The 57,671-nt window shown below is 38.4% G+C and carries 56 protein-coding genes, 2 tRNA genes, 1 other RNA gene, 1 pseudogene and 2 other annotated features (1 of these 62 running past the window's edge); of the genes and pseudogenes, 13 read left to right on the top strand and 47 right to left on the bottom strand.

All coding sequences use genetic code 11. The features are described from left to right. The 7 genes from IEX29_RS11925 to metG all read right to left on the bottom strand — a co-directional run. Positions 1–41: the 5' portion of a small, acid-soluble spore protein, alpha/beta type gene (locus IEX29_RS11925; protein ID WP_077602839.1), read on the bottom strand. It extends 136 nt beyond the left edge of the window; the window shows 41 of its 177 coding nt (coding positions 1–41); its start codon is at positions 39–41; its stop codon lies off the left edge, out of view. A 148-nt stretch (positions 42–189) separates the two neighbouring features. Beyond that, positions 190–453 carry a biofilm formation stimulator Veg gene (gene veg / locus IEX29_RS11920; protein WP_077602838.1) on the bottom strand — a complete coding sequence of 88 codons (264 nt, stop codon included), beginning with the start codon at positions 451–453 and terminating at the stop codon, positions 190–192. Positions 454–763: 310 nt separating this feature from the next. After that, positions 764–1,639 carry a sporulation peptidase YabG gene (gene yabG, locus IEX29_RS11915; RefSeq protein ID WP_188734669.1) on the bottom strand — a complete coding sequence of 292 codons (876 nt, stop codon included), beginning with the start codon at positions 1,637–1,639 and terminating at the stop codon, positions 764–766. Positions 1,640–1,867: 228 nt separating this feature from the next. Next, positions 1,868–2,752 (bottom strand): 16S rRNA (adenine(1518)-N(6)/adenine(1519)-N(6))-dimethyltransferase RsmA, encoded by an 885-nt coding sequence (gene rsmA, locus IEX29_RS11910; protein WP_188734668.1) that lies wholly within the window; start codon positions 2,750–2,752, stop codon positions 1,868–1,870. Next, positions 2,745–3,311: a ribonuclease M5 gene (gene rnmV, locus IEX29_RS11905; RefSeq protein ID WP_188734667.1), complete on the bottom strand. Its 567-nt coding sequence runs from the start codon at positions 3,309–3,311 to the stop codon at positions 2,745–2,747. Before rnmV ends, rsmA begins: the two co-directional genes overlap by 8 nt. 36 nt (positions 3,312–3,347) lie before the next feature. Next, entirely contained in the window at positions 3,348–4,115 is a 768-nt protein-coding gene (locus IEX29_RS11900; protein WP_188734666.1) for a TatD family hydrolase, read from the bottom strand. Between the two features lie 387 nt (positions 4,116–4,502). Next, positions 4,503–6,518, bottom strand: coding sequence for a methionine--tRNA ligase (gene metG / locus IEX29_RS11895; RefSeq protein WP_188734665.1), 2,016 nt, complete (start codon positions 6,516–6,518; stop codon positions 4,503–4,505). A 577-nt stretch (positions 6,519–7,095) separates the two neighbouring features. On the opposite strand from metG, the gene abrB reads away from it, so the two are divergent. Continuing rightward, on the top strand, positions 7,096–7,371 hold the full coding sequence (gene abrB, locus IEX29_RS11890; protein ID WP_077602833.1) for a transition state genes transcriptional regulator AbrB: 276 nt from the start codon (positions 7,096–7,098) through the stop codon (positions 7,369–7,371). 86 nt (positions 7,372–7,457) lie between these two features. On the opposite strand, the gene rsmI is transcribed toward abrB, so the two are convergent. The 16 genes and pseudogenes from rsmI to dnaX all read right to left on the bottom strand — a co-directional run bounded on the left by rsmI (position 7,458) and on the right by dnaX (position 19,129). Continuing rightward, the gene (gene rsmI / locus IEX29_RS11885; RefSeq protein WP_188734664.1) at positions 7,458–8,339 is read right to left on the bottom strand and encodes a 16S rRNA (cytidine(1402)-2'-O)-methyltransferase; all 882 of its coding nucleotides are present in this window, start codon (positions 8,337–8,339) and stop codon (positions 7,458–7,460) included. Next, positions 8,336–8,611: a GIY-YIG nuclease family protein gene (locus IEX29_RS11880; RefSeq protein WP_188734663.1), complete on the bottom strand. Its 276-nt coding sequence runs from the start codon at positions 8,609–8,611 to the stop codon at positions 8,336–8,338. The genes rsmI and IEX29_RS11880 overlap by 4 nt, the downstream gene beginning before the upstream one ends. Next, positions 8,604–9,344: a tRNA1(Val) (adenine(37)-N6)-methyltransferase gene (locus tag IEX29_RS11875; RefSeq protein ID WP_188734662.1), complete on the bottom strand. Its 741-nt coding sequence runs from the start codon at positions 9,342–9,344 to the stop codon at positions 8,604–8,606. The genes IEX29_RS11880 and IEX29_RS11875 overlap by 8 nt, the downstream gene beginning before the upstream one ends. A 280-nt stretch (positions 9,345–9,624) precedes the next feature. Next, on the bottom strand, positions 9,625–9,984 hold the full coding sequence (gene yabA, locus IEX29_RS11870) for a DNA replication initiation control protein YabA (protein ID WP_188734661.1): 360 nt from the start codon (positions 9,982–9,984) through the stop codon (positions 9,625–9,627). A 204-nt stretch (positions 9,985–10,188) separates the two neighbouring features. Continuing rightward, entirely contained in the window at positions 10,189–11,016 is an 828-nt protein-coding gene (locus IEX29_RS11865) for a PSP1 domain-containing protein (RefSeq protein WP_077602828.1), read from the bottom strand. A 4-nt stretch (positions 11,017–11,020) separates the two neighbouring features. Next, positions 11,021–12,010, bottom strand: a complete 990-nt coding sequence (holB, locus tag IEX29_RS11860) for a DNA polymerase III subunit delta' (protein ID WP_188734709.1) — start codon at positions 12,008–12,010, stop codon at positions 11,021–11,023. Between the two features lie 90 nt (positions 12,011–12,100). Continuing rightward, a complete protein-coding gene (locus IEX29_RS11855; protein WP_188734660.1) occupies positions 12,101–12,532 on the bottom strand; it encodes a YaaR family protein in 432 nt (143 codons plus the stop codon). Positions 12,533–12,566: 34 nt separating this feature from the next. Beyond that, entirely contained in the window at positions 12,567–12,896 is a 330-nt protein-coding gene (gene darA, locus IEX29_RS11850; RefSeq protein ID WP_040977662.1) for a cyclic di-AMP receptor DarA, read from the bottom strand. Then, a pseudogene (gene tmk / locus IEX29_RS11845) lies at positions 12,832–13,550 on the bottom strand (dTMP kinase). Before tmk ends, darA begins: the two are co-directional and overlap by 65 nt. Further along, on the bottom strand, positions 13,550–14,971 hold the full coding sequence (locus tag IEX29_RS11840) for an aminotransferase class I/II-fold pyridoxal phosphate-dependent enzyme (protein WP_188734659.1): 1,422 nt from the start codon (positions 14,969–14,971) through the stop codon (positions 13,550–13,552). The pseudogene tmk and the gene IEX29_RS11840 overlap by 1 nt, the downstream one beginning before the upstream one ends. A 318-nt stretch (positions 14,972–15,289) precedes the next feature. Continuing rightward, on the bottom strand, positions 15,290–15,487 hold the full coding sequence (locus IEX29_RS11835; protein WP_077602824.1) for a sigma factor G inhibitor Gin: 198 nt from the start codon (positions 15,485–15,487) through the stop codon (positions 15,290–15,292). A gap of 113 nt (positions 15,488–15,600) precedes the next feature. After that, the gene (locus tag IEX29_RS11830; RefSeq protein WP_188734658.1) at positions 15,601–15,864 is read right to left on the bottom strand and encodes a pro-sigmaK processing inhibitor BofA family protein; all 264 of its coding nucleotides are present in this window, start codon (positions 15,862–15,864) and stop codon (positions 15,601–15,603) included. A 220-nt stretch (positions 15,865–16,084) separates the two neighbouring features. Then, positions 16,085–16,297, bottom strand: coding sequence for a YaaL family protein (locus IEX29_RS11825; RefSeq protein WP_188734657.1), 213 nt, complete (start codon positions 16,295–16,297; stop codon positions 16,085–16,087). A gap of 85 nt (positions 16,298–16,382) precedes the next feature. Further along, positions 16,383–16,979, bottom strand: coding sequence for a recombination mediator RecR (gene recR, locus IEX29_RS11820; protein ID WP_156988814.1), 597 nt, complete (start codon positions 16,977–16,979; stop codon positions 16,383–16,385). 102 nt (positions 16,980–17,081) lie between these two features. Beyond that, positions 17,082–17,396 (bottom strand): YbaB/EbfC family nucleoid-associated protein, encoded by a 315-nt coding sequence (locus IEX29_RS11815; RefSeq protein ID WP_077602820.1) that lies wholly within the window; start codon positions 17,394–17,396, stop codon positions 17,082–17,084. Positions 17,397–17,419: 23 nt separating this feature from the next. After that, positions 17,420–19,129, bottom strand: coding sequence for a DNA polymerase III subunit gamma/tau (dnaX, locus tag IEX29_RS11810; RefSeq protein WP_188734656.1), 1,710 nt, complete (start codon positions 19,127–19,129; stop codon positions 17,420–17,422). Between the two features lie 268 nt (positions 19,130–19,397). On the opposite strand from dnaX, the gene IEX29_RS26705 reads away from it, so the two are divergent. Beyond that, entirely contained in the window at positions 19,398–19,487 is a 90-nt protein-coding gene (locus tag IEX29_RS26705; RefSeq protein WP_229720186.1) for a putative holin-like toxin, read from the top strand. Between the two features lie 249 nt (positions 19,488–19,736). Here the strand turns inward: IEX29_RS26705 and IEX29_RS11805 are convergent, their stop codons facing one another. From IEX29_RS11805 to tadA, 3 genes are all read right to left on the bottom strand, one after another. After that, a complete protein-coding gene (locus IEX29_RS11805) occupies positions 19,737–20,762 on the bottom strand; it encodes an NADH:flavin oxidoreductase/NADH oxidase (protein WP_188734655.1) in 1,026 nt (341 codons plus the stop codon). Between the two features lie 185 nt (positions 20,763–20,947). Next, positions 20,948–21,213, bottom strand: an RNA gene (gene ffs, locus IEX29_RS11800) — signal recognition particle sRNA large type. 65 nt (positions 21,214–21,278) lie between these two features. Next, the gene (gene tadA / locus IEX29_RS11795) at positions 21,279–21,782 is read right to left on the bottom strand and encodes a tRNA adenosine(34) deaminase TadA (RefSeq protein WP_188734654.1); all 504 of its coding nucleotides are present in this window, start codon (positions 21,780–21,782) and stop codon (positions 21,279–21,281) included. A gap of 92 nt (positions 21,783–21,874) precedes the next feature. On the opposite strand from tadA, the gene IEX29_RS11790 reads away from it, so the two are divergent. Together IEX29_RS11790 and IEX29_RS11785 are read left to right on the top strand one after the other, a co-directional pair. After that, on the top strand, positions 21,875–22,402 hold the full coding sequence (locus tag IEX29_RS11790; RefSeq protein WP_188734653.1) for a cysteine hydrolase family protein: 528 nt from the start codon (positions 21,875–21,877) through the stop codon (positions 22,400–22,402). Positions 22,403–22,465: 63 nt separating this feature from the next. Continuing rightward, positions 22,466–23,758 carry a glycoside hydrolase family 18 protein gene (locus IEX29_RS11785; protein WP_188734652.1) on the top strand — a complete coding sequence of 431 codons (1,293 nt, stop codon included), beginning with the start codon at positions 22,466–22,468 and terminating at the stop codon, positions 23,756–23,758. A 79-nt stretch (positions 23,759–23,837) separates the two neighbouring features. Here the strand turns inward: IEX29_RS11785 and IEX29_RS11780 are convergent, their stop codons facing one another. The 4 genes from IEX29_RS11780 to IEX29_RS11765 all read right to left on the bottom strand — a co-directional run bounded on the left by IEX29_RS11780 (position 23,838) and on the right by IEX29_RS11765 (position 28,701). Next, positions 23,838–24,353: a type 1 glutamine amidotransferase domain-containing protein gene (locus IEX29_RS11780; protein WP_188734651.1), complete on the bottom strand. Its 516-nt coding sequence runs from the start codon at positions 24,351–24,353 to the stop codon at positions 23,838–23,840. Positions 24,354–24,715: 362 nt separating this feature from the next. Continuing rightward, on the bottom strand, positions 24,716–26,431 hold the full coding sequence (gene acsA, locus IEX29_RS11775; RefSeq protein WP_188734650.1) for an acetate--CoA ligase: 1,716 nt from the start codon (positions 26,429–26,431) through the stop codon (positions 24,716–24,718). A 230-nt stretch (positions 26,432–26,661) separates the two neighbouring features. After that, positions 26,662–27,903 (bottom strand): dicarboxylate/amino acid:cation symporter, encoded by a 1,242-nt coding sequence (locus IEX29_RS11770; RefSeq protein ID WP_188734649.1) that lies wholly within the window; start codon positions 27,901–27,903, stop codon positions 26,662–26,664. Positions 27,904–28,467: 564 nt separating this feature from the next. Next, entirely contained in the window at positions 28,468–28,701 is a 234-nt protein-coding gene (locus tag IEX29_RS11765) for a helix-turn-helix domain-containing protein (RefSeq protein ID WP_188734648.1), read from the bottom strand. Positions 28,702–28,856: 155 nt separating this feature from the next. On the opposite strand from IEX29_RS11765, the gene IEX29_RS27125 reads away from it, so the two are divergent. After that, positions 28,857–29,231 carry a helix-turn-helix domain-containing protein gene (locus IEX29_RS27125; RefSeq protein ID WP_188734647.1) on the top strand — a complete coding sequence of 125 codons (375 nt, stop codon included), beginning with the start codon at positions 28,857–28,859 and terminating at the stop codon, positions 29,229–29,231. 366 nt (positions 29,232–29,597) lie between these two features. On the opposite strand, the gene IEX29_RS11755 is transcribed toward IEX29_RS27125, so the two are convergent. Then, positions 29,598–30,515 carry a DMT family transporter gene (locus IEX29_RS11755; RefSeq protein WP_188734646.1) on the bottom strand — a complete coding sequence of 306 codons (918 nt, stop codon included), beginning with the start codon at positions 30,513–30,515 and terminating at the stop codon, positions 29,598–29,600. Between the two features lie 227 nt (positions 30,516–30,742). On the opposite strand from IEX29_RS11755, the gene pflB reads away from it, so the two are divergent. Together pflB and pflA are read left to right on the top strand one after the other, a co-directional pair. Further along, positions 30,743–32,998 carry a formate C-acetyltransferase gene (gene pflB / locus IEX29_RS11750; RefSeq protein ID WP_188734645.1) on the top strand — a complete coding sequence of 752 codons (2,256 nt, stop codon included), beginning with the start codon at positions 30,743–30,745 and terminating at the stop codon, positions 32,996–32,998. Between the two features lie 95 nt (positions 32,999–33,093). Then, complete coding sequence (gene pflA / locus IEX29_RS11745; RefSeq protein WP_188734644.1) at positions 33,094–33,834, top strand: pyruvate formate-lyase-activating protein; 741 nt, start codon at positions 33,094–33,096, stop codon at positions 33,832–33,834. Between the two features lie 128 nt (positions 33,835–33,962). On the opposite strand, the gene IEX29_RS11740 is transcribed toward pflA, so the two are convergent. From IEX29_RS11740 to proC, 5 genes are all read right to left on the bottom strand, one after another. Continuing rightward, positions 33,963–34,565: a hypothetical protein gene (locus IEX29_RS11740; protein ID WP_188734643.1), complete on the bottom strand. Its 603-nt coding sequence runs from the start codon at positions 34,563–34,565 to the stop codon at positions 33,963–33,965. A 45-nt stretch (positions 34,566–34,610) separates the two neighbouring features. Further along, a complete protein-coding gene (locus IEX29_RS11735; RefSeq protein ID WP_188734642.1) occupies positions 34,611–35,210 on the bottom strand; it encodes a hypothetical protein in 600 nt (199 codons plus the stop codon). 158 nt (positions 35,211–35,368) lie between these two features. Next, positions 35,369–35,441 (bottom strand) — tRNA-Arg (locus IEX29_RS11730). Between the two features lie 120 nt (positions 35,442–35,561). Beyond that, positions 35,562–35,849: a TIGR04104 family putative zinc finger protein gene (locus tag IEX29_RS11725; protein WP_188734641.1), complete on the bottom strand. Its 288-nt coding sequence runs from the start codon at positions 35,847–35,849 to the stop codon at positions 35,562–35,564. 24 nt (positions 35,850–35,873) lie between these two features. Further along, entirely contained in the window at positions 35,874–36,692 is an 819-nt protein-coding gene (proC, locus tag IEX29_RS11720; RefSeq protein WP_188734640.1) for a pyrroline-5-carboxylate reductase, read from the bottom strand. Between the two features lie 88 nt (positions 36,693–36,780). Continuing rightward, positions 36,781–36,989 (bottom strand) — a binding site (T-box leader). Positions 36,990–37,283: 294 nt separating this feature from the next. On the opposite strand from proC, the gene IEX29_RS11715 reads away from it, so the two are divergent. After that, positions 37,284–38,030 (top strand): GTP pyrophosphokinase, encoded by a 747-nt coding sequence (locus IEX29_RS11715; protein WP_188734639.1) that lies wholly within the window; start codon positions 37,284–37,286, stop codon positions 38,028–38,030. Positions 38,031–38,110: 80 nt separating this feature from the next. Here the strand turns inward: IEX29_RS11715 and IEX29_RS11710 are convergent. From IEX29_RS11710 to guaB, 4 genes are all read right to left on the bottom strand, one after another. Then, positions 38,111–38,203: transfer RNA gene (locus tag IEX29_RS11710), tRNA-Ser, on the bottom strand. 103 nt (positions 38,204–38,306) lie between these two features. Then, positions 38,307–39,584, bottom strand: a complete 1,278-nt coding sequence (gene serS, locus IEX29_RS11705; protein WP_188734707.1) for a serine--tRNA ligase — start codon at positions 39,582–39,584, stop codon at positions 38,307–38,309. Between the two features lie 65 nt (positions 39,585–39,649). Beyond that, positions 39,650–39,880: a binding site (T-box leader), on the bottom strand. Between the two features lie 67 nt (positions 39,881–39,947). Further along, a complete protein-coding gene (locus IEX29_RS11700) occupies positions 39,948–41,273 on the bottom strand; it encodes a serine hydrolase (RefSeq protein WP_188734706.1) in 1,326 nt (441 codons plus the stop codon). Positions 41,274–41,556: 283 nt separating this feature from the next. Beyond that, on the bottom strand, positions 41,557–43,029 hold the full coding sequence (guaB, locus tag IEX29_RS11695; RefSeq protein ID WP_188734638.1) for an IMP dehydrogenase: 1,473 nt from the start codon (positions 43,027–43,029) through the stop codon (positions 41,557–41,559). A 251-nt stretch (positions 43,030–43,280) separates the two neighbouring features. Here guaB and IEX29_RS11690 point away from each other — a divergent pair, with 251 nt between their 5' ends. Beyond that, positions 43,281–44,219 carry a YaaC family protein gene (locus IEX29_RS11690; RefSeq protein WP_188734637.1) on the top strand — a complete coding sequence of 313 codons (939 nt, stop codon included), beginning with the start codon at positions 43,281–43,283 and terminating at the stop codon, positions 44,217–44,219. 100 nt (positions 44,220–44,319) lie between these two features. Here the strand turns inward: IEX29_RS11690 and gyrA are convergent, their stop codons facing one another. The 7 genes from gyrA to dnaA form a co-directional block, all read right to left on the bottom strand. Continuing rightward, entirely contained in the window at positions 44,320–46,842 is a 2,523-nt protein-coding gene (gene gyrA / locus IEX29_RS11685; RefSeq protein ID WP_188734636.1) for a DNA gyrase subunit A, read from the bottom strand. 42 nt (positions 46,843–46,884) lie between these two features. Continuing rightward, positions 46,885–48,810, bottom strand: a complete 1,926-nt coding sequence (gene gyrB, locus IEX29_RS11680) for a DNA topoisomerase (ATP-hydrolyzing) subunit B (protein ID WP_188734635.1) — start codon at positions 48,808–48,810, stop codon at positions 46,885–46,887. A 155-nt stretch (positions 48,811–48,965) separates the two neighbouring features. Further along, entirely contained in the window at positions 48,966–49,238 is a 273-nt protein-coding gene (gene remB / locus IEX29_RS11675; RefSeq protein WP_156986312.1) for an extracellular matrix regulator RemB, read from the bottom strand. Between the two features lie 78 nt (positions 49,239–49,316). Further along, the gene (recF, locus tag IEX29_RS11670) at positions 49,317–50,441 is read right to left on the bottom strand and encodes a DNA replication/repair protein RecF (RefSeq protein ID WP_188734634.1); all 1,125 of its coding nucleotides are present in this window, start codon (positions 50,439–50,441) and stop codon (positions 49,317–49,319) included. A 3-nt stretch (positions 50,442–50,444) separates the two neighbouring features. Further along, the gene (gene yaaA / locus IEX29_RS11665) at positions 50,445–50,666 is read right to left on the bottom strand and encodes a S4 domain-containing protein YaaA (RefSeq protein ID WP_077602794.1); all 222 of its coding nucleotides are present in this window, start codon (positions 50,664–50,666) and stop codon (positions 50,445–50,447) included. A gap of 757 nt (positions 50,667–51,423) precedes the next feature. After that, a complete protein-coding gene (gene dnaN, locus IEX29_RS11660; protein WP_188734633.1) occupies positions 51,424–52,560 on the bottom strand; it encodes a DNA polymerase III subunit beta in 1,137 nt (378 codons plus the stop codon). Positions 52,561–52,805: 245 nt separating this feature from the next. Next, positions 52,806–54,149, bottom strand: coding sequence for a chromosomal replication initiator protein DnaA (dnaA, locus tag IEX29_RS11655; RefSeq protein ID WP_188734632.1), 1,344 nt, complete (start codon positions 54,147–54,149; stop codon positions 52,806–52,808). 1,145 nt (positions 54,150–55,294) lie between these two features. Here dnaA and rpmH point away from each other — a divergent pair. From rpmH to jag, 4 genes are all read left to right on the top strand, one after another. After that, entirely contained in the window at positions 55,295–55,429 is a 135-nt protein-coding gene (gene rpmH, locus IEX29_RS11650) for a 50S ribosomal protein L34 (protein WP_042528652.1), read from the top strand. Positions 55,430–55,595: 166 nt separating this feature from the next. Next, entirely contained in the window at positions 55,596–55,943 is a 348-nt protein-coding gene (rnpA, locus tag IEX29_RS11645; RefSeq protein WP_188734631.1) for a ribonuclease P protein component, read from the top strand. 82 nt (positions 55,944–56,025) lie between these two features. Then, positions 56,026–56,784: a membrane protein insertase YidC gene (gene yidC / locus IEX29_RS11640; protein ID WP_077602790.1), complete on the top strand. Its 759-nt coding sequence runs from the start codon at positions 56,026–56,028 to the stop codon at positions 56,782–56,784. A gap of 204 nt (positions 56,785–56,988) precedes the next feature. After that, the gene (gene jag, locus IEX29_RS11635; RefSeq protein ID WP_188734630.1) at positions 56,989–57,600 is read left to right on the top strand and encodes an RNA-binding cell elongation regulator Jag/EloR; all 612 of its coding nucleotides are present in this window, start codon (positions 56,989–56,991) and stop codon (positions 57,598–57,600) included. The last annotated feature ends 71 nt before the right edge of the window (positions 57,601–57,671 follow it).

Raw genomic sequence — 57,671 nt, 5'->3', positions numbered from 1 at the left:
TCTTCCTTCATCTGTGTGGACATAATCCCTCGTCTACCCATGTAAAAGCTCCCCTTTACGAATGAATATATTTCTCGATCGGCAATTATAGCTTATGTATTTTCACTTTTTTCACTCGCGCAAGTATTAACCAGGAAAACCATTTCCTGCCCTTATTTTGTATAAAAAAACAGTAGACCTGGTACTTGTCTACTGTTTAAAAATCATCGCTGAACTTCCTTCAACGAAGTTCAGCTCTACCGTTTCTGTCAATATGTCTGTATAGCTGTATGAAACACGTTCGAATGCATTCTCGTCCTGGTCAAGCTCAACAATGAAAACAGAGGGATATGTCTCCGCAAGAACACCGCATCTTTCAACGGTTTTCCGTCTTCCGCCATTCGCTCTGAGCTTTAACCGTTTACCTACCTGACCATCTAGACCTTGCTTAATTTCGATCAACGTTTTGCCCACTACACTCCACCTCACATATATTTATTTTAACATATATGCCGATGAAAAGTCAAATAAAAGTTATAATTATATCAGCATATGTTTTTACTTGTCAACTATTATTTATGTCTATTTCTGATATTATTTGTCGTATCTCGATTTTTATACATAAATTGTCACAAAAAAAAGCATAATGGGCTGATTTTATAAAAATAATCAAAAAATAATTAATCTGAATGATCTAATTATTATGTTGTTCCCAGCGAAAAGAATGAGGATTAAAGACATGATAATTGACCTAATGACTCCCTTTTTTAAGTATTATTTCATATTATATTTCATCTTCATTCTCATGGTCCAGATAAGGCATGCCTGTTCGTAATAATCCTCTTGTTTGTACGCCTCCTAATCCTTTCTCGCCAGTTAATGTATTACGGAGTGCTTCCCAGACAGACACGCTTTCCATAAATGAGGTATATGCTACCTTTGCAACAATATAAACCGGATCCAGCGCATGAATGTTGACTCTGGATGGCGAACTGGCAAAATTTGCTCCTGCACGAATTAATGACTCAAAATGTGATTGGCAAGCTCCGGCAAAAATAACAAGCTGATCCAGATTAGGATAATTACTCCTCGCTTCCCGTACAGCTTCTACAAAATATTTCGAATGACGATATGCACTTAAATCATGCTTCATTCCTTTATTATGTGAATAAGCATCATGACCAGTGATTACCATGATATCCGGCTGAACTTTATCCAGTAAATCTTTTATTTGGAATGGCATCTCTGTTTCCGTTAAATGAACACCATGTACTTGAAGTCCAATACGCTGATATAATTGGATACATTTTCTTAAGTAAGATGGATCTCCATCTATATGAAGCACTTTAGCAGGTAATTGAAAATAATTTGCGGCATCTGTATAACCCTCTGTTGCTTCATAATTCCTTTTTTCCTTCATCATTTGATAGTCCTGACGAAATAAGCGATAGGAAAATTCCTGTTTTTCTCTATCTGCAGCTTTTCTTTTTTTATGCTCCCTTTGATCTACCAAGGTTAAGTCAGATAGAGAAGCATCCGCTTTTAACCTTAGCTCCTCACCATGAAGTATTGCTACTCCTTTTTTTATTTCTGCCACACGAAATAATAAGTCATGATTATATGATTTCCTTGTTACTAACGCTCCATTCTGTATATCCATCACTGCACCTCTCACCTTTAATCGCAGTTTAACCGGCAGCAAGATATCCCTTACAAGGGTTCTTAGGGTATTCCAGGCATCAACTGCCAGTATAAGCCCGATTGGTTCAACTGAATGAGTTTCACTTTATTTCTTTCTTATTGTATGAAAATAAGTGCAGCTCTGTTCCTTTTCCCTATAATATGAGCATCCTGCATAAAAAGCTAATCAGAAGATATCACCTTCTGATTAGCTTTTTGAGAGCTCTCTATAAACCTTATTGGCTAAGGCAGCAAATTCCTCTATTGTCAATGTTTCGCCGCGTCTTCCGCCGTCAATTGACGCTTCTTCAAGGAGTATTTCCACCTGGTGCTTTTCTAATTTTTCTTGTAAAAATCTGTTCAGGTTATTCCGGAGTGTTTTTCTTCTCTGTGCAAAGCTGGCTTGAATAAGTTCAAAGAAAAAGTCTTCATTATCCACCTGAACAGGCGGTTCCTTGCGCATCACAAGCTTCAGAACACTTGAATCTACATTAGGCTGCGGCATAAATACCTGCTTCGGCACGTTTAGAACAACCCTGGCTTCGGTATAATATTGTACAGCAATACTGAGAGAGCCATAGCTTTTTGTATTTGGTACAGCTGCCATTCTCTCCGCTACTTCTTTTTGAATCATTACTGTAAGACTTGTAACCGGAAGCCGGTCCCGAACAAGCTTCATAAGAATGGGCGTTGTGATGTAATAAGGAAGGTTTGCAACCACATGAATCTCCTGGTCTTCCCCGAAATGTGTTTTAATTACCTCCTCTACATCAGCCTTTAAAATATCCTCAAGAATGACTTCAACATTATCGTAGTCCGCTAAAGTCTCTTCTAAAATAGGCAATAGACGCTGATCGATTTCAAAGGCAACTACCCGATCTGCATGAATAGCTAATTGCTCCGTCAGAGCACCCATTCCAGGACCAATCTCAATTGCTCCTGTTTCCTTTGTAATCCCCGCCTGATGAATGATGTTTTCTAATACATTGACATCAATTAAGAAATTTTGCCCTAAGCTTTTTTTAAATGCAAAACCATATTTATTCAGCAGTTCTTTTGTTCTCGACGGTGTTGCAATATATTTTTTAGGCATCTTTCTCCTCCTGCTCTATAAACTCAACAGCTTCTTTAAATTGTTCCTTGGAGATTTGAAATTGGGTAAGGCGCTTTAAAAGCTGCTTTCCATTAGTATGACCAATATGCAAAAGCTCACCAAGACGTTTTCTGCGCTCTGCAGCCTTTTTACCACCGATTAATCCATAATGGATAAGGTCCTCTTTGGTAATATCACTACCCGAAAAATCTGCAAGCTCATAAACATCTTCGAGCGCCCTTTGAATATCCTCCACAGAAGCATGTTCAATCCCCAGGCTCTTATTTTTGGAATGCTTTGCTTTTGCCTGATCTCTTCTTAAAAAAGCATGCTTACAGCCAGGTACAGCCTGGTTGATTAAGTTTCTGATCCGCTCGCCTGGATAATCAGGATCGGTAAAGACAATAACCCCGCGTTTTTCCTTTGCATGACGTATTTTATCAAGGGTCGTTTTATTAACTGCTGAACCATTTGTCTCAATTGTATCGGCATCTACAGCAAGCTGAATACGTGTCGTGTCATCTCGTCCTTCTACCACTATCATTTCTTTTATTTTCAATCGATTTCCTCCACTTTGTTCTAAAACCCTAAGGAATCATTTAATTTTAAAAAATCTTTTTGCGTTTTCTGTTGTTATTTTTCCAATTTCATCCACGTCCATATCACGTAATGCAGCGATATCCTCTGCTACACGCGCGACATAAGCCGGTTCATTTCTCTTTCCGCGATAGGGATGAGGTGCCAGAAAGGGAGCATCTGTTTCAATAAGCAGACGGTCTAAAGGCACCTGCTTGGCTACTTCCTTCGGTAATGGGGCATTTTTAAATGTTACCGGGCCACCTAATGAAATATAAAAATTCATATCAAGGCAGGTCTGCACGTAACGGGCAGAATCATTGTAACAGTGCATAATACCGCCGATTTCCTCTGCTTTCTCTTCCTGCAGGATAGTTATAATATCCTCCGTTGCCTCCCGGTTATGAATAATAATAGGCATATTCACTTTTTTAGCAAGCGCTATTTGCTGACGGAAGACCTTCTTCTGCACATCCTTTGGGGATTTATCCCAATGATAATCCAATCCCATTTCACCAATTGCCACCACTTTAGGATGCGCACTCAGCTCTTCAATCCATTCCAGCTCTTTATCCGTCATATCAATAGCATCAACGGGATGCCAGCCGACTGCTGCATAAATATTCTCATTCTGTTCCGCAATTTCAATAGCCAGCGGAATCGTCTCATGATCAAAGCCTACAACAACCATATACTTCACACCAGCATCTCTTGCCCGCTGGATTGTCTCTTCTCTGTCCTCTGCAAACTGTCTGGCGTTTAAATGAACATGTGTGTCAAATAACATCTTAACCATCCTTTTTTTGATCTTATAATGCAATTCAAAAAGTGCGATGAAAAGGACCAAGAAGTTCAAGGCGGCTTTTTTTTTCGAACGGGTTTCCACAGGTTGTGGTGACTTCTGTGTTGTCCACAAATGTTTTCGGTGGGACGAGTAATCGCAGTCCCAGGACGTGGACGGTCTTAACAGAAGATCCTCTATATTATTAGATACGTGAGTAACGCTTTTGGTGGGGCGAGTAATCGCAGTCCCAGTCCCATCGAAAAAAAAGCCAACATAGAAATTCGAAGTGTCATTTTTATTGGACTTTTTGATCTCCCTTATATCGAAAAAGGAAGGAGCTGACATGATGACAGCTCCTATACCATATATTTTGTAGAAATTGCCCGATGCTTAAGAAATAGGTGATCCGTTTGGAACACTCTCCGGTGCTGGAACAATTTCTAATTTCCCGTCTTTTTCTGCAGAAAGAATCATTCCCTGGCTTATTTCACCACGCATTTTCCGCGGCTTCAGATTAGCCACAATAACAACCTTTTTACCAACCAGTTTTTCCGGTTCCGGATAGTATTCTGCAATTCCGGATAAAATTTGCCGATCAGCCTCATCACCAGCATCAAGACGGAATTTCAGCAGCTTATCTGCACCTTCCACTTTACTACAGGCTTTCACTTCTGCTACCTTCAGCTCTACTTTATCAAATACATCATATTTAATTTGGGTTTCTTTGGTAGAGACAAGCTCTGTTTCAGTTGGATCCCATTCTTTTTCTTCTTCCTCATCAGATGCAGCAGCTCCACCCATTTGTGAACGGATATACTCTACTTCTTCCTCTACGTCTAAACGAGGGAAGATTGGTTTTCCTTTTTTCACTACAGTAATATCTTCCGGGAAATTGCCAAATTGAATCTTCTCCCAAGATAATCCACTTTCTTCATCTAAACCAAGCTGTTCAATTATTTTCTCTGGAGCGTGTGTCAAACAAGGCTGCAGCATCGTTGCAACTACGCGCAAGGTTTCTGCCAGGTGTGCCATGACACTCGCTAATTCAGTACGTTTTTCTTCGTCCTTGGCAAGAATCCAAGGCTGTGTTTCATCAATATACTTATTAGCTCTGGAAATCAGTGTCCATACTTTTTTCAACGCATCACTAAATTCCATTTGATCCATGGCTTCCTGATAAGCTTGGATAACTGATGCAGCTGTTTCCTGTAAATTAGCATCTTCCTTATTAATGACACCATTTATGGCAGGAACCTTTCCGTCAAAATATTTGTTAATCATTGCTACAGTACGGTTCAATAAGTTTCCTAAATCATTCGCTAAATCATAGTTTACTCTGGAAATAAAGTCTTCAGGAGTAAAAACGCCATCACTGCCGAAAGCAACTTCTCTCATTAAATAATAGCGCAAAGCGTCTAAACCATAACGCTCCACAAGCATTTCCGGATAGACAACATTTCCTTTGGACTTCGACATTTTTCCGTCCTTCATCAGTAACCAGCCATGCCCAAAAACTTTTTTAGGAAGCGGAAGATCCAAAGCAATCAGCATGATTGGCCAATAAATAGTATGGAAACGGACAATTTCCTTTCCAACCATGTGTACATCCGCAGGCCAATATTTTTTGAAATTAGCGTCATCATCTGTGCCATACCCCAAAGCTGTAATATAGTTAGCCAATGCGTCAATCCAAACATAAATAACATGCTTCGGATTACTCGGAACCTTAATTCCCCAGCTGAATGTGGTACGGGATACTGCCAAATCCTCAAGACCTGGTTTAATAAAGTTATTAATCATTTCATTTTTACGGGATTCTGGCTGAATAAAGTCAGGATGCTCCTCATAATACTTCAATAATTGATCTGCATATTTACTCATGCGGAAGAAGTAAGATTCTTCTTTAATCAACTCAACTGGATGTCCGCTATCCGGTGATTTCCCGCCGATAATGTTTCCATTTTCATCTTTTTCAATATCTACAAGCTGTGTTTCAGTATAGAAGGTTTCATCAGGAACAGAATACCAGCCTTCATATTCATCAAGATAGATATCACCCTGTTTTAGAAAACGCTCAAAAATATCCGCCACAACCTTCTGATGCTGTTCATCTGTTGTGCGAATAAATTTATCATTACTTATTTCAAGTGTTTTCCATAAGTCCTGCATACCAGCTGCCATCTCATCTACATATTCCTGAGGTGATATATTCTTTTCAGCTGCTTTCTGCTCTATCTTTTGTCCGTGTTCATCACTTCCTGTTAAATAGAACACATCAAACCCGAGCATACGCTTGTATCTCGCCATCGTGTCACAAGCGATTGTTGTATACGCATTGCCAATATGTAATTTCCCGCTCGGATAATAAATTGGCGTTGTAATGTAAAAAGTATTTTTGCTTCCCATCCGTTATGCCTCCTAAATTTTTTCCTATTTAAAAAATCTTATAGCGGAATACCGTAAAGATGATACATGCTTTGAAACAAGCATTGCCATCTCATCCGTAAAAGATTCAAAATTATCTCTTATTGATTGGCTATTATATATTTTTTTTATGATATCACACTGTAAATATAAAAATGTCAACTTCCATTGTAGCTATTATATCGTAATTTGCCAAATTGTGTACCTATTCACTTGTTCTTTATGGATAATTTAGTTTTATGGCGAATTTTCTGCAGATATTTTTCCTTCCATACAAGGAAAAAATATCAATATCCTTAGAAATTAATTCACAAAAGATGATACTTTCTTACTTTACAACGATAGAAATTTAACAAAAAGCTGAATATTTATAAAAAAGAGATAAAACTTTTCCTTTTACAGTAAAATTGTATTGACAATACCAAATATTGTTGCTATTCTAATGTTATTAACAACGACGAACAGCGACATTTTTTTCAATTTATCTCATTATTTGAAAAATGTACCCTTCGTTTATTCGGAAAAACTCTACTAAATCTACTTTTGGGGGAATGAAGAAATGAAATCTACTGGTATTGTACGTAAAGTTGACGAACTTGGCCGCGTGGTTATTCCTATCGAATTACGCCGTACACTGGATATTAAAGAAAAGGATACAATGGAAATCTACGTCGATAACGATCGCATTGTATTGAAGAAATATCGTCCAAACATGACTTGTCAGATTACTGGGGAATTAACGGATGAGAACCAGACTTTAGCTGACGGAAACCTTATTTTAAGCCCTGAAGGCGCTAAAATTTTGCTGGAAGAAATTCAAAACCGTTTTAAATAATAGCTGTTTAAAAGGCGAAAAAGGGATGATCTCTTCTATGTACAGAGATCATCCCTTTTTCGTCTTCGTTAACATTATGGAAGCTGCTAATCAATATGGTAACTCTGATAGACTTCTCTTTTTGGCAATTTTCGTTCCATTGCCGCCTGCTTAATTGCTTCCTTACTGGATAAATTATCATTTTTCATTAATGCTTCTACATGTTCTTTCACGGATAAAGCTTCCCACCAGCTCGATTCCTGTTGAATATTGTCGAAAGATGTCTCCGTTTGTCCTTCTATGACAATCACAAACTCTCCACGCATTTCGTTTTTCTTACTCCATGAAAAAAGTTCTTCTATGGTTCCTCTAACAAATTCTTCAAATTTCTTAGAGATTTCTCTACCTATAGCCGCTTGCCTATTACCTAAAGTACCCTCCATGGTTTCCAAAGTATCCTTTATACGATAAGGAGATTCATAAAAAATTAAAGTAGAATTCAAATTTTTCAATTTCTCAAGTGTTTCTTTCTTATCTTTTTTCTTCCTGGGAAGAAAACCGTAAAATGTAAAAGATTGTGCGGGTAAACCAGATCCGACCAGTGCAACAAGTGCTGCATTTGCTCCCGGTAAAACAATGACATCCAGGCCCTCTCTGATAGCTGCCTGAACCAGCTCTGAACCAGGATCAGAAATTGCAGGCATTCCAGCATCACTCACAACAGCTATTGATTCACCATCCCGGATCTTATCTAAAAGCTGCTTTTCTCTTTCTTGATGGTTATGTTCATGATAGCTGATAAGAGGTGTATGAATCTCAAAATAATGAAGCAGCTTTTTCGTATTTCTGGTGTCCTCTGCGGCAATCAGCTTACATTCCTTTAAAATCCGGATAGCCCGAAAAGTCATATCCTCCAGGTTTCCGATAGGTGTTGGTACAACGTATAATGCTGCATGCTCCTCAGGCTGATAGCTATTTTGGATATTCATTCATTGCACGTTCCTTTCTTATTGGCCTGGATCAGTGCCAGTTTCTCCCCGCGGGATAATTTTTTTATTCTATACTCCTCACGCATAGCATCTGATTTATTTTCAAATTTATATGTATAGATAATTTCAAATGGGCCTCTGCCTCTTGTATATTTTGCCCCTTTTCCTTCTTCGTGCATACGAAGCCGATGCTTTAAATCATTTGTATATCCTGTATATAATGTCCCATCATGACATTTTAAAACATATACCAAGTGTTCTCCGCTACCCATATATAACTTCCTTTGCCTGTTTTGTATAAGAACCGTCGTGTTCATAAATATAGAATGGCGGCAGAATCTTCACATCCGCCTTTCCATCACGAATCCCCTCAACTAAGAGCATATTCGCTTCCTTTCCCTGTTTTGGATAAACAAATTGTATACGCTTCGGTTCAATACGATACTTTCTAAATTGTTCTATGATATCAACTAAACGCCCGGGGCGATGCACCATAGCAACTTTTCCGCCTGGTCTGACATAAAGCTTACAGGCTTTCACAACATCCTCCAATGAGCAGTAAAGTTCATGTCTGGCAATAGTAAGGTATTCATTTTGATTATGCTCCGAAGCTGATGGTGTTTTAAAATATGGCGGGTTAACAGTAACCATATCAAATGAGCTTTGATCAAGAGTTGTCTGCATCTCCTTCAGATCTCCATGAACCATTCGTAATTGATGACTTAAATCATTTAAAGTGACATTTCGTTGAGCCATCTGAAAAATTCGTTGTTGAATCTCAACACCAATTATTTCAGCACTTGTCCTTTTAGAAAGCAGTAAAGGAATGACACCATTTCCCGTACATAAATCAAGAATCTTTCCTCTTTTTTTAGGGATTGAACTAAAATGAGCTAATAATACAGCATCCAATGAAAAAGCAAAAGCAGTCGGACTTTGTATAATTTTCATCGTTTCATCTGCCAGCAAATAATCCAGGCGCTCATCATCATATAAATTGACCATAGGTTAATCACATCCTCATCTTCTCATTAAAGAGGATGTTCAAAAAGTCCAATAAAGATGACACGGCGAATTTCTTCGTTGACGAGCTTTTTCCGATGGGACTGCGATTACTCGCCCCACCAAGAGCGTTACTCACGTATTATAAAGCATACGCTCCGTTCGTAAAAAGCTCATCGCCTTGAACTTCTTGGTCCTATTTATCGGCCTTTTTGAACACGCACTTAAATTTTATCATAAAAAGAGCTGCCTCCCTAAGAAGACAGCACCCAATACGATACACTTATTTTGTCTTATCAAAGAAGTCCAAGCAGAAAATACAATCTTCATTTCTTCTCGGACTGCCGAATTCTAAACTGCATATATGGAAACCTTCTTCATACAGTCGGGCTAAATTATCATAGCCTTCTCCTGGAAAGATGCCTTTTTGTTGTTTAGAATCGCCTTTTTCTTCCTGGTTTTCCACAGATTCCTCTGTAAATTTATCTAGGTGATTTCGCAAATGGTGATTTTCGTGAGCTAACCGATGATTTTCTTCAAGTAAATCACTTAGCTTTCCTTTTAAATCACCTAACTGCTCATATAATTCACCAATTTGCTTTTCCATATCGGAAACTTGATCAAATATTTCTCTGTTTCCCAAGAATGATCACCTCTATTCTGTGACTTGTGCTACAAGATGACGTTCAAAATGTCTAATAAAAATGACACATCGAATTTCTTCGTTAGCTTGTTTCTCCGTTGGGGGTTGCGATTACTCACCCCATGAAAACCGTTGCTCACGTATTAATCTGCATACGTTCCGCTACTCAAAACTGCGCTGCCTCGAACTTCTCGGTCCTTTTTATCAGCCCTTTTGAACACTCATTACAATTCCTTCTTCAATTAATTCATCTAATGTATACTCCACAACACGTTCTTTATCTAAGAGCTCAATTTGAATCATTTTTTCTAATATATTTAAACCGACAACTTTCCCTTTTCCGTGAGGTGTCGGCAATGTTTCTCCGATGTCAGGTAAATCTCTTTTTGCTGTTTCGTAGGCATCATTTTCATATTTTAAGCAGCACATTAACCTTCCGCATAGTCCGGATATTTTTGCCGGATTTAAAGAAAGATTTTGATCCTTTGCCATTTTGATAGACACCGGTTCAAAGTCTCCCAAGAAGGTGGAGCAGCAGAGCATACGGCCGCATGGACCAATTCCGCCCAGCATTTTAGCTTCATCCCTAACCCCGATTTGTCTTAGTTCAATACGTGTTTTGAACATAGATGCGAGATCCTTTACAAGATTCCGGAAGTCTACTCTTCCATCAGCTGTAAAATAGAAAATAATTTTATTGCGGTCAAAAGTATATTCTACATCTACCAGATTCATATCCAGCTTATGTTGATTAATTTTTGTGGTACATACGTCAAAGGCTTTTTTTGCCTGTTCCTGATTCTCTACAACGGTTCGCTTATCCTTTTCTCCAGCGACCCGTATTACTTTCTTTAAAGGTAAAACTACATCTTCTTCATCCACCTGCTTTTCCGTGATGACTACTTTCCCAAATTCTATCCCTCTTACCGTCTCCACAATCACATAGCTATCTGGAGTTACAGGATAAGAATCTGGATCGAAGTAGTAGATTTTACCAGCTTTCTTAAATCGTACGCCAATAACTTCTAACATTTTTTCACCTCTGTATTTGAAGCGCTAGTTGTTCAATAACCAATGTTGGCTGAACATTTGCCTTTAATTTTCTTTTTGCCATTAAAATCTGATTTAAGATTGTTAACAGCTGGGCTTGAGAAAAAGTAATGACCATCTTTTCTAATTTAGATGGATCATTAGATAACAGTATCGTATTGGCGTCTGTATATATATGTTGGTGTAAGATATCTTTAAATCCTAGTATTAATAAGTCCAGACCTCGTTCTTGATTATCTCTATCTTTAAAATGAGGTATCCAATTTTGATGAATATATGTGTAAATATCCTCAGGTTGTGTAGCATACATTTCTACCCATTGTATCACTATTTTTCTCGCACCTGCAAACCAATCATCTTGGGCAAGTTCAAGGGCTTCTGTCAGACTGTTTGTCAGTACACTTAAAAGTTTAGCATCTGTCTCACTTAAGCCCTCTTTCTGCAGTCTCTCCTGTAATATACCTGGAGAAAGAGGCTGCAGATCAATAATCTGACAGCGTGACCGGATAGTAGACAGCATCGCATGACCATTCTCTGTGAGCATCATCGCAGTTGTCTCTACGCTCGGCTCCTCTAAAAATTTTAATAACCGGTTGGCTGCATTGACTGTTAATGTATCCGCATCCTTAATAATATAAACTTTCCGGTTTGATTCCAGTCCTGAATACGTAAATTCCTTCTGCAGATTGCGTACCTGTTCTATTTTGATAGAGGCACCATCCGGCTCAATCCAATGCATATCCGGATGATTTCCGGAGTCAATTCGCTGACAGTTGATACAGCTGTTACACGGATTTTCTCCCTGCCGATTCATGCAAAATAAATATTTTGCAAGGAGTAATGCCATTTCCTTTTTGCCGGTTCCTCTATCTCCCTGGAATAAATAGGCATGGGAGATACGATTTTTCTTGATACTATTAATAATAGTCCTACTTGCTACAGGCTGTATTTTTTCAATCTCTTCCCATGTCTTCATCATTTTACTTCCACCTTTAAAGATGAGCTTAAAAACACCTATTCTATCAACTCTATGAAAGGCTAAGCCCCTTCTTCTAAAGAGCTTAGCTCATGTATAAATATTAACTAACAAACCCTTAATTTCTCCAATTAAGCCGAGAATATCAATGGTTTTCTTTTCTTCATCCATTAAGTCTTCTGCTAATCGGGCAATTTTTTCATCAATTATCTTCACTGTCGATAATTGTCTGCTTCCCTGCATGCCGAAGCTTTGTTTTTTCTCCAGAAGATACCCTTCTGATGTCGCTTTTTCCAGAAATCCTTTTACCATCCGTTTAAATTTGACTAACTCACGAAAGGAGCGGTACCGGCTCAGTTTATCCCCCTGCTCCGTAATCTGCTTCACCATTTGTGTGAATTCCTGTGTTTTCAGCTGTTCCGATTGGGTTTGAACAAGATTTTGAAAAGAAGCATTATTTGTCTGCGAAGGCCGCTTCAGATTGCCATCTCTTGGTGCTAATATATCACTTGAAATTTTCATTGTTCTCCCCCTCCGGCTTGATTAAAATATGTTTTTAGAATTGGTAAAAGGACTCGATAGGCAGGATAAACACAGTAGCTCCGCCGACCTCCACTTTAACCGGTTTTGGAATATAAGAATCTGCATTTCCTCCCATTGGAGAAATTGGCGCAACCATCTGTTCACGATGAGAGCAATTATCGCGAATGATTTCAAGGGCGTCATTCACATATTCGTCTTCACAACCAATCATTAGTGTCGTATTACCTTCTTTTAAAAATCCGCCTGTTGTAGCTAATTTTGTTGTTTGAAATTTATTTTCACCTAATGCGTTTACCAAGCGGTTGGAATCTTTGTCCTGAATAACAGTTATAATTAATTTCATGATTGATCAGCCCCTTTTGACTTATTTATTTAAAAAAGTAATAATTCTTTCCAGCACATCTGCATAGACGGCCTCACGTGTACGGTCAGCATTCACGGTTTGAAAACGATCCGGGAAACGAGACTTGATTAACTGATAGCCTTCATAGACTTTCTCGTGAAATTCAATCGTTTCTAAATCCAGACGATTTTTCTCTCTTTCAGCATTCGCCGAAATGCGCTCCAGTCCTTTTTTAGGATCAATATCAAAAAAGAGCGTAATATCCGGCATGCAATCCTGAATTACAAATTGATTAATAGCAAATACTTCATCCACGCCGATGCCTCTTGCATAGCCCTGATAAACCAGACTGCTGTCCACAAAACGATCACATAATACTATTTTTCCCTTTTCTAATGCAGGGAAAACCTTTTCTACAAGATGCTGTCTTCTTGCTGCTGCGTATAATAATGCTTCTGTTCTTTCCTCCATCTCAAGATGAAGAGGATCATGAATAATATCTCTAATCTTTTCGGAGATACGAATACCGCCCGGCTCTCTTGTCTTGATAACCTCCATTCCTCTTCCTGTAAGCTCTTCATAAACCTGATTTAGAATGGTGGTCTTTCCGGCTCCCTCGCCACCTTCAAATGTTATAAACAAACCATTTGTCATCATCGTTCCCCTTTATTCCTATATATGCGTAACCCCGAGTCCCTATGCTGAATCCTGACACCCTGCTCTACTAATTTTTCTAAGTGTGCTATATGCGCCTGTTTAATTCTTTCTCCTTTTAAAAGAATCGGAATCCCAGGCGGATAAGGTATAATTGCCTCAGCAGCTATTTCTCCTATGCTTTCCTTCATCGGGATCAGATACGTTGTATAATTGTTCATTTCCTGATAAGACAAATCTAATTCCTGAATCTTATCAGGGAAAAGATTTATCCTCTCTATTGTAGCACGATTTACTGATTTTTTTAATGGATGCTCTATTGTTTTCAACCTTTTTTCTAACATTTCAATTTGTTCAAACGATGCAAGTCCATGGACAAATAAAATTTGCTCCTCTGTAGCAAGCTCCGGAAAAATTCCTGCTTTTTCGAGTGAGTTCACAACGGACTTTGTCGAAAAAGAATGTTTCACGTGGAACGTCAGCTTCAATGGATCATCAGAGGGAACAAATTCCCAAAAAGGAAAGGATACAAATAAAGTCTTCACATATTCGACACTTTTTATCATTTTTATTCGTTCTTCTTTTGAATAAGTTGCTAAAAAATGTCTCGCTATATCTAAAGAAGCCATCAATATATACGAGGGACTGCTCGACTGGATAACTTGTAAATAATGAGCAATCCGGGACTGATCAACACGCTGCGTTACAATGTGTAAATAGGAAGCCATTGTCATTGCCGGAGCCATCTTGTGTGCAGAGTGAACAACCGCATCAGCCCCTAATTGAATTGCTGAAGCCGGGAAAGGATCTCCCAATGCAAAATGAACCCCATGTGCTTCATCGACTAACACGGGGATATTATATTGATGTGCTTTATCAATCATTTTTTTAAGATTATAGGTCTGTCCAAAATAGTCCGGGTAAGTAAGTACTAACGCCTGCGCATCTGGATGCTGCTCTATTGCTGATTCCACAGTTTCATAGCTTGGACTTGTATATCTTTTAACGTCATCGTCCCATTCCGGTGCCAGAAAGACAGGCTTTGCTCCAGCTAACTCCAATCCATTCATCACAGACTTATGGCAATTACGTTGAACAAGGATTTTCTCCCCCTGCTTACACGTGGCAAGAATCATTGCCAGATTTCCAGCTGTTGATCCACCGACAAGAAAGAAGGTATGCTCTGTCTTAAAAAAATCCGCAGCTAGTTTTTCTGCTTCTGCAATGACACCTGTGGGTGCGTGTAAATCATCCATCTCTGTAATTTCTGTTACGTCCCAGCGGAGCATTGGTTGGAAATCTGCTTTATATGCAGGTGAAAAAATTTGACCGTGTTTATGGCCGGGAACATGGAAAGAGACCGGATTGCTTTTTGCAAATGCTTGTAAATGTTCTGCTAATGGTGTGCACTGTTGATCCATTCGCCTGCCTCATTTCTTCTTATATATAAATAAACAAACCAATTCATTGAAATTGATTTGTTTACCCTTGTATATTCTCTATTATAACAACCAGGTGCAGTATAGAGAAAGATGTATAGATGGTATTGTATTTTTACCTGGTACATACTCTATAGAGCTGATTAGAATGTTCAACTGTTTACTCTCTATTTATTTTACAGCTAAAATCTAATACCAAATCATTATTATCCACCTTCTCTCAAATGGAATGCGTTCTTTTACATTTTACGCTAACAAAAAAGCCTTTGCATGCAAAGACTTGTTAAAAAGGGGATTATATTAAGAGTGTAATTTTGGTTGTTTAATATTTTTTAGCTTTGAGAGATAGTATTGATACTTTTCTTCCCTTGGCTCTGTATGGATCATATTATGCTCACAATCTGAACATAGAAACATGGAATACAAATGAATGCCGTTTTCCTTTGGTTCCTCACAAATTCCACAATACTCATATTCTTGAACTTTTTGCTGTTTCATTTCTCCACCTCCGTTAAAACTAGTATCTCCTAATCTAACGGATGCTATACATAAAAAAATATATTATGAATCAGCTTTACTAGTGAATGATATAAGGGTAGCTAAACAGCATTTCAAAGAATAAATAGATGAATAGCTGCAAGGGAACCGACACCAAATACGCCAAGAAACCCAGATACCAGAACAGTAAATAGATTAATGGGTATATGCAGGCCGACAGCACCTCCGAACACATTTAAGAAAAACAGCAGCAATGCGCCTATACCTAACCGGATTGTTGCTTTACCAACATATTTCATTGGCTTCACCGGTGCTCCTACAATAAATAAAAGAATAATTAATCCGATAATGATTCCGATAAATAGTGTTGAACTCATCTCTCTCCCCACTTTCCTTCCATCGCTTTAACATATTTCTATGATTGTCCAACAGCGATTAGAACAGATTTTCAAAGTGGTTGAATCAGTTTGAGACTTTCTAAGATTCCTTGGTAAATTCCTTCCGCAGCCAGTAAGAGTAGACAATAAAAAGAACCAGGCAGTTTAAAACATACATGATTCTTTCGCGAAAATTATATATTATTCTTTAAATACGGGTTCAAAACCGATCAGCTTTTACATTCCGAACGCGGGCCTCTCTTAATAGCATCAGATATTTAGATTTCGCTAATAGTTTCTCCTGCATACCATTTCGTGAAGGGTCGATACTTTTTCGTACAAAATCCTGAAGCTGTCTCCATTCCCCTTCAACTTGGTATAAAGCATTCAGAAGCTCCTGATCCATATCTTTTTTCTTTAATTTCTTTGCCATACTCTTCACCAGACCCCATTATAAAATGAAATTTCATACTATGGAGCTTTTATTTTTCTCTCTCCATAGATGATAAGAAAAAAAGTTAGACGTCTCTTCTTCCTTCTAATGCTTTTGACAATGTCACTTCATCAGCATATTCTAAATCTCCGCCGACAGGTAATCCATGTGCAATACGCGTTGTGCGGATTCCAGAAGGTTTTACCAGACGGGAAATATACATTGCCGTTGCTTCTCCCTCAATATTCGGGTTTGTCGCCAGGATAAGCTCTTCTACCTCTTCGTCCTTCAGGCGATTAAGCAAATCTGGTACATTGATATCCTCCGGGCCAATTCCGTCCATCGGCGAAATCGCTCCATGAAGCACATGATATCTGCCGCGGAATTCTTTCATTTTTTCCATTGCTATAACATCTTTTGGATCCTGGACAACACAAATAATAGATCCATCCCGGCTGGTATCCTGACAAATAGCACAGGGATCCTGATCCGTAATATGTCCGCAAACCGAACAATGGGTAAGATCACGTTTCGCATGAACTAAGGCATTGGCAAAATTCATCACATCATCATCTTTCATATTTAAAACAAAAAAGGCCAAACGTGCTGCTGTCTTCGGGCCAATTCCCGGTAATTTGGAGAAGCTGTCCATCAACTTAGTTATCGGCTCTGGGTAATACATATTTTCTTACCTCCCTGTAAAAACAAAAAACATCCTATTTAAGGGAAAATAAGACGCCTTGGCAAAGAAGCCAGACGTCTTACTTTTCAAATTAGAAAGGAATTAGAACATTCCTGGCATATTCAATCCTTTTGTAAATTGTCCCATTGTTGCATTTGTTTTTTCATCAATTTGATTTAAGACATCATTTGTTGCTGCTACAATCAGATCCTGCAGCATTTCGATATCATCCGGATCAACAACCTCTTCTTTGATCTCTACATCCACAATTTCTTTCTTGCCGTTAGCGCGAACTGTTACCATACCGCCGCCAGCTGTAGCTTCAAAGGACATTTCATGCAATTCGTCCTGTGCTTTCATCATTTTCTTCTGCATTTTCTGCATTTGTTTCATCATGTTATTCATATTTCCCTTCATGGAAAATACCTCCCTTAAATATATTATTCATGAATTTCTAATAGATCATCACCAAAAAGCTTTCGTGCCTCATCTACAAGAGGGTCTCCTTCTTGCTCCTTCTGTTCATCAGGCTTTTCCTGCTTTTGGATATATTCACTGCGCAGGTCATTCCAATCTTTCTCTGGAATCGGAATAATCGTGCGAGGCTTATCTAAATTCCCTAATATCGATTCTACCATTTCCCGATGATCAAGGAATAAAGAACAATGAATTTCATATTTAAACGCTACAATAAGTGTATCTGCTGATGCTGCAGCAGGCTTACTGTCCTGTATGGTTGCATGTGCCGGGGCATTTGTTGTTTTTAATTGGCTTAAGAAGTTTGCCCATTGTGCATGCACATCCTTCAGCTCTTTTTTCTCTGCTTTTCCTAGTGTATCACGAATCCGGTCAAATGGAATCTTATATGTGTTTCGTGAATTTCTGGAAGCGGGCCGGCGCTTTTCAGCTGCAGGAGCACTTCCTCCAGCTTCCTGGTGCTGCGGCGGGGCTTCTTTTAATTTCGCTATGTCACGCTCCATCGCCTGTAATTTTTGCTGAAGCTTGAGAACGGCATCTGACTGATCGACAGCTTCAGATTGTATCTGCCCTGCTCCTTGCGTTTTTCCAAATTGATCTGTAATAGATAACAATGCTACCTCAATAAAGATCTTTGGGCTATTGGACCATTTCATTTCCTGCTGACATTGATTCAGTTCAATAATAGAATGCTGAATCCAGTTGTTTGTAACCTGCTTAGCCAACTCTTCAAAAGCTTCATTCACGACTGCCCGCTCTAGCAGCTCCCCTAAACCTGATGAGGTTTTATATAAAAGTAAATCACGCATAAAGTATATTAAATCCTGCACAAATTTCCCCGGATCTTTTCCTGTCTGAATCATCTGATCCAATCCAGTGAGTACAGTCTGCACATCCTGCTGAATCATTGCACGGACAATATTGGTGAGAACCTCCTGAGATACGCCGCCAGTTACGGCCAGCACATCTTCCAGCTCTACCTGCTCCTCACTATAGGAGATAGCCTGATCCAGAATACTCAACGCATCACGCATACCGCCTTCAGCTGCCAGGGCAACGGCTTCTAAAGCTTCATCCGTAACAGAAATATTCTCGGCATGCATGATTTTCTTCATTCTTTCTACAATTGCCTGATTAGAAATCGGTTTAAAATCAAAGCGTTGGCAACGGGAAATAATCGTTAATGGTATTTTATGCGGTTCCGTTGTTGCCAAAATAAATACTACATGTTTTGGCGGTTCTTCCAATGTTTTCAGAAGTGCGTTAAAGGCATTTACAGATATCATATGCACTTCATCAATGATATACACTTTATAAGGTACAGAGCTTGGTGCATACTTCACTTTATCCCGGATATCACGAATATCATCGACACTTGTATTCGATGCCGCATCAATTTCAATGACATCAGAAATAGAGCCATCCTGAATACCCCTGCATGCCGCACATTCATTGCATGGCTCTTTTACGGGCGCATGCTCACAATTAATCGTTTGTGCAAAAATCTTTGCAGCACTTGTTTTCCCTGTCCCTCTTGGGCCAGAGAATAAATAAGCATGTGAGAATTTATCTTGTGTAATGGCATTTTGTAATGTTCTCGTGATATGCTGCTGTCCTACAACATCTTCAAATGTTCTTGGGCGCCAAACCCGGTATAAAGCTTGATAACTCATGATTTCGATTCCCCTTATGTGTCTCATTTCTATTATACCCGATTAGAGGCCTGGATGAAAACCTTAGAAATAGATTATCTGGAAGTAATTTATGTTTAAATAATTATTAAATAAATTGAATTTTAGAGAATTTCTTCATAAAGAAAGAAGAACATTTATTGAAATTATAGAACTAATGTTCCTGTTGTGGTATAATACACTATGATATGCACAGTAAAAAGTTTAACGGTGGAAGGTAGCATCTCCTATATGAAAGGAGGTGATGCCTATGGCTACTTTTGATGTCCTGTCTTTAATGATCAGCTTTGGCATGCTTATCATAGCCATTCTTTCATTTCACGACAAAGACCAAAAGTAAAACCACCCTTAGCTTGCCGGCAAATAGGGTGGCTTCATTCGTCACTTTAAAACAGCCTTCCCTCTCTGATGGAGAGAAATAACTGTGTGTATAATCAGGGTAGTATGCTCATACATACTGCCCTTTTCTATAATTCTATACTATGCTTTTCTATAAAAAATTATATCATATACCTTGTTTCTAGTACAATTTAACCTTTAAAAAGAACAACGTACAATTAACTATGCTTATATAAGGCTACATGCATCATTACTTTTTCGGGTAAGCACGCTTATACTGTCTTGCCGGTTCCATTGTATTCCCCAGCTGCTCACTTGCCCGGATTGCCCAATAAGGGTCTTTCAGCATGCCGCGTCCAATTGCAACTAAATCAGCATCACCATTTCCGATAACAGATTCCGCTAACTCAGGATCTTCTAAAATACCGACCGCAATAACAGGCATATTTAACTCTTCCTTAAATTTACGTGCAAATGGAACCTGATAACCAGGATGGTTTGCCGGTTTTTGTTTTCCTGGAGGAGCCTCTCCACCGCTGGATATATGGAACATATCAATACCCGCTGCTTTATATTTTCTCGCAATTTCTAGTGCGTGATCTATATCATAGCCATCATCCATATATTCAACAGCAGATATACGCATTAACAATGGCATATCCTCAGGGATAACTGCTTTGACAGCTCGAATAATCTGTACTCCAAATAAAGATAGCTCCTGATATTCGTCCTCTCTCTGATTAATCCCTGGAGAGTGAAACTGATGAATCAAATAGCCGTGTGCACCATGTAATTCGATTGTGTCGAATCCGGCCTCTACTGCCCGTTTTGCTGCATCCTGAAATTGTTGAACCGTTTCCCTGACTTCTTCTGTAGTTAAGGCACGGGGCATTTTATCATCTTCTGTAGCTGGGATTGCAGATGGAGCAACTGGCGGATTCGCATCCTCTGCCTTTCTGCCGGCATGAGCAATCTGGATACCTATTTTTGCGCCTTGCTTGTGCACAGCGTCGACGATTTTCTTATAAGCTGGAATTTGTTCGTCTGACCACAGGCCGAGATCATTATCTGTAATACGTCCGTCCGGATCAACATCTGTCATCTCAATAAGAATTAAACCTGTACCTCCTACTGCACGGGATACATAATGTACAAAATGCCAGTCGTTTGGAATTCCATCCTTGGCATCAACAGAATATTGACACATTGGCGCCATAACAACTTTATTTTTTAAGGTTAAATTTTTTAATGTAAATGGTTGTGTTAATTGAGCCATTCTAGCACCTCGCTTATAAATTTTTTAGTAATTCATAGCATATGCTTTGTTATAATTTAGTGCAAATAATTTGTTTAGCTTCCAATATTTTTAAAAGCCGTTGAAGCTTCATCATTCATAGGACATACGTCTATTTTTGTATAAAAAAAAGAACTGTATTTTTTACAGTTCTTTTTTAATATGTAACGTGCACCTGCTTTCGATGGGATGACCATATGCGCTACATAAGTTCATGGCTCAGCCCAGGCTTCCCCGCGGCACACAAGAAAAACCACTTACTGCTGCTTCCTTCCGGATCTGACAGGGTTCATGGGTTCCTGTTGCGCAGGACCAGGACGTCAACACCAATCCCTTAAGTCAGACCATACAGTCATCTCACCTCGAGCAGGGATTCGGCCTCGCTATAGCGGATTGCGAGTACAGGGCACCGCTACCTCCCCGCTTAGCACGTAATTATTATTATAGCTTCCTCGTCCCAAAAATGCAATAAAAAGTGTTGCTTTTTCAATACTCGTCCTACTCTCCCGCTTCTGGATCCTTCTCATTCTTTTTCTGACGCAGTTCTTTAAAAAAATTTTTCAAGATCGTACTGCATTGCTGTTCAAGAACACCTGATGTTACATCCACCTGATGATTAAAACGCGGCTCCTCCAGTAAATTCATTAATGTTCCGGCACAGCCTGCCTTTGGATCACTTGCTCCATAGACCACACGTTTGATTCTTGACTGTACAATCGCTCCGGCACACATCGGACATGGCTCTAACGTAACATACAAGGTACAATCCTCTAACCTCCAGCTGCCCACTGCCTGATTAGCTTCCTGAATAGCAAGAAGCTCTGCATGGGTTAAGGTTGTTTGTATGGATTCCCGCAAATTAAAGCCTTTTCCGATAATTTCTCCATCTTTGACAATCACGGCGCCAATCGGTACTTCCTTTAATATCCAGGCCCGGCGTGCTTCTTGAATAGCTGCTGCCATATATAATTCATCTTGACTTACTGATATTTCTTCTGCCATTTTTATCACATCACTTTATTATCGTTTTAATTATTGTTCCAAAAGGGAATACTAAATTTACCTATCTTTCTTAAAGGAGACATCCAATAACTATGAAAATTGAAAATACAGCACTTGTTTTCATTGACTTAATCAATGATTTTAAATTTGATGGCGGCGATAATCTTCATGCCTATACAGAAGACATGCTGCCAAATCTGATAAAACTCCGCAATTTTGCTAAAGAAAAATCAATTCCTGTTATCTATGTTAATGACCATTACGGCTTATGGCAAGCAGACTTTCATAAAATTATCGACTATTGTAAAAATGAAAAAAGCGAAGAAATCATTGAAAAAATCAAGCCGGATGACGATGATTATTTCCTAATTAAACCACAACACTCCGCTTTTTTCCAAACACCATTACACGCACTCTTAACAGAACTAAACCGCTCACACATTATTTTAGCAGGGATTGCCGGTGATATCTGCATCCTATTTACTGCAAAGGATGCCTATATGTATAAATTAAGTCTTTCTATTCCTAGAAACTGCATCGCTTCTGAAGAAAGTGAAAATAACAATTATGCACTCTACTTGATGGAGTCTGTGATGGATGCAGATATCTCGCCAGTTTAGCATATAATTATCACCCCCTTCATATGTATAGTATGTAAGAAGCCATTTGAAGGGGGTATTATTTTGCAGATATACGTCGTTGAACAAGGCGATACATTGGAACAAATTGCAGATACATACGGGTCTTCCGTTCAAGATATAGTCAATGCGAATGATTTAAATGCACCAAATCAATTAGTTATCGGGCAAGCACTTGTTATTCCGATTGTCGGTCAATTTTACTTTGTTCAGCCTGGAGATACACTTTCTTCCATTGCTGCCCGGTTTGGCATTAATGTGGAAGAACTGGCAACGATTAACGGCTTGAATTCCAATCAGATTATTTATCCCGGATTTCGCTTATATATTCCTCCCGATCCAAAAGAACCGATTACCTCAAATGCTTATGTCGAACCGATGGGAGAGGAGGTTTCCCAAGCCTTAGAAAATGCAGCAAGCAACTATACTCCCTTTTTAACGTATCTCAGTTTATTTAGTTATCGGGTGAATCGGGATGGTACGCTTGCGGCTCCGCCAACAGGAAATCTCATTACCTCTGCAAGAGAAAACGGTGCTTCTATTGCGATGGTGGTGACCAATTTGGAAGAAGGCTCATTCAGCTCGGAGGTCGGACATATTATTTTAACGGTGCAGGCTGTTCAAAATACATTATTAGATGAAATCATTAATACCGCTACCGAACAGGGTTTTCGCGATGTACACTTTGATTTTGAATTTTTATTGCCGGAAGATCGTGAGGCTTATAATACTTTTTTGCGTACAGCAAAGGACCGCCTTTCACAAGCAGGGCTGCAGATTTCAACAGCACTCGCTCCAAAAACAAGTGCAGAGCAGTCTGGACAATGGTATGAAGCACACGATTACAGAGCCCATGGGGAGATCGTTGATTTTGTGGTGTTAATGACCTATGAATGGGGGTATAGCTATGGTCCGCCAATGGCTGTTTCTCCACTGAATTCCGTCCGTGATGTAGTGGAATATGCTGTCTCAGAAATCCCATCAGAGAAAATTATGCTTGGGCAAAATCTATATGGGTATGATTGGACGCTTCCTTTTGTGGAAGGAGGAGAGGCTGCAAGAGCGGTCAGCCCGCAGCAGGCCGTCAATATCGCCTGGGAGAATAATGTTGCTATTCAATATGATACCACAGCCCAGGCTCCTTACTTTATGTATGCTGATGAATCAGGCCAGGAGCATGAAGTCTGGTTTGAGGATGCCCGTTCTATTCAGGCAAAATTTGATTTAATCAGGGAATTTCAGCTATTAGGTATTTCTTATTGGAAATTAGGGCTTGCTTTCCCGCAGAACTGGCTGCTTTTAAATAATGAATTTGATATCCGGAAATTAAATGAATAAAGAAAAAATATATTCGGTTATTTCATACTAAAAAAGAGCGCTCCAAAAATATTGGAACGCCCTTTTTTTATATGATTAATTAACCAAGTACCTTCACTGATTCACGATTAAATGCTGGAAGGTCATCCGGTGTACGGCTTGTTACTAGTTGATTTTGGCAAACAACGACTTCTTCATCTTTAAACTTCGCACCTGCATTTACAAGGTCTACTTGAATGGATTTAAAGCCTGTAGCTCCACGGCCATCCAGCGTTTTAGCAGTAATGAGAAGCTGTGGTCCATGACAAATTGCCATAACCGGCTTTTTCTCATCCATAAAGTGTTTTGCAAATGCTACAAAGCGGTCATCTGCACGTAATATATCTGGAGAAAAACCACCAGGAATAAGCAAAGCATCAAAGTCTTCCGGTTTCACATCATCAATACCTTTATCGATGGTTACTTTTGTACCTTCTGATTTACCGGTTACCGTATTTCCTTGTTCTTTTTCAATAGTAACCAGCTCATGACCAGCTTCTTCCAATGCTTTTTTAGGGCTTGTATATTCTACGTCTTCGAATAAGTCTGTAATAACTGTTGCGATTTTTTTACCCATGAATTATTCACTCCTTTAATAATGGTTACATCCTATATCTTCCCAAATAGAATTTATTTAAAACATAAGAATGTATATATTTTAAACAACTCTACAAGCTATTTTGTCTCTTTTTATGTAATATTATCCTTCAAATACTCTTGTTTGAGTATTCTCCCTGCTTAGGAATTCTTCTCTTTTTTTCTGTTCGCTATCATGATTTATTCCACTTGCACCAATAATTGATTTCATTGTTCATAAACAATCATTTAATCACTTTTTCAAATCACTGTCGACACCCAAAAGAGGCTTTCCGCTCAAAGCGCAGAAAGTCCCTTTTATTTTGGTTAAGTTTTGTTCTAATCTTTTTCAATACTTCAGTATTACTCTTCTAATGTTGACGTATCACCTGTCGGCAGTCCCAATTCCCATGACTTTAACAGACGGCGCATAATTTTTCCGCTTCGTGTTTTAGGAATAGAGTCTTTTACTTCAATTTCTCTCGGTGCAGCATGTGCACTTAATTCCTTCTTAACAAATTGACGGATTTCTTCTAACAGCTCATCACTTTTTTCATGACCCGGGTTTAAGGTAATAAACGCTTTAATAATCTCTCCACGCTCTGGATCCGGTTTACCGATAACTCCAGCCTCTGCAACAGCCGGATGCTCAATCAGCTTACTCTCTACCTCAAATGGCCCAACCCGCTCACCAGACGTATTAATCACATCATCTAAACGGCCCTGGAACCAGAAATAGCCATCCTCATCCCGATAAGCACTGTCTCCGGAAACATACCATCCGTTAATAAAATAGCTCTCATATTTCCCTTTATTATTCCAAACCTCACGCATCATAGCTGGCCAGCCTTCTTTGATTGCTAAGTTACCCATTTGGTTCGGAGGAATTTCATTTCCTTCATTATCGACAATAGAAGCCTCTACTCCAGGAATTGGTTTCCCCATGGACCCTGGTCTGATTTCCAGCGCCGGGATATTTACAATAAGCTGCGCACCTGTCTCTGTCATCCACCATGTATCATGAATACGTAAATCAAATGCTTTTAATCCCCAGGTAATAACTTCCGGATTTAACGGTTCCCCAACACTCAAAATATGACGGAGTGCAGACAAGTCGTACTCTCTGACCTTTTCCTCACCGTAACTTACGAGCATACGTAATGCTGTCGGTGCAGTATACCATACCGTAACCTGATTATCCTGTAATGTCTTATACCAGTCATCCGGTGAAAAACGTCCGCCGCGAATAACATTTGTTACTCCATGCAGCCATGGTGCAAAAATACCGTAGCTCGTTCCTGTTACCCAGCCCGGATCCGCAGTACACCAGTATATATCATCCTCTTTTAAATCCAATACCCATTCTCCAGTTGCGTAGTGCTGAATCATCGCATTGTGCACATGCAGAATGCCTTTTGGTTTTCCTGTTGAACCAGACGTGTAATGGAGCAGCATGCCGTCTTCCCTGTCCACCCATACAATATCAAAATCAGTGGATGCACTCTTCATTTCTGTGTGGAAATCAATATACTGATCTCCTTCCTCCTCATGCTCGCCCACTAATACGATTTTCTCTAAATTCGGCAATTTATCCTGAGGTATACGATAGAGTAAATCAGGAGTTGTAATTAAGACGCGTGCCTCACTGTTTTCCAGCCGATCTCCGACTGCCTGCTCCATAAATGCTTCAAATAACGGACCTGCAATAGCACCAACTTTTAAAATTCCAAAGAACGCCTCATAAAACTCTGGACTTCTCGACATGAATAGAAAAACACGGTCCCCTTTTTGCACATCGTATTTTTTTAGTACATTTGCAAATTTATTACTCTTTAAGCGTAATTCATCAAAACTGACTTTTTCTTCACGATTGGGGTCCGAATATAGCAATGCAATTTTATCCTTCTTATCAGGATTGTCAGCATGTTTATCAAGTGCTTCATATGCCATATTTACTTTTCCTGTTTCATGCCAGGAAAAGTTCTTTTCTACATCTTCCCAAGAAAAATCCTTTCGAAAATCCTCATAGTTTTTTAAATTATACTCCCCTTCACGGGCCGGTATTGCTTGCATATCCATCTAATCACCTCATCCACTTAAATTGAAAACGATTACAAATAGAATTAAAAAAAGGGTTTAAATATTTTGTTAACTGATTCTATTTTAGAACATTCTGTGATATTTTTAAAGAGTTTGTTTTTAATTTTACAAAATAAAGGAGATATTTCCTTAATGAATACCTTCTGAACGCAGGGTTACAGCAATTTTTATTAAAAAACCGATAAGACAAATCCTACCGGTTTAATAATTTATGCTTGTTGTGTTTTTTTCTCTTTTCGTCTTTCCCGCTCCGATAAAATATATGCACATGCTGCATCCCCAGAAGTATTCAGAGCTGTTCTCAGCATATCAAGGATTCGGTCGATACCAATAATTAGTGCAATACCTTCAACAGGCAGACCAACTTGCTTTAGAACCATTGCCAGCATAATTAAGCCGACCCCTGGCACACCCGCTGTACCGACACTTGCCAGAGTAGCAACAAGAACCACCATTAAAAGATCAACCATCGTAAGAGGCAAATCATATACCTGCGAAATAAACACAGTCGCAACAGCCTGCATAATCGCTGTACCATCCATATTAATGGTTGCACCCAGCGGTTGCACGAAGCTGCTGATTTCTTTCTTAATGCCCAGATTCTCTTGTGCTGTTTTCATAGCTACAGGCAGTGCCGCATTAGAACTGGATGTACTGAAAGCAACTGTCATCGCCGGGAAGAAGCCTTTAAAGAATTTAATTGGATTCCCTCGTCCCAATAACCAGATAGCCAATGAATAAATAATTAAAGCATGCAGGAACAGTGCTCCAATAACGGTTAACATATAACTTAGCATCGAACCGACTGCATCCAGGCCAGCTCCGCCGATTGCTGATACGATTAACGCAAAAGCACCATAAGGAGCAAATCGCATAACTAACATGACGAGCCAGTTTAAAATTTCATTTGCCTGTTCAAATAAATTATAAATACCTTTCGTCTTATCATTTAAATACGCCAGAGCAATTCCTATAAACACAGCAAACGCAATAATCTGCAGCATGTCTCCAGACGACATTGCAGCTATTGGATTCTCAGGAATGATATTAATCAGCGTCTCCATAATAGGCGGCGCTTCGCCTGGCGTATAGTCACCAACATTCGATGTATCAAAAATTCCAGCTTTACCAGGTTTAACAGCATAACCTAATGTTAAACCTATACTGATAGCAATTGCAGTAGTTGTTAAAAAGAAAGTAATTGTAAAAATACCGATTTTCCCTAACTTCGCGGGATCACCTAATCCTGCTGTTCCCAAAACAATAGAAACAAACACCAGTGGTACAACCAGCATCATAATTAGATTTAAAAATATTTGTCCAATTGGATCCAGCACATATTTATCCAATGGACCAAAGAAACTCTCAGGTACAAATGTCAGAGCAATACCGACAACAGCACCAGCAATTAAAGCAATTAATATTCTTTTCGTTAATTTTTTAGAATCCATATACCTTCTTCCTTTCACTATGTTCGAGGGTTAAAAAAATATCCATTTGAAAAATAAAAATTTATAGAGATTCCAGATGTTGCAATTCACCTTGATTTAAGATTATTTTTACTCTTGATAAATTCATAAATTTCATTGGATATAAAACATAGACTTATTGGATTTTTCTTTCTTTGTAGTTGAGGCGACTACATTTATACAGGGTTATTTCTATTTGTAGAATGGGTAGGTTAAATTCTACCATAAATGCCAGGTTTTTGAATAGTATTTTTAAAAATAATACATTATTTACCATGCCCTGCTAGTTTTAAAGACTTTACCCTGATTATTATCTTGTAAAACATAACCATTTTTTCTCCAATAAAAAACTACCCCCTTTTATTAGGAGATAGAACATAAATTACTTATTACATTAGGAAAAATTCAGTCTGATTGAGAGATTTCTCTTTGAGGAAATAACTTTGCGGCGCTCTTTATTATATAACTATAATTCAAGCTCTTTGAGGTTTTAATATTCTCTGGGATGCATAAAATCTCTTCATTTTATCATTTCTTTAGTTTAACTTATAAAAGCTCTTTGCATTTGTTTAAGGCATCATTTAATTCCTTATCAAACAACATTTTCACATCAATTTCTAATGCCTCTGCTATTTTTTCCAAGGTATCTACATCTATCTTTGTTTTCCCTTTAGAAATATTTGTATACCAGGCAGGAGTCTTGGAGCATTTCTTTGCAATTTGTGTCTTAGTTACCTGCTTTTGCTGTCTGATAAACTCAATTTTCTCATGAATTTCCACTCAATCACCCCATCCATCATATCGTTTTTCTACATTAAATTATAATTAAGCGTTTTGCATAAGTCAATATATTAATATAGTAAAATTTGCATTTCGCTTAAAAACACTATTGTTTTTATTAAAAATGGTATTATCTCTATAATGAGGTGGATACAATGAAAATTCTTTCCCAAAGATTAAGAGAAGCACGAGAAAAAGCTGGATTAAAACAAATTGAAGCTTCGAAGCTTCTTGGAATTTCAAACGGTACTTTATCAGGCTATGAAAGAGAATATCGTGATCCTGATACAGACACTTTACATAAAATGGCTGAATTATATAGCGTTTCTGTAGATTGGCTTCTTGGTAAATCTATGTATCCCTCACCAAAAGATACGTCCCAGACTGAGCCAATGTCGGAGCAGGATACATTAATGTTCAGTAATTGGAAACGCATGACAGAAGATGAGAAACAAGAGGCTTTAGACGTGATACAATATGTTTTATATAAAAAGAAAATTGATAATAGAAATGCTGATAAAAAAGAATAGCTTATATATATTTTTAATAGAGACTATCAGAAATAATTTACTGTCACAAATCCTTATAATAACAGTCCTCGTTGCAGCCTCGAACTGTCATCAAAAACGTTATAAAACAAGAAATCCTATACTATCTTATCTGTCGAAACAGGTGTACTTGCTACACCTTCATTTTTGACACTTAAACAGAACTTATATTCCCGATGAAACAAATCATAATTCTTTGATCATGAATTATGTCACTATTTTTTCCATGAAGAAGATCAGCGCTTCATGAATTCTCTTTATAAGCCCTCAACCTATTATCTGGCAGGATAATTTTATTAAAATTAAAATTGACCTTGTTTCCTGAATAAGAAAACAAGGTCAATCCTCTTAAAAGAAATTTAACAACGCAATTCCTCCAATTATCATAATAACAGCAATAATTCTCCTTTGATCAATTGGATATTTCGGAAGGTTAAACATACCAAAGTGATCAATTAGCAGTCCCATGACTATTTGCCCTAAGATGGTAGACATCATTGTCAGTGTAACGCCCAGATGAGGCATTAAGCTGATATTGGATGCAATATATGCTGCACCGAGTGCACCACCGGCAAAATGCCAGGGCTTCAATTTAAAATTACCAGAAGTACGTGTTAACCTTACCCCTTTACTAAGGATCATCGACAGAATAAACAGTACAATGGTACCTACGATAAAGGATATAAAGGCTGCATAAATAAATGAATCTACTTCATACCGCAATTCACTATTGATAGCTGTTTGCATCGGCGGCATCATGCCAGTAAATAAACCGAATACGATCCATAGACGGGAATGATTTTGAGAGCCGCCCGGTTTCTTTTTGGCGTTCATATAAATAATTCCGGCAATTAAAAGGAGAACACCAATAATGTGCATAACATGTAAAGACTTCACCTCTGCTCCGAACCAGCCGAATGTATCAATTAAAATCCCAATCACCATTTGTCCAGTAACTGCCGCAATGACAGTTAACGCTGCACCGATTCTCGGTAATAAAATAATATTACCTGTGAGAAAAATAACTCCAAGTACACCACCGGCAAACCAAACATAAGAAAAGGATTGTGACGCAAAGAAATCGAGTGTAAATTTACCGGGATCCATAATGAAATTAATGATAAACAAAATAATACTACCTGATAAAAAAGAGTAAAAGGAGGTAGGAAAAATAGCTTTCGTAAATAAATTCAGACGATTATTTACCGCTGTCTGCATGGGGACCATCATCCCTGCGATCATCCCTAAGACGATTAATATGTACAAAAAAGAAACCTTCTTTCTCTGAAAACGTAATGTATTTATTTTAAGCAAAGTTATCAAGGAAAACAATATTCCTGCTTTTTGTCAGATAAGCCGTTAAATTTGAACATTTTAAGAACTTTCCTTATTTGTGAAGAATTTCACTTGTTTTATATTTTAAAAAAGATATAATGAAATTAAGATATTGTGAATTATTTCACAATATGATTATTAAGAGGAGGGGTTTTGCTATGAAAGTAGCAGATGAAATGGTGAAAAAAGTTCCTTGGGATGGTTTCCTTGATGGTAATTGGCAGAAAGAAATCGATGTTCGTGATTTTATATCACAGAATTATAACTTATATGAAGGAAATGAATCTTTCCTGGCAGGTCCGACTCAGTCAACAAAGGATTTGTGGGATCAAGTCATGCAATTAACCAAAGAGGAACGGGAAAATGGTGGTGTCTATGATTTAGATACAAAAATCGTATCAACGATTACTTCTCATGATGCAGGCTATTTGAATAAGCCACTTGAAAAAATAGTCGGTGTCCAGACGGATGCGCCTTTCAAACGTGCTTTAATGCCATTTGGCGGTATCCGCATGGCCGTAGCAGCTGCAGAATCCTATGGATATAAGGTAGATGATGAAGTTGTTCATACTTTTACGGAACATCGGAAAACGCATAACCAGGGAGTCTTTGATGCCTATACACCCGAAATCTTAAAAGCTAGAAAAGCGGGAATTATTACCGGTCTTCCTGACGCATATGGCCGTGGACGCATTATCGGGGATTACCGCCGTGTGGCCTTATATGGAGTAGATCGTTTAATTGAAGAAAAGAAGAAAGATCTCAGTCTGATCGGTAATGGAACAATGACAGAGGATATCATCCGTGACCGCGAAGAGACTTCTGAACAAATTCGTTCCCTGCAGGATTTGAAAAAACTCGGAGAAAAATATGATTTTGATATTTCAAATCCGGCAGCAACTGCACAGGAAGCCTTCCAATGGCTCTATTTAGCATATTTAGCTGCTATTAAAGAACAGAACGGCGCAGCGATGAGCCTTGGCCGTGTTTCTACATTCTTAGATATTTATATAGAGAGAGATATTAAAAACGGGGTTATGACAGAGGAAGAAGCGCAAGAACTTGTCGATCATTTTGTGATGAAGCTGCGTCTCGTGAAATTCGCAAGAACACCAGATTACAACGAATTATTCAGCGGAGACCCAACTTGGGTAACAGAATCATTGGCAGGGATAGCAGAGGATGGACGTCCGCTTGTTACAAAGAGCTCCTACCGTTTTCTGCATACGTTAGATAACTTAGGACCGGCACCTGAACCAAACTTAACCGTACTCTGGTCTAAAAAACTGCCTGAAAACTATAAGAAATATTGTGCGAAGATGTCCATTCAAACAAGCTCGATTCAATATGAGAATGATGACATTATGCGTCCAATTTACGGAGATGATTACGGAATTGCCTGCTGTGTATCTGCCATGCGCATTGGAAAACAAATGCAGTTCTTCGGTGCCCGGGCTAACTTAGCAAAAGCACTTCTTTACGCAATTAATGGCGGCGTCGATGAAAACCTGAAAATGCAGGTAGCTCCAAACTATGCACCAATTACGTCAGAATATCTGGATTATGACGAAGTAATGGATAAATATGATACGCTTTTAGACTGGTTATCCGGGTTATATGTCAACGCATTAAATGTTATCCATTATATGCATGACAAATACAGCTACGAACGTCTGGAAATGGCGCTGCATGACCGTGAAGTGTTACGGACAATGGCCTGCGGTGTTGCAGGATTGTCTGTCATCGCCGACTCCTTAAGTGCCATTAAATATGCGAAGGTGAAAACTATCCGCGATGAAGATGGGCTTGTCGTTGATTATGAAATTGAGGGAGATTATCCTAAATACGGTAACAACGATGAACGTGTAGATGAGATTGCAGTCAATTTAGTGAAGAACTTTATGAATAAAATTAAAAAACATCATATGTATCGCAATGCCGTACCAACACAGTCTATCCTGACCATCACTTCCAATGTTGTTTACGGAAAGAAAACTGGAAATACACCAGATGGACGAAAAGCAGGAGAACCTTTTGCACCGGGAGCAAATCCATTACATGGCCGCGATAAAAACGGCTCCTTAGCTTCTCTAAGCTCTGTTGCAAAATTACCATATAAATATGCGATGGATGGTATCTCCAACACATTCTCCATCGTACCGAAGGCTTTAGGTAAAGATGAAGATACAAGAAAAACAAACTTAGCCGGCATACTTGACGGCTACGCAGCAAAACAGGGGCATCATCTAAACATCAATGTATTTGACCGTGAAACCTTATTAGATGCGATGGATCATCCGGAAGAATATCCGCAGCTGACCATCCGTGTCTCCGGATATGCGGTAAACTTTATTAAACTGACAAGAGAACAGCAAATTGATGTGATTAACCGGACCTTCCACGAAAGCCTGTAAGGTCCAGTAAGAAAATGATTATCAGGCGCTCATGAAATTATCGGAGCGCTTGATAATGAATTAATATAAGCAATAAAGCGGGGAGGAAGAGCATCATGAAAGAAGGAAGAATTCACTCAATCGAAACGTGTGGAACGGTAGATGGACCGGGGCTGCGATATGTTATCTTTACCCAGGGCTGCTTATTACGCTGTAAATTTTGTCATAATCCCGATACTTGGAAAATGGGGGCAGGAAAGAAAATGTCTGTACAAGAGCTTGTGAAAGACATTAAAGATTATCTTCCATTTTTCCAGGCTACAAATGGAGGAGTGACTGTAAGCGGCGGAGAGCCTTTGCTTCAGGTTGAATTTTTACTCGAACTATTTACCGAGCTGAAAAAGTTAGGCGTACACACAACCATTGATACTTCTGCCGGATGCTTTAACCGTTCTCCTCACTTTATAGAGCATTTAGATAAAGTATTGGAATTAACCGATTTAGTATTATTGGATTTAAAGCATATCAATTCTGCAGAGCATAAAGAGCTTACAGGCCTTTCAAACGAACATATTCTCGATATGGCCAATTATTTAGACCAAAAAAATGTTCCCGTCTGGATCCGGCATGTACTGGTACCCGGCGGCAGTGATAATGATGCATACCTGCAGCAGCTCTCCGATTTTATTTCTACCTTAAATAATGTCGAAAAAATTGAAGTCCTGCCTTATCATAAATTAGGCGTTTATAAATGGGAAAATCTTGGACTGGATTATCCTCTGGAGGGTGTAGAGCCGCCAGCAGAGGATAGGGTGAGAAATGCAGAGGATATTTTAAATCGGGTCAAAACGATCTAGCAGTGGGAACTTTATTGCTCGATATTGCCCTATATATATGAAAGGAGCCGCTCCCAGAAAAGAAGCGGCTCCTTTCATATATATAGGGCAATATCAATGCTGCGTTCAAAAAATTGCTAAAACAGAAATTATTCTTTTGAGAAATCAATTTCTATCTCTAAAGGTTCTCCTGCTGCATTGCCTTTGCTATCTATTGGTGCATCTATCAGCAGGATTGCTTGTTTGATTTCTTGGGCGGTGGAGTCTTCTAATTGAAACATAAAATATCGCGAATAGGGAGCAGCATTAAACTGCCGGGCATTCTTTAGTGTCGACATATCAATAACACTACTCAATGACTGATCTGGTTGATTAACCATTTCATCCGTATCAGTAACTAAATGTATATTTTCATTATTACTAAAGCTGAGATTATCTTCTATTTCTTCATTTAAACCAAATTTTAATTGAACACTTATGATTTCCATATCTTTGTATTCATCCGTATCATAGGAAGCTATATCTTCATCCATGCTGCCCTTTATTGTCTCTGCCGTTTCAACTTCAATTGTAATTGAGCCTGTTTCATATGTACCAATGTCTTCCACCTTATTATATCTATAAAATTCACCTTGTTTATGCAAACCGCTTGGATGTTCTGTGATTAGAACTGGTTTTTCACTATCTTTACTGCAGCCTATTAGAATAAGTGGTATAGAAAAGATACAAAATAGTAAAGGTAAAAATCGCATAAAACGTCTCCTTTATAGGTTACCTCCGAACATGCTAATGTAAATCTAGTTATCTTGTGTAAAGTCTAATTCTATTTCTAAATCTTCTCCTACTACATTACCCTCACTATCTATCGGTGCATCTATCAGCAGGGTTGCTTGTTTGATTTCTTCAGCGGTGGATTCTTTTAACATAAAAGTGAATTGCCTCAGGAAGGGACTTTCTTTTTTATCTTGATTAAGTTTTATCCTCTCAAAACTTATTAGACTGCTCATAAAAGAATCTGGTTTTTGTATATTTTCACCTGTATCTACCACCATATGTAAATTTTCTTCCTCATTAAATGTTAAATCTCCTTGAACCTCACTATTCAATTCAAATCTCATGAGAACATTTACCATTTCCATATCTCTTTCTTCATTTGGGATTTCAAATGCTTCTGATAATGTTCCATTCACTGTTTCAGCAGAATCGATTGTAATCATAATCGGTCCTGTTTCATAGCTGCCTATATCATTAATTTCTTTATATCTATAAAATTCACCTATCGTATGCAGGCGTGTTGGATGTTCTGTGATTAGCTCAGGCTCTTCGTTCTTTTCACTGCAGCTTACCAGAATAAGCGGTATAGAAAAAATGCAAAATAGTAAAGGTAAAAATCGCATAAAACTTCCCCTTCTAAATTATTTGTTAATAACGCAATAAAATTTAAAACGCCATCTTTCTATACTCTTGTTGTAAAACAAACAAGAAAAAGAAAAATGACGCTGCCGGAAATTACCGATGTGACCAAAATACTTTTTTTCTATGTATTGTAACTTAACGCCCCAGGCAGGATTCGAACCTGCGACACACGGTTTAGGAAACCGATGCTCTATCCCCTGAGCTACTGGGGCTATTGGTATAATCAAGCAGTTGTATCCACTCAATTATATTACCTTATCCGTCTTTTGAAAAATACACGAACAATCGTATTATACTAAACCTTATCTATTTTGAAAAGCAGGTTGTTTCGTTTATTTCCCTGCTTTCTGCAATCTTGTCCGATAAGGGATAGATAATACGTGAAGAATCATTAATAAACAGCCTATCAGAATAATCCCGGCAGAGGACAGTTTTAATAGAATTACCAGCCCTAAAAAGATTGGAATTGCTAATAAAGGGAGCCATCCTCCTTTTTTACTTGCATCATAAAAATTCTCCTTACCGCAATGCGGACAAATCATTTTAATTTTAAATACCTGTTTAAAGGTCTGTCCATAACTCCATCTCTCCCCGCAATAACTGCAGTCCGGTGTGTGCATATACTTCCCCTCTTCTCTTTAAAATCACTTTTGTGCATTTGTAATTTCAATAGAACGTTCTCTCGCTCCATCTACACATGCTCTAACAGCCTTATCAAATCCATTCGTCATTAACTGATTTAAGCCGGCCTCTGTTGTTCCAGAAGGACTGGTAATATTAATGCGCAGCTGTTCTGGGTCTTCTCCGGATGATTCAAGCATTTTTCCTGCACCAATAACGGTCTGAGTTAATAACTCTAATGCTGTCTCCCGATCCAGTCCTGCCTCTACTGCTGCTTTCTCCATCGATTCTACCATATAATAGAAAAATGCCGGACCACTTCCAGCAATAGCCGTAATCGTGTGCATATCCTTCTCATCGACAATTTTTGTTGTACCTACTGTCTGAAAAAGCTCTTCCGCCAGATAAAGCTGGCTGAGCTCGACATAGGAGCCTCTGGAAATAGCAGTAGCTGACTGGCCGATTAATGCAGATGTATTTGGCATCGTCCGGATAACAGGAATACCTTCTCCAAGCGTTTTTTCCATCTGTTCGATAGATAACCCTGCAATCACAGAAATAACCACGTGATGCGGCTTTATATAGTCTTTCAGCCAGTTTAAATAATTACCCGCATCCTTAGGCTTCATGGCCAAAATAATAATATTCGCTTCCTGAATCATTTCTTCCTTATTCCGATTACATTGCACACCATATTTTTCGGAAAGTAAATCTAAGCGTGTATTATCACTGCGATTGGTAACAAGTACCTGTTCATTAGAAACAACATTGCTTCTCGTTATTCCGGCAATAATCGCCTCAGCTAAATTTCCTGCCCCAAAAAATGCAATTGTCTTATCCATGTATTTTCCTCCTGTAGTTATCTTGATTCGTTTGATATATATCCTCTGTACCTTGCTGACAATAAAAAAACTGATTACACATCCTTAAATAAAGGACGGAATCAGTATTATTTCCGCGGTACCACCTTTTTTGATAAAAGCTTATCCACTCTCTTTGATAATGCAGCATGCTGCAGTCAGCATCCGCCAACCTACTCACGGATAGGTTCATAAAGGCATTTACAGAAATCTCCCAGCCGTCGGATTTCCTCTCTTTAATAAATGCACATAAATTACTGGTCCGTTCAACGTAATTTTTATTATATTGAATTGTACTATAAGGGCTTGCCTTGCTTTTGTCAAGGTGTTTTATATGTCTTCCCTTTTAATTCATATTGCTGGTAGAGTTTTTTATAGCAAGAATAGACTTCAATTCACCGACCATAATGGAAGAATAATTAATTGATTAAACCTTTTTATCAAAATCCCATCTATATTTAAAACTGCAAAACCCACCAGCATAAAATCCAGACGTCTTTTAATCTGATATAACAAACAATTTTTGCTATACTTATATTGTATCTGAATGAAAGCTAGAAAGGAATTTTATCAATGGGTGAATCAAAACAAATAAACCAGTTAACAGCTGTACGAAAAGAACTTACACGTTTTATGCTCAGCTACAAATTTGGACTGGATGAAATAAATACAAAGCTTAACATCCTTCAGGAAGAATTTGAGCATATTCATGATTACAATCCAATTGAACATTTAAAATCACGCATTAAGTCGCCGGAAAGTATTTTACAAAAATGCCAGCGCAAAAATATTCCAATTACGCAAGGATCGATTAAGAACTATATCAAGGATATTGCAGGGATCCGAATTGTCTGCTCCTTTATCTCTGATATCTATAAAATCAGTGAAATGATACAAGGGCAGCAGGATATAAAAGTTATTGAAGTAAAAGATTATATTAAGAATCCAAAACCAAATGGATATAAAAGCCTTCATCTGATTTTATCGATTCCTGTCTTTTTCTCTGATCGTCAGGAAGAGGTATTTATCGAAATACAGATTCGCACTGTTGCCATGGATTTCTGGGCGAGCTTAGAGCATAAAATTTATTATAAATATGATGGAGAAGTACCGGAACACCTGGTGGAAGAATTAACAACCAGTGCAAATATTGCAAATCAATTAGATGAAAAAATGGAGTTTCTTCATATAGAAATGAATGAGGCGAAAGAAGATAAACATGCAGAAAGTCAGCTCAATTTTCTGCCGCTGGATAACAAACGCTTTCCGCTGCCAAAGCAGTTATTGGAATCATTGATGGAGAGAAGAGACAAAGAATAAATTCACGTAAAAATATAGCAGAAAACCCGCAGCTCAAAAGCTGCGGGTTCTTATTTATCATTATTTATTTTAATTATAAATGGAGGAGGTAGAGGGATTCGAACCCCCGCGCGGTTTGACCCGCCTGTCGGTTTTCAAGACCGATCCCTTCAGCCAGACTTGGGTATACCTCCGTGAACACAAAAACTACTATACCACCCGCTAATATTACTTGTCAACATTTTTCATAAAAAAAGTGAAAGACACCCAAAAATGGGAGAGCCTTTCACTTTAAAATTACTTACCAATCACTTCTATACCGCCCATATAGGCACGTAATACTTCCGGTACAACTACACTTCCATCTTCCTGCTGATAATTCTCCAAAATTGCTGCTACTGTACGGCCTAATGCAAGACCAGAGCCGTTTAAGGTATGCACAAATTCTGGTTTCCCGTTTGCTTCACGACGGAATCGAATACCGGCACGGCGCGCCTGAAAATCTTCAAAATTGGAGCAGGAAGAAATCTCACGATACGTATCCTGGCTTGGAATCCATACTTCAATATCGTATTTTTTCGCTGCTGTGAAGCCTAAATCACCTGTGCACATGCTCATGACACGGTAAGGTAATTCTAACAGCTGTAACACTTTCTCAGCCTCACCAGTCAGCCTTTCTAAGGTCTCATAAGAATCTTCCGGCTTTACAAAATTCACGAGCTCGACTTTATTGAACTGATGCTGACGGATTAAACCGCGTGTATCTCTTCCGGCAGAGCCTGCTTCAGAACGGAAGCTGGCGCTGAATGCGACATATTTTTTAGGTAGATCTTCCACTGTTAAAATTTCATCACGATGATAGTTCGTTACAGGAACTTCAGCTGTAGGTACCAGAAAATAATCCCAATCCTCCAGCTTAAAGGCGTCTTCTTCAAACTTTGGAAGCTGTCCAGTACCGGTCATGCTCATCCGATTCACAATATAAGGAGGAAGCATTTCCTGATATCCATGCTTATCTGCATGCAGATCCATCATAAAGTTCAATAATGCACGCTCTAATCTCGCTCCTAACCCTTTATAGAAAACAAAACGACTTCCGGTTACCTTTGCAGCACGCTCAAAGTCTAAAATATCTAAATTTGTAGCAACATCCCAGTGCGGCTGTGCTTCAAATGAAAATTCCGGAACAGTGCCCCATTTACGCGCTTCAACGTTATCATCCTCATCTTCTCCGACAGGAACGCTCTCATGCGGCAGATTAGGAATAGAAAGCATGATCTGCTCTAAGGTTTCTTCAATTTCTTTTAATTCTTTATCGAGCTTAGATATTTCATCCCCAACTTCACGCATGGAAGCAATCGCTGCTTCAGCATCCTTCTTCTCGCGTTTTAAAACAGAAATCTCCTTAGACACTTCATTACGCTTCGCCTTTAACCTTTCTGTCTCTGCGATTAATTCACGTCTTCTTACATCCAGCTCACCAAATTTGTCTAATTCACTGAGATCTTCTCCACGGTGCGCCAGCCTTCTCTTTACCTCATCAAAGTTATTTCGTACATACTTCATATCTAGCATCATCTTTACCTCCTTATATTTGAACTTCCTTTTTAAACCATTAAAAAACTCCCGTCCCTTATATAGAAAGGGACGAGAGTATATTTCCCGCGTTGCCACCCTAGTTAAAGAATCCAAACGGACTCTTCCGGCTTTGTATACGAATAACGTCGTATCTCCGTGCTTACTTACAATGATTGACTCACTTCGATAAGCATGCTCCAGGATGGATTCACTGCATTCTAACGCTAATTTTCACCGGCCATTAGCTCTCTATAGACAGAAAAACAGCTACTAGTTCCTATCAACACATTATGGTTTCTTTGAATTATTGTATATCATAAGCTATTTCATATCAGGATGCAAGGTTTCTGGAGAAATTAATTAAAAAAGTCCTTTCACCCAGTTGTATGCTCCCTGGAACATATTTACGAAGAAATCACCTATGGATTGTAAAGTAAGCATAAACCAATTGGCTTTTTCAACAGAATCCATGGCTACTAATTCGTAGCTTTCCTCACTAGCTTCGTCTGAAATGTAACCAAAGTCTTCTTCTTCTCCATCATAGACGACGTTAACTGTTCCTATTACTTCATCTGCTTCTACTGGAGCTTCCAGTTCACCATTATTGTTCAGCTTATCTTCATCTAACGTATACTCTAAATGATACAGCTCTTCCTCACCTGATTTTACAGGAACCTGAATAGCATTATTAATACCAATATTTACTTCTTTATCTTTTCCTTTTGCGACAGGAATGGTTTCTTCGCCTTCCTCTTGATATCCTGCAGGAAATAATTCTTTTGTTTCAAATTGGTCAAATCCATAATCCAGCAGCTTTGCAGTTTCTTCAAAGCGTTTTTCCGTACTGGATGTTTTCATAACAACAGTGATAAGACGCCTTCCATCACGTTCTGCTGTTCCTGTAAAAGCATAACCGGCAAGGTCTGTATGACCCGTTTTCAAACCATCTACACCTTCATAATAGTATTGTTCCAAGTTCACAGAATCATGATCCAGCATATAATTCCAGTTATCAATTTCCTGCCCGTCAAATTCCGTACTCGGTATACTGGATATTTCCAATGCTTCTGGGTAGTCATTCACTAAAGCTGTCGCTAAAATTGCTGCTGCACGGGATGACAACAGGTTTGTATCATTTGGGCTGGTTCCTTCAGGATAGTTATCCCCTAAACTCTCATTATCTAACCCTGTTGAATTGACAAATTTATATTCCTGAAGACCTAATTCTTCGCCCTTTTCATTCATCAATGTAACAAATTCACTTTCAGATCCTGCAATTAATTCAGCCAATGCAATCGTTGTTGCATTATCCGAATTAATGGCCATTGCTTCATATAATTCTTTTACCGTATAGTCTTTTTGCTGCGTTAATCCGACACCTGAAAAATCACCATTTGCGGATATACTATATGCGTAATCACTAATTTGTGTTGTTGTATCCCAAGAAATATCCCCGTTTTCAATTGCTTCCCAAACAAGATATTCTGTCATCATTTTTGTCATGCTAGCAGGAGGCAATGCCACATCCGGGTCTCTTGCGTATAAAATTTTACCCGTTTCTGCATCCACTAAAATTGCTGATTCTGCCTCTAGATCTAATTCCTCTGCATAAACAGACATGGCTGGTGTTCCTAAAGATGTCAAGACAAGCGCTGCTGCAGCCACCAAAAGAAATAATTTACTCATAGACTTTCTCACATTTCCGTACCTCCGTTTAATAATATAGCTTGTTTACATAAAACGACACTTTATTTTGTGACTTTTTCCGCTCTTTTTCTCACTGAATATGGCTTGTAAAATTACTCTTCCCACCCAAAAGCGCAGCACTGTGATAAGTTCTATGTATTCTGCTAAGCACGCTTCACATTTTACCATAAAAACATATAAAAAAATAGATAGAGCAACATCCTCTATCTATTTTTTTTATGACCGTATGACACAAATTTGTCATCAGATGAAATTCAATTCATTACTGTACAAAATAGTTTGGAGCTTCTTTCGTAATTTGTACATCATGTGGATGGCTTTCCTTCAATCCGGCTCCTGTAATGCGGATAAATCGGGAGTCATTTCTTAAGCTCTCTAATGTTTTTGTTCCACAATAGCCCATACCGGCGCGCAATCCGCCTATCAATTGATGGAAGGTATCTCCAAGTGACCCTTTGTAGGCAATACGTCCTTCAATACCTTCTGGAACAAGTTTTTTATTCTCTGATTCACTTTGGAAGTAACGATCCTTTGATCCTGCCTGCATTGCTCCGACAGATCCCATACCGCGATACACTTTATATTGCCGTCCCTGGAAAATTTCTGTTTCCCCCGGGCTTTCCGATGTTCCTGCAAAAATACTTCCAAGCATTACTGCATGCGCACCTGCTGCTAGAGCTTTCACGATGTCACCAGAGTATTTAATCCCGCCGTCTGCAATAACCGGTACACCATACTCCTTCGCTGCCCGGGCACAATCGTAAACAGCGGTAATTTGCGGTACACCGACACCGGCAACAACACGGGTTGTACAGATAGATCCAGGTCCAATACCTACTTTTACAACAGAAGCTCCAGCCTCAATTAAAGCTCTTGTTCCATCTTCTGTTGCCACGTTTCCGGCAATAATTGCTAAATCAGGATAAGCCTCACGGATATATTTTAATTGATTAAGAACACCTTTAGAATGGCCATGTGCTGTATCAATAACAATGGCATCTACTCCGGCATCAACTAATTTTTCAATCCGCTTCATCGCATCCCCTGTAACACCGACAGCAGCCGCTACAATTAAGCGTCCTTGTGAATCCTTTGCTGCATTTGGAAACTCAATGACCTTTTCGATATCTTTAATCGTAATCAATCCTTTTAAAATTCCCTTATCATCCACAAGAGGCAGCTTTTCAATTTTATATTTCTGCAGAAGCTTTTCCGCTTCATCCAATGTTGTGCCCACTGGTGCTGTTACCAATTCCTCCGTTGTCATTACTTCTGAAATCAGAATCGAATAGTCCTCAATAAAGCGTAAATCACGATTGGTCAAAATACCGACGAGCTTTTGTTCCTCAATATTGTTAACAATTGGAACTCCTGAAATGCGGTATTTCCCCATTAAATGCTCTGCATCATATACCTGATGCTCAGGAGTTAAGAAGAACGGGTTCGTGATAACACCACTTTCAGAGCGTTTTACACGGTCTACTTCCTCTGCCTGCTGTTCAATAGACATATTCTTATGAATAACTCCAAATCCGCCCTGACGTGCCATGGCAATCGCCATCTCTGCTTCTGTTACTGTATCCATCCCGGCACTGATAAATGGTGATTTCAGCTTTAAGTTTGATGTTAAATCAACACTTAAATCCACCTGGTTTGGTAGAACCTCTGATTCAGCCGGAACAAGTAATACATCATCAAACGTTAAACCTTCTTTTGCAAATTTGTCTTCTCTCATTGCTAGCTCATCCTCCAATCATTGAATTTACAACATAGTTTCACTTCATTTTGCAGATGCTATACAGTTTTCAAGGTATATCTTCATACGATATCGGAGAAACTGCTAAAAAATACCGCCTTTGTGAAAGTAGTAGCAAATATCTATTTTTACTTACATTACTCTATCTTTTAAGCTTTTTCAAGCACCCTACATATAAGTACAAATAGAAGATAGATTCAAAATATTTAAATAGTTATGGAGCTGGAGGAATGATACCTTATGAAGAAATTTATTCATTTTTAACCGCGGAAGAAAACGCGCAAAATTATTTAGAAAAAAGTTATCAATCTCAGGATGATAGGAAAACAAAAAGCTATCAAAACAGTTCTGCTTTCATACACTATATCAGTAATGGAAGCCGTTTTATGGAATCCAGCCAAAGGAGCAGTATTCTGGTCCAGCCTGTCCTTTCTTTTTATGGAATGATACATCTTTTAAAAGGCTGGCTGCTGACAAAACGTCCTGATTATCCGGAAACGACAGCTGTACTCGCACACGGCCTGACAGCCCGGAAAAGAAAGCGCAAAGATTATCGTTTTATCGAGGATGAAGTCAAAATTCAGCAGCAGGGTTTATTTCCCTATGTCAGCCGTTATTTATTTTCTCATCATCCTTTTCCCTTAAATCGTGTTTCGATGCAGCTGCTGTTGCGCTCTATTCCAGAATTAAATAATATCTGGAGCTTTTACAAAGAAAAGCCCATGATTATTGTTGGGGAGAAGGAGAGTAAACTGCTTAGCTTCCCAGATAGTGTTTTGGATGGATTTCATTTAAAGGAAGATACATTCGTAGAGCGCATTCGCCCATTTTTACCTCCTATCGGGGATATTCAGCAAAAAGAGGGGGAGTTGCAGCTTTATCTGACAGAATCCGTCAAAGATTGGCATGGGCCTTTTCGTTATCATTTGCATAACGAATTTATTTATTTTCCAGCAGCGAGAGCAGACTATTTCCCTTATTCTGAGATTCTGGTACATTATCTACTTCTGTTTAATTTAAGTATGATTTGCCGATATGAGACAGAGTGGTGGGGAGAGCTTATTCAAATGAAGGCAGATCGGGAGTATCCGCTTATTCAACAATTTTTGAAAATAACACAGCAAAAAACACCAGCTCTTATCAGCCAGTGTTTATTGCAAAATTTTTAGGATAAATAAAAAATCAGCCGCCAAGCTATATTCCATAGCCAGGCGGCTGATTTTCTTTATAGCATCATTTGATAACAACATAGACTAAAAAGCTTGCCTGTTACTCGTTATTATCATCCGCTTCGTTATTCCCCTCAGATACTTCTGTTTGCTCTTCCTGCTCAGCTTGTTCTGCTTCTTCGACTATATCTTCTTCTTTCTCAATCCGGGCTACAGTTGCAACTTCTTCATCATCCTGCAGACGAATCAAGTGCACTCCTTTGGTGTTTCTGCCAGTTTGAGAAATATCGGATACCTGAATTCGAATAAGCACGCCCTGGGCGGTAATAACCATCAAATCTTCATCACCATGGGTAGCCTTCACAGCAACAACATGTCCTGTTTTCTCATCAAGCTTACAAGTAAATACACCCTTACCTCCGCGGTTGATACGGCGATATTCATCTTCTGGTGTCTGCTTTCCAAACCCTTTACTTGTTACATGAAGAATTTTAGAACCTTCTTCCATAATCTCCATGGAGACTACTTCATCATCCTCACGAAGGGAAATTCCTTTTACTCCTGCCGCTGTTCTTCCCATTGGGCGCATCTGCTCTTCTTCAAAGCGGATCAAATAGCCATTTTTCGTAGCAATCATAATTTCTTTTTCGCCATCGGTCATACGAACAGAAATTAATTCATCCTCTTCCCGAAGATTTACAGCAATGAGGCCCCCTTTGCGGATGTTTTTGAATTTTTCAAGGGAGGTACGTTTCGCAATCCCGTACTTCGTTGTAAAGAACAGGAAGTGGTCTTCATCAAACTCAGATACAGAGATAACTGCATTGACCCATTCTCCTTTTTCTACCTGAAGCAAATTAATAATCGGGATGCCTTTGGCAGTACGGCTAAACTCAGGAACCTCATATCCTTTTGTTTTATAAACCTTCCCTTTGTTCGTAAAGAATAGAACCGTATCATGGGTTGAGGTAGATACAAGATGCTCTACAAAGTCATCCTCATTCGTTCCCATCCCCTGAATACCGCGGCCGCCGCGGCGCTGCGTACGATACGTAGACGCCGGTAATCGTTTAATATAACCCTGGTGTGTCAGCGTGATAACGATATTCTCTACAGGAATAAGATCTTCATCCTCAAAGAAACCTGCCCCGCCCGCAACAATTTCTGTACGGCGGTCATCACGAAACTTCTCTTTAACTTCAATAAGCTCTTCACGAATGATTTCCAATACTTTTTCTTCGTCAGCTAAGATTGCTTTTAACTCAGCAATTAATGCCTGAAGCTCTTTGTATTCTTCTTCAATCTTTTCGCGTTCTAAGCCTGTTAAACGCTGCAGACGCATATCAAGAATTGCCTGGGCCTGTTTTTCAGACAACTCAAAGCGTTCGATTAAACCTTCTCTTGCTATATCTGCTGTTTTGGAATTACGGATTAAGGAAATAACCTCATCCAAATGATCAAGCGCAATACGCAAGCCTTCAAGAATATGTGCGCGTGCTTCCGCTTTATTTAACTCAAACGCTGTACGGCGCTTGATAATTTCTTTTTGATGCTCTAAATAGTATTCTAAGCATTGTTTAATCGTTAATACTTTTGGACGCCCGTCAACAAGAGCAAGCATATTAATACCAAAAGTTGTTTGCAACGAAGTATGCTTATATAAATTATTCAATACCACATTCGCATTTGCATCTCTTCTCAGCTCTATTACAACCCGCATCCCATTACGGTCAGATTCATCACGAAGATCTGTGATACCATCAATTTTTTTATCACGGACAAGTTCAGCTATTTTTTCAATAAGCTTAGCTTTGTTCACCTGGTAAGGAAGCTCTGTCACAATAATCGTTTCTTTATCATTTTTACCCTGCTCAATATTGCTTTTGGCACGGATTGTGATAGATCCTTTTCCTGTTTCATAGGCTTTGCGGATACCACTTCTTCCCAAGATTTGACCTGCCGTAGGGAAATCTGGACCAGGAAGATAGCTTTCCATAATTTCATCTACTGTTATATCCGGATTTTTACTTACAGCCAGTACAGCATCAATCGTTTCACCTAAATGATGCGGTGGAATATTCGTTGCCATCCCAACTGCAATTCCCGATGTTCCGTTAACAAGTAAATTAGGGAATCGTGCCGGGAACACGACCGGTTCACGTTCAGCACCATCATAGTTGTCCTGGTAGTCGATCGTGTCTTTATTAATATCACGAAGGAGCTCCATAGAAATCTTGGACATACGTGCTTCAGTATAACGCATTGCCGCTGCCGAATCGCCATCGACGGAACCAAAGTTCCCGTGCCCGTCCACAAGCATATATCGATAACTGAAATCCTGTGCCATTCTTACCATTGTCTCATAAACAGCCGAATCACCATGTGGATGGTACTTACCAATAACCTCTCCAACGATACGTGCTGATTTTTTAAATGCTTTGTCAGAGTGCATTCCCAGATCATTCATTGCGTAAAGAATACGACGATGGACGGGCTTCATTCCATCACGAACATCGGGTAATGCTCTTGCTACGATAACACTCATCGCATAATCCAAGAAGGATGTACGCATCTCTTTACTTATATTTATTTCCTGGACACTCGGACGATTTTCCTCTGCCATAGTCTAATAACCTCCCAATCACTATTATTTCAGTGATTTCCCTTAAATATCTAAGTTTTGTACGTACTGGGCGTTCTCTTCAATAAAGTTGCGTCGCGGTTCTACTTTATCGCCCATTAACATATCAAAAACCTGGTCCGCATCAATTGCGTCGCTAAGCTCAACCTGCAGTAATGTACGTGAGTCCGGGTTCATTGTTGTATCCCAAAGCTGGTCTGCGTTCATTTCTCCTAAACCTTTATAACGCTGAATACCTGGTTTCGGTGCCTTTGGAAGCTCAGCAAGGAGGGCATCCAGACCTTTATCGGAATAAACATAATGAACCGCTTTGCCCTGCTTGATTTGATAAAGCGGCGGCTGTGCTATATAAATATAGCCATGCTCAATTAATGGACGCATATATCGATAGAAAAATGTTAATAATAATGTTCTGATATGAGCTCCGTCCACATCAGCATCTGTCATAATAACCACCTTATGGTAGCGTGCCTTAGATATATCAAAATCTTCGGCAATACCAGTTCCTAATGCCGTAATCATGGCACGTACTTCATTATTTGATAAAATTCGATCCAGACGCGCTTTTTCGACATTTAAGATTTTTCCCCGTAAAGGAAGAATTGCCTGGTAGTGACGGTCCCTTCCTGATTTTGCGGAACCGCCGGCAGAGTCACCCTCTACAATGTACAGCTCGCTTTTTGATGCGTCTTTGGAAGAACAATCAGCTAATTTTCCTGGCAGACTTGTTACATCGAGCGCACTTTTACGACGTGTCAGCTCTCTTGCTTTTTTAGCAGCCAGACGTGCTCTGGACGCCATTAACCCTTTTTCCACAATAATTTTGGCAATCGTTGGATTTTCATAAAGAAATTTAGAGAAAGTCTCTGAAAATACGCCATCTGTAATGGCACGTACTTCGCTGTTTCCCAGTTTTGTTTTTGTCTGTCCTTCAAATTGCGGATCTGGATGCTTCACGGAAACAATTGCTGTCAAACCTTCCCGGACATCCTCTCCAGACAGGTTTGATTCATTATCTTTCAATAGGCTGTTCTTTTTCGCATAATCATTGATGGCACGCGTCAGCCCTGAACGGAAACCAACTTCATGTGTTCCGCCCTCATAGGTATGAATATTATTAGCAAAAGAATATAAGCTGGTTGCAAAACCATCATTATACTGAATAGCAACCTCTACAGAAATTCCCTGATCTTCCCCTTCAGCATAGAATGGTTCATGCAGTACTTCTTTATTTTTATTAATAAATTCTACATAAGAACTGATTCCGCCCTCATAATAATATGTTGCCGGCTCTTTATCGGTACGCTTATCTTCAATAGATATACGCAAGCCTTTGTTTAGAAAAGCAAGCTCTCTCAGACGTTGTTCTAATGTTCCATAATCATACTCGGTAGTTTCTGTGAAAATTTCTGTATCTGGTATAAAGTGTGTTACGGTTCCTGTAATATCTGTATCACCAATAATCTCAATCTCACCATCAGGAACCCCTTTGTGGAAAGAAAGATAGTGAATTTTTCCATCAAGGTGGACAGTCACCTCTAATTTACTGGAAAGAGCATTTACAACAGATGCACCTACACCATGAAGTCCACCGGAAACTTTATATCCGCCGCCGCCGAACTTACCGCCGGCATGAAGCACTGTCATAATAACTTCCAGAGCTGGACGGCCTGTTTTCTTTTGAATACCGACAGGGATCCCCCGGCCATTATCTTTTACAGTGATACTATTATCTTCTTCGATAATGACTTCAATGTGATCACAATAACCTGCCAGCGCCTCATCGATACTATTATCGACAATTTCCCAGACAAGGTGGTGTAATCCTTTTTCACTGGTGGAACCGATGTACATTCCTGGTCTTTTACGAACGGCTTCAAGACCTTCAAGTACTTGTATCTGGTCAGCATCATAGGCTTGGTTTTCTGTTACTTTGTCTTCCATCGACATCTTCTCACACTCATTTCTATATGAATTACGCTTCATCAATTAATCACGGATAACCGTCTGTAAAACTTCCACTGAAGGAAGTTTCGTTTTATATTTAAAAGAGATTGTTCTGCATCATCGTGCATCTGGAATCTCTTAATTTTTGCTGTTCAGACTTATTCTTCATAATAATCTTCTAAATTACTGATTGTTGTTAAAATACCTGACCGCTTTCTTAAAGTAGCTACCGATAAGGTACTGAAAAAAATACGATTTTCTGTAATCATAATGGATTTTGCCTTTTTTTCGGGACCGGAAACTCTATCCTTCTGCTTCCATTCCTGTATCATCTGATACATTCCTGATGCATTTGTATATAAATCGTAATCAATTATCGCAATGACCTCCCGGGACCGGATAACATTATCATTGCCAATGTGGATGAACACGATCAATCGCTTCCTTTCTTCGTTTAATCAGACTTCTTCCATTCTTACACTGCACATTTACCTTAAAACAGCAGCAGATTACGATTCTTTTTTATTTGTTGCGATACCTTGATGAACATAAAATAACTCTGCATTTTTCAACGTTTCATGATGAATACCGTCGACATTCGTTGTTGAAACAAATGTCTGCACTTTTCCCTGAATCGTATTTAATAGGTGAGACTGGCGGTAATCGTCCAGTTCACTTAATACATCATCAAGTAAAAGAATCGGATATTCACCCACTTCCTGATAAATCAATTCTATCTCAGCCAATTTAATGGACAAGGCAGTCGTTCTTTGCTGCCCTTGTGAACCATACGTTTGGACATCCTTGCCATTCACAAAAAAGATAAGGTCATCTCTGTGCGGACCAATCAATGTGGTGCCGCGTTCGATTTCTTTTTTTCGGACCTCCTTAAAGGAATCTTCATAGTTAGTAGTTATTTTTTCCTTATTTGCGTCTTCTGATACCTTTATTGTCGCATCATATTTAATTTCCAAGTTTTCTAGATTACGGCTGATTCCTTCATGAATAGGTCCTGCCCATTTTCTCAGCAGGTCAAGGTAAACAAATCGTCTCTCCAACAAAAAAGAAGCATGCTCAACCAGTTGGTCTGTCAATACATCCAACATAGTTTCATCAGCACTGCTCTGACGTTGCAGCTGCTTTAATAAATGGTTTCTTTGCTTCAGTATTTTTTGATATTGGGATAAATGGTAGATATAGGTTGGCTGGATCTGACCTAATTCCATATCCATAAAACGACGGCGAATCTGCGGAGCTCCTTTAACAATCGTTAAATCCTCCGGCGCAAACATAACCACATTAACCGCACCAATATAATCACTTAACCGGTGCTGCTCCAAATGATTTATTTTTGCTTTTTTTCCTTTAGAGGAAATGGAGATTTGCAGGGGGATGGACTGATTCCTTTTTGTAATCCTGCCCTCTATTGTAGCATAATCTGAGTCCCAGCGTATGAGCTCTTTTTCCCGCATTGTCCGATGAGAACGGGTAAATGAGAGTACATAAATTGCTTCCATCAGATTGGTTTTTCCCTGAGCATTTTCTCCAATGATGACATTAATCTTATCATCAAATGTGATATCCAATGCTTCATAATTGCGGTAATTGGTCAATTTTAACTGTTCAATATGCATTCTTTATTCCTCTTTGAAAATGACAAAGGATCCTATCTCATCTATTTCAAGGACATCTTCCGGATATAACTTTCTCCCGCGGCGATGTTCACGTTCTCCATTTACCACAGCTCCTACATCTTGAAGATATGCTTTGACCATTCCACCAGAATCCAAAAAATTAATCAGCTTGACACATTGCCCAAGCGTAATATATTCCGTATCTATCTTTATCTGCTCATGCATGATATCACCAAATACTTTCTATTTGTTTTGTCTGCCTTATAAAAGTGAATACAGACACGTATATTATTTCTTCTATTTTCTATTTTACTAAAAATTGATTAAAAAAGGAAGGAAAGGCCTCAAATAATTACAAAAAGATATGTCTTAGCGTTTTTTAGACTTTTTTAATGGGGGCATTCTTATTTCTCTCTTCTCTTCTTAGAGCGCGTTTTATGTTGTTTTTTAAAAGGGCTTGTAAAAAATGAAATAACCAAAAGGCGAATTTAAACTTATTAAGATTAAAATTGTCCTTTTTTCAGTTGAATTGTCTCAAATGTTCAGCGTGGGTATCTGGACATTGCGATTTTTCCGATAAAGTTTTATCCACGGGGAACATTCTATTTTTTCCTGATGATCAGAAAAAATGTGGACAGACTTCCTTTCTCTAAGAAAAACCAAGAAAATCACTTGTGTTCTTGCCAAGGAGATGTCCGCTACGGGAAAAGCAACAGGTGAAGACCCCGCAGGAAATGGTCTTCTTCCGAGGAGGCTGAGGCGTTGCCCACGAAAAGCATAATGTATTTCTGGGGTTGCGATTACTCACCTCATCAAAACCGTTGGAGCGGCTATCTCCAGCATCTTATATACTTTCCTACTCTTTAAAAAAACTAAAAAGCCCTTTTTAATTAAAAGAGCTTTTAGTTTACAGGGTATAACTTTTACTTATTCCCTGATCCAACACTTTTTAACGCGTAACGCATTAAAAAACAAATATTTCTTAGTATGTTCTTACTGGTAAAATCAACTGAAGAATAGAATCATTTTCAGCCGGACGAATGACAAATGGACGCATTGCTCCAGTAAATTCAATCACTACTTCGTCATATTCAATCGCCTTCAGCGCATCGATCATATATTTTGAGCTGAAAGATATTTTTAAGTTCTCACCCTCAATCTTATCAGCAGTTACTTCTTCCTCTACATTTCCGATTTCCGGAGAGTTACTTGAAATCTCTATCAAACCATTATCATTGCTTGTAAACTTAACAACATTATTTCTTTCTTCCTTTGCCAATAAAGAAGCACGTTCAATTGATCTTAAAAGCGGTGTTGTTTTAATTTGAATGGTAGTTTTACTATGGTCTGGAATTAATCTCGAGGTTTCGGGATAATTTCCATCTAATAATCTGGATAAGAAATTCAAATGCTTCGTACGGAAAAGAATCTGGTTATTGGTTACACTGATTTCCACAGTTTCCTCGGAATCATTTAAAATTTTATATAATTCATTCAAGCTTTTTCCAGGTACAACAACCTGTTCAATAGTTACATTTGTACTTGTTACCGGAATGTCTCTTTTTGCCAGACGATGACTGTCTGTTGCAGTAAATACAAGTTTTTGATCTTCTAATTTGATATTGACACCAGTTAAAATCGGCCTTGTTTCCATCGTAGATACAGCAAATACAGTTTGCTTAATCATGCTTTTTAATAAATCAATCTTCATTTCAAAGCTATTTTCTGTTTGCAGCTTTGGAAGCATCGGGTATTCATCCGCACTTTGGCCATTTAAATTAAACTCTGATTTCCCTGAAGTAATTTTTACATTAAATTGATCATCAACAACAATATCAACCTGTGATTCAGGAAGTTTGCGGACAATATCTGGAAAATATTTAGCCTGTAACACAATACTCCCTTCTTCAATATTTTCAATATATACTTTGTCTTCATCTTCAGCTGGAATATAAGATTCAATCGAAATATCCGAATCACTGCCTGTTAAAGTAACTCCATGTTGTTTCACTTCAATTTTCATTCCAGTTAATATTGGAATAACTGTTCTGGCGGAGATTGCTTTCATAACATCCTGTACACCAGCAATTAATTTATCTCTTTGTATTGTAAAACGCATGTACATATCCTCCTTGATTTTATAAGAAAAGCCTTGCTGCAGCTGTTTCTTAAATTCTTTCCTAAATTGATGAAAAAGGGTTCTATTATTTATTAATTATTAATATAAAAGACAGTAATAATAGTAATAAGTGCTGTGGTTTCTGTGGATAAGTAGGATTACATTAAAAACATCAAAGTTTTCCACATGTGTATAACCTGTTTATATGTTGTTCAGTCTTTACACACCATACACAGCCATGCAGCTTATAAAGATTTAAGCTTTTCTTTTAACTCTTCAATATCCCGATCTAATTCTGTATCCGTTTCAAGCAGCTTTGAGATTTTTTCATGTGCGTGAATGACGGTTGTATGATCTCTTCCGCCAAATTCCTGGCCAATTTTTGGAAGAGAAGCATCCGTCAGCTCTCTAGATAAATACATCGCAATCTGTCTTGGAAAGGCAATAGACTTGGTACGCTTTTTAGCAGGAAAATCCTCCAGCCGGATATGATATCTATCCGCTACAACTTCTTGGATAGCTGGAATAGTAATTTCTTTTGGCTTATTACTAGGAATAATATCCTTCAAAGCATTTGCTGCTAAAGAAGCATCGATATCCTGGTTTACTAAAGAAGAGTAAGCGACAACACGGATCAGTGCGCCCTCCAGCTCCCGGATATTTGTATTTATCTGATTAGCAATATACAGCATGACTTCATTTGGAATATCTAATCCTTCCGCTTTTGCTTTTTTATTTAAAATAGCAATTCTTGTTTCTAAGTCAGGAGGTGTAATATCCGTAATCAGTCCCCATTCAAAGCGCGAACGCAAGCGATCCTCTAATGTAGGAATTTCTTTTGGCGGCCGGTCACTGGAAATAATAATTTGCTTGCTTTCCTCATGCAGCGCATTAAAAGTATGGAAAAATTCCTCCTGAGTTGATTCTTTTCCCGCAATAAATTGAATATCATCAATAAGAAGGACATCAATATTGCGATATTTATTGCGGAAATGATTCGATTTGTTATCCATAATGGCATTAATAAATTCATTCGTAAATTTTTCAGAGGTCAGATAAACCACTTTTGCATTTTTATTATGCTCTCTTACATAATGACCAATGGCGTGCATTAAATGTGTTTTTCCTAAACCAACTCCACCATAAATAAATAATGGATTATATGCTTTGGCAGGAGCTTCGGCAACAGCTAAAGATGCTGCGTGCGCAAAGCGGTTCCCGGCGCCGATAACAAAAGTATCGAATGTATATTTATCATTAAGCATCGATTTTGGAGAATCCGTTGTTTTAGCATCAATATTCGGTTTTGGCATCGGTTTTTGATCAGATGGTTCCTCTACAGAATCAGGAATAATAAATTTGGCGTTCAGATTGGAACCAGTGATTTCTTCTAAGGTCTGTGTAATTAAATCTGTATACTGCGTTTCCAGCCAATCCTTTGTAAATTCATTTGGAGCGGTGATAACCAATGTATTTTTTTCTAAGTGAAGGGCCTTCGTGTTTTTCAGCCAAGTGTCAAAGCTCGGTTTACTTAATTTTTCCTGGATGGTGCTTAATGTTGCATCCCAAAGTTCTTCAATATTTTCCAAAGTTACTTTCACTCCTTTCGACCTAAGTTAGGAAATATAGTTGTCAGGATGGACAGCAATAGTAAAGACTCGACTTTTTAAAAGTCATTTGTCTTATTGCTATAGATAATAGAAGTTCATATTAAAAAGGATGCTAAAGAACCGAGCGGGATATTCGCCGCTCAGGATTAAGAGAGAATAAAAATAGATATTATTGATAGCTATTTCATATACTTCAAACTAAAGCAAAGTTTTAAACAGTTGCCCATATACCTTTTTATGAAGCTCTATTTTAGAAGAAAAAAGCCTCTCTCAATCTATTTCAGGGGTTAGATGGAAAGGCAGACGTATAAAAAATGAAAAAAAGCCTGTGGATAAATAATAAAATAATAAATTACATGCGCAATTCCAGATTGGAGAAGGATTACTTCTGCACGCAGTAAAGATAATTTTAAAGAAAAACTAAAAATATAAACGCTATCCACAGCCTTGTAGAAAACTTTATCAAAAATCAGTGGAAAAACTATCCACACCTTATCCACATTCTGTGTATAAGTTTAATTAGTATAAATTATTTCCACAAACTAAAACATAAATATAATACCAAATAAAAGCGAATAAATCAATGGCTTTCAAATAGTTATCCACATATTCTATCTGTTGTGTGTTTCAGTTGTAAACAACGCTATATTTTGTGGTTAAATTGTTTATTTTTTGTGTGGATAGAAAAATAGAGGGAGATATTATTCGATACAGACTGTGGATAATAAAGAGGATTGCTAAAATAGAAATTTAGTAGTAACTGTACTAATAGCTGTATTATTTCAGAATATAAAGGGGATGAATGGAAATAATATTTATTTAGAAGAAAAGTGTAATGGTGTGAAAAACTCTATTTAATATAAATGGAATATAGTTGGCTTTAATCGGAAAAAGTAAAAAACAAAGCTTCATGTGGTGAAAAATTTAAAGAAGGTTTTGCATGATAAATTTTGATGAAATCACTGAAAAATGTGTGAGAAAGAAAAGAAGTAGAATTTTATTCAATAGCCGGTTGACAAATTGAGTATATTTTTCGTATAATATCAAGGACTGTCTAATGGATAAGTTATAAGCTATTTTTAGTTTAAATATGAAACTTGGATTTTCCAAGGAGGTGCACACTCATGAAAAGAACGTTTCAACCAAATAATCGCAAACGTAAAAAAGTTCACGGTTTTCGCACGCGTATGAGCACAAAAAATGGTCGTCATATATTGGCTCGTCGTCGCCGCAAAGGACGTAAAGTTTTATCTGCATAAGCCACTGACAACTATCAGTGGTTTTTTTTCTGTATTTAGAGGATAGGTTTATTCACATCGGATTACATATTTTAAGCTGATTTTTGTTGATAAAAATGGACAGGCTTTTGATAGAATGAGATGAATAGAAGAAAATGTATGTGGGTTAAATTAAAAGGTGATGACGGTGAAAAAACAATTTCGGATTAAAAAAAATGAAGAATTCCAAGCAGCTTTTAAGCATGGGAATTCTTTCGCAAATAGACAGCTGGTTATTTATTATAGAAAGAAAGAAGATCAGAATCATTTCCGGGTCGGCCTGTCTGTCGGGAAAAAAATAGGAAATGCCGTCGTCAGGAATCGGATAAAAAGATTGCTGCGGACGTCTTTTCAAGAGTTAGAGAAGGATATTAAACCTTGCTATGATATTGTAATCATTGCCAGAAACCCAACCAGAACAATGAGTTACGAAATGATGAAAAAAAGTCTTTCGCATTTATTATATAAAGAAAAACTATTTAAGCATTCAAAGTAAGGACAAGTTTAAGATAGAATTCACAATGTAAATAAGCTAAAATAACAAGTAGAAGCATTGGGAATATTAAGGAGGAAAAGCTTTGCGCAAAAAATACGGGATATTAATCACTTTTCTCGTGTTAGCGGTTTTTTTAGCTGGGTGTACCCAAATTGATGAACCGATTACACCTGAAAGTGAAGGGTTTTGGAATACAGTTTTCGTTTATCCATTATCTTGGTTTATAACGAAGATTGCAGAATTTTTGAATGAAAACTATGGCTTGGCAATTATTTTAGTGACAGTACTTATCCGTTTAATATTAGTGCCATTAAACGTGAAACAAATTAAAAGCACGAAAGCAATGCAGGAAGTTCAGCCGCAATTACAGGAGCTTCAGAAAAAATATGCGTCCAAGGATGCGAATACACAGCAGAAATTACAGCAGGAAACAATGCAATTATTCCAGAAAAATGGTGTTAATCCGTTAGCTGGTTGTTTACCGATTCTTGTACAAATGCCAATATTTATTGCGATGTATCATGCGATTAGACGTACGACAGAAATTGCTACACATGATTTTCTCTGGTTCCAGCTTGGAACACCGGATTATGTTTTGCCGATTCTGACAGCGCTATTTACTTTCTTACAGCAGAAATTAATGATGTCTACGAATTCATCAGCAAACAGTAATCCACAAATGAGATTACAGCTGCAGATTATGCTTTATGTTATGCCGATTATGATTGGTGTAATGGCATTCTTCTTCCCGGCAGCATTAGCGTTGTACTGGGTAACTGGTAACATCTTTATGGTATGCCAGACACTTCTTATTAATAAGCCGATGATGGCCAAAAAATAATTGTTATAATGAGGGAAGAAATTCCCTCATTATTAATAAGTAAAATAGTTAAACAGTTTTAAGTTTTATGTAAATATATATAGCAATTATGAAGCTCTTCAGAAATTAAATATAGCGTCTATTTTCCGCATAAATTATGGTAATATTTCTTTACTAAATAAGGAAAATTACGGACGCTTATGCTGAAAAATGGAGGGGAAACGATTGAGAGAAGTAACTGCAAGTGGTCAAACAGTTGAAGAAGCGGTTCAATCAGCTCTGGAGCAATTAGGAGTGGAAAAGAACCAAGTAGATGTTGAGGTCATTGATGAAGGTAAAAAAGGAGTCTTTGGGATCTTTGGATCCAAGCGTGCCTTTGTAAAAGTAACAGTGGCAAAGGATCCAGTTGAAGAAACAGCTCAATTTATCAAAGAAGTTACTAGCAACATGAATCTCTCAGTAAAAATAGACACTGAAGTCAAGGATAATCATGTAACATATACAATGCACCATGAAAATATTGCAAAGTTAATCGGAAAAAGAGGCCAGACCTTGAACGCGTTGCAGTATTTAGTGCATTTAGTTATTAATAAGCATAATGATACGTATTATACAGTAACATTGGATGCAGAAGGGTATCGAGCAAGAAGAAAAGAAACCTTAGAATCACTTGCGTTGAAAATGGGGGATAAAGCACAGAAAACAAAGAAACGGGTTGTGCTGGAGCCGATGCCGGCATTTGAACGTAAAATTATCCATAGTGTCCTGCAGGATAAGCAGGTTTCTACTTATTCTGATGGTGTCGAGCCGCATCGCCATATTGTTATTAAACCTTAAAACCAAAGCCTGAGAATGCATCCAATCTCTCAGGTTTTGGTTTTTTCTATACGATTTGCTGAACATTCCTC

Origin of the sequence: Oceanobacillus neutriphilus (assembly GCF_014645515.1) — a bacterium.
Classification (GTDB): Bacteria; Bacillota; Bacilli; order Bacillales; family Amphibacillaceae; genus Oceanobacillus; species Oceanobacillus neutriphilus.
The sequence above is the reverse complement of the archived record's forward strand: the minus strand, read 5'-3'. Positions and strand labels throughout refer to the sequence as shown.

Excerpts from the sequence above, each read along its gene's own strand:
- IEX29_RS11835 (WP_077602824.1), bottom strand. The coding sequence starts at position 15,487 with ATGAAACAGCAAAAAGTTCAAGAATATGAGTATTGTGGAATTTGTGAG.
- yaaA (WP_077602794.1), bottom strand. The coding sequence starts at position 50,666 with ATGCATGAGCAGATAAAGATAGATACGGAATATATTACGCTTGGGCAA.
- IEX29_RS11725 (WP_188734641.1), bottom strand. The coding sequence starts at position 35,849 with ATGCACACACCGGACTGCAGTTATTGCGGGGAGAGATGGAGTTATGGA.
- IEX29_RS11700 (WP_188734706.1), bottom strand. The coding sequence starts at position 41,273 with ATGAGTAAATTATTTCTTTTGGTGGCTGCAGCAGCGCTTGTCTTGACA.
- dnaX (WP_188734656.1), bottom strand. The coding sequence starts at position 19,129 with ATGAGTTATCAAGCTTTATACCGGGTTTGGCGCCCAAGAACATTTGAA.
- IEX29_RS11715 (WP_188734639.1), top strand. The coding sequence starts at position 37,284 with ATGGGTGAATCAAAACAAATAAACCAGTTAACAGCTGTACGAAAAGAA.
- serS (WP_188734707.1), bottom strand. The coding sequence starts at position 39,584 with ATGCTAGATATGAAGTATGTACGAAATAACTTTGATGAGGTAAAGAGA.
- IEX29_RS11830 (WP_188734658.1), bottom strand. The coding sequence starts at position 15,864 with ATGAGTTCAACACTATTTATCGGAATCATTATCGGATTAATTATTCTT.
- holB (WP_188734709.1), bottom strand. The coding sequence starts at position 12,010 with ATGAAGACATGGGAAGAGATTGAAAAAATACAGCCTGTAGCAAGTAGG.
- IEX29_RS11805 (WP_188734655.1), bottom strand. The coding sequence starts at position 20,762 with ATGGCTCAATTAACACAACCATTTACATTAAAAAATTTAACCTTAAAA.
- recR (WP_156988814.1), bottom strand. The coding sequence starts at position 16,979 with ATGTATTACCCAGAGCCGATAACTAAGTTGATGGACAGCTTCTCCAAA.
- yabG (WP_188734669.1), bottom strand. The coding sequence starts at position 1,639 with ATGGATATACAGAATGGAGCGTTAGTAACAAGGAAATCATATAATCAT.
- darA (WP_040977662.1), bottom strand. The coding sequence starts at position 12,896 with ATGAAATTAATTATAACTGTTATTCAGGACAAAGATTCCAACCGCTTG.
- gyrA (WP_188734636.1), bottom strand. The coding sequence starts at position 46,842 with ATGGCAGAGGAAAATCGTCCGAGTGTCCAGGAAATAAATATAAGTAAA.
- metG (WP_188734665.1), bottom strand. The coding sequence starts at position 6,518 with ATGGGAAGCAAAAATACTTTTTACATTACAACGCCAATTTATTATCCG.
- IEX29_RS11790 (WP_188734653.1), top strand. The coding sequence starts at position 21,875 with ATGAAAATTGAAAATACAGCACTTGTTTTCATTGACTTAATCAATGAT.
- guaB (WP_188734638.1), bottom strand. The coding sequence starts at position 43,029 with ATGAGAGAAGACAAATTTGCAAAAGAAGGTTTAACGTTTGATGATGTA.
- IEX29_RS11770 (WP_188734649.1), bottom strand. The coding sequence starts at position 27,903 with ATGGATTCTAAAAAATTAACGAAAAGAATATTAATTGCTTTAATTGCT.
- IEX29_RS11740 (WP_188734643.1), bottom strand. The coding sequence starts at position 34,565 with ATGCGATTTTTACCTTTACTATTTTGTATCTTTTCTATACCACTTATT.
- IEX29_RS11865 (WP_077602828.1), bottom strand. The coding sequence starts at position 11,016 with ATGTTAGAAGTTATTGGCGTACGATTTAAGAAAGCTGGTAAAATCTAC.
- IEX29_RS11880 (WP_188734663.1), bottom strand. The coding sequence starts at position 8,611 with ATGGGTAGCGGAGAACACTTGGTATATGTTTTAAAATGTCATGATGGG.
- dnaN (WP_188734633.1), bottom strand. The coding sequence starts at position 52,560 with ATGCGTTTTACAATACAAAGAGATAAATTAATTGCTGGTGTACAGGAT.
- gyrB (WP_188734635.1), bottom strand. The coding sequence starts at position 48,810 with ATGTCGATGGAAGACAAAGTAACAGAAAACCAAGCCTATGATGCTGAC.
- IEX29_RS11825 (WP_188734657.1), bottom strand. The coding sequence starts at position 16,297 with ATGGCAAAGAAATTAAAGAAAAAAGATATGGATCAGGAGCTTCTGAAT.
- tadA (WP_188734654.1), bottom strand. The coding sequence starts at position 21,782 with ATGGCAGAAGAAATATCAGTAAGTCAAGATGAATTATATATGGCAGCA.
- proC (WP_188734640.1), bottom strand. The coding sequence starts at position 36,692 with ATGGATAAGACAATTGCATTTTTTGGGGCAGGAAATTTAGCTGAGGCG.
- acsA (WP_188734650.1), bottom strand. The coding sequence starts at position 26,431 with ATGGATATGCAAGCAATACCGGCCCGTGAAGGGGAGTATAATTTAAAA.
- IEX29_RS11840 (WP_188734659.1), bottom strand. The coding sequence starts at position 14,971 with ATGGATCAACAGTGCACACCATTAGCAGAACATTTACAAGCATTTGCA.
- IEX29_RS11875 (WP_188734662.1), bottom strand. The coding sequence starts at position 9,344 with ATGGTCAATTTATATGATGATGAGCGCCTGGATTATTTGCTGGCAGAT.
- abrB (WP_077602833.1), top strand. The coding sequence starts at position 7,096 with ATGAAATCTACTGGTATTGTACGTAAAGTTGACGAACTTGGCCGCGTG.
- IEX29_RS26705 (WP_229720186.1), top strand. The coding sequence starts at position 19,398 with ATGGCTACTTTTGATGTCCTGTCTTTAATGATCAGCTTTGGCATGCTT.
- pflB (WP_188734645.1), top strand. The coding sequence starts at position 30,743 with ATGAAAGTAGCAGATGAAATGGTGAAAAAAGTTCCTTGGGATGGTTTC.
- IEX29_RS11735 (WP_188734642.1), bottom strand. The coding sequence starts at position 35,210 with ATGCGATTTTTACCTTTACTATTTTGCATTTTTTCTATACCGCTTATT.
- IEX29_RS11855 (WP_188734660.1), bottom strand. The coding sequence starts at position 12,532 with ATGAAAATTTCAAGTGATATATTAGCACCAAGAGATGGCAATCTGAAG.
- IEX29_RS27125 (WP_188734647.1), top strand. The coding sequence starts at position 28,857 with ATGAAAATTCTTTCCCAAAGATTAAGAGAAGCACGAGAAAAAGCTGGA.
- IEX29_RS11780 (WP_188734651.1), bottom strand. The coding sequence starts at position 24,353 with ATGGGTAAAAAAATCGCAACAGTTATTACAGACTTATTCGAAGACGTA.
- rpmH (WP_042528652.1), top strand. The coding sequence starts at position 55,295 with ATGAAAAGAACGTTTCAACCAAATAATCGCAAACGTAAAAAAGTTCAC.
- pflA (WP_188734644.1), top strand. The coding sequence starts at position 33,094 with ATGAAAGAAGGAAGAATTCACTCAATCGAAACGTGTGGAACGGTAGAT.
- IEX29_RS11900 (WP_188734666.1), bottom strand. The coding sequence starts at position 4,115 with ATGTTATTTGACACACATGTTCATTTAAACGCCAGACAGTTTGCAGAG.
- rsmA (WP_188734668.1), bottom strand. The coding sequence starts at position 2,752 with ATGCCTAAAAAATATATTGCAACACCGTCGAGAACAAAAGAACTGCTG.
- IEX29_RS11690 (WP_188734637.1), top strand. The coding sequence starts at position 43,281 with ATGATACCTTATGAAGAAATTTATTCATTTTTAACCGCGGAAGAAAAC.
- recF (WP_188734634.1), bottom strand. The coding sequence starts at position 50,441 with ATGCATATTGAACAGTTAAAATTGACCAATTACCGCAATTATGAAGCA.
- rsmI (WP_188734664.1), bottom strand. The coding sequence starts at position 8,339 with ATGAATATCCAAAATAGCTATCAGCCTGAGGAGCATGCAGCATTATAC.
- IEX29_RS11815 (WP_077602820.1), bottom strand. The coding sequence starts at position 17,396 with ATGAAGGGAAATATGAATAACATGATGAAACAAATGCAGAAAATGCAG.